This is a genomic window from Saccharothrix obliqua (assembly GCF_019375475.1).
Classification (GTDB): Bacteria; Actinomycetota; Actinomycetes; order Mycobacteriales; family Pseudonocardiaceae; genus Actinosynnema; species Actinosynnema obliqua.
Window position 1 is genome coordinate 56,662 of sequence record NZ_JAHXGQ010000009.1, and the last position, 57,671, is coordinate 114,332.

General features: G+C 73.3%; 48 protein-coding genes (2 of these 48 only partly in view). 28 read left to right on the forward strand and 20 right to left on the reverse strand.

Features of this window, described 5'->3' with window-relative positions; all coding sequences use genetic code 11:
• On the forward strand, positions 1 to 2,372 hold the 3' portion of the coding sequence (locus tag KZQ38_RS25800; protein WP_219445303.1) for a DEAD/DEAH box helicase family protein. It extends 2,254 nt beyond the left edge of the window; only the last 2,372 of its 4,626 coding nucleotides appear in the window; the start codon falls outside the window, past its left edge; it ends in the stop codon at positions 2,370 to 2,372.
• Positions 2,373 to 2,639: 267 nt separating this feature from the next.
• On the opposite strand, the gene KZQ38_RS25805 is transcribed toward KZQ38_RS25800, so the two are convergent.
• From KZQ38_RS25805 to KZQ38_RS25820, 4 genes are all read right to left on the reverse strand, one after another.
• Positions 2,640 to 3,314: a helix-hairpin-helix domain-containing protein gene (locus KZQ38_RS25805; protein WP_219445305.1), complete on the reverse strand. Its 675-nt coding sequence runs from the start codon at positions 3,312 to 3,314 to the stop codon at positions 2,640 to 2,642.
• Between the two features lie 126 nt (positions 3,315 to 3,440).
• Entirely contained in the window at positions 3,441 to 4,082 is a 642-nt protein-coding gene (locus tag KZQ38_RS25810; protein ID WP_219445306.1) for a response regulator, read from the reverse strand.
• Positions 4,079 to 4,999 (reverse strand): sensor histidine kinase, encoded by a 921-nt coding sequence (locus KZQ38_RS25815; protein ID WP_219445308.1) that lies wholly within the window; start codon positions 4,997 to 4,999, stop codon positions 4,079 to 4,081. The genes KZQ38_RS25810 and KZQ38_RS25815 overlap by 4 nt, the downstream gene beginning before the upstream one ends.
• Positions 4,996 to 6,393 (reverse strand): serine hydrolase domain-containing protein, encoded by a 1,398-nt coding sequence (locus KZQ38_RS25820; RefSeq protein WP_219445310.1) that lies wholly within the window; start codon positions 6,391 to 6,393, stop codon positions 4,996 to 4,998. The genes KZQ38_RS25815 and KZQ38_RS25820 overlap by 4 nt, the downstream gene beginning before the upstream one ends.
• A 215-nt stretch (positions 6,394 to 6,608) precedes the next feature.
• Here KZQ38_RS25820 and KZQ38_RS25825 point away from each other — a divergent pair, with 215 nt between their 5' ends.
• The 7 genes from KZQ38_RS25825 (at position 6,609) to KZQ38_RS25855 (ending at position 20,464) form a co-directional block, all read left to right on the forward strand.
• Positions 6,609 to 7,376 carry a PP2C family protein-serine/threonine phosphatase gene (locus KZQ38_RS25825; RefSeq protein ID WP_219445312.1) on the forward strand — a complete coding sequence of 256 codons (768 nt, stop codon included), beginning with the start codon at positions 6,609 to 6,611 and terminating at the stop codon, positions 7,374 to 7,376.
• Positions 7,373 to 8,389 carry an FHA domain-containing protein gene (locus KZQ38_RS37240; protein ID WP_219445314.1) on the forward strand — a complete coding sequence of 339 codons (1,017 nt, stop codon included), beginning with the start codon at positions 7,373 to 7,375 and terminating at the stop codon, positions 8,387 to 8,389. Before KZQ38_RS25825 ends, KZQ38_RS37240 begins: the two co-directional genes overlap by 4 nt.
• Positions 8,386 to 9,825: a serine/threonine-protein kinase gene (locus KZQ38_RS25835; RefSeq protein WP_219445316.1), complete on the forward strand. Its 1,440-nt coding sequence runs from the start codon at positions 8,386 to 8,388 to the stop codon at positions 9,823 to 9,825. Before KZQ38_RS37240 ends, KZQ38_RS25835 begins: the two co-directional genes overlap by 4 nt.
• Before the next feature lie 99 nt (positions 9,826 to 9,924).
• Positions 9,925 to 16,026, forward strand: coding sequence for an Ig-like domain-containing protein (locus KZQ38_RS25840; protein WP_219445318.1), 6,102 nt, complete (start codon positions 9,925 to 9,927; stop codon positions 16,024 to 16,026).
• Positions 16,027 to 16,053: 27 nt separating this feature from the next.
• Positions 16,054 to 17,022 carry an AAA family ATPase gene (locus tag KZQ38_RS25845; RefSeq protein WP_219445320.1) on the forward strand — a complete coding sequence of 323 codons (969 nt, stop codon included), beginning with the start codon at positions 16,054 to 16,056 and terminating at the stop codon, positions 17,020 to 17,022.
• Complete coding sequence (locus KZQ38_RS25850; protein ID WP_219445321.1) at positions 17,019 to 18,164, forward strand: DUF58 domain-containing protein; 1,146 nt, start codon at positions 17,019 to 17,021, stop codon at positions 18,162 to 18,164. The genes KZQ38_RS25845 and KZQ38_RS25850 overlap by 4 nt, the downstream gene beginning before the upstream one ends.
• Complete coding sequence (locus KZQ38_RS25855) at positions 18,161 to 20,464, forward strand: transglutaminase TgpA family protein (protein WP_219445322.1); 2,304 nt, start codon at positions 18,161 to 18,163, stop codon at positions 20,462 to 20,464. The genes KZQ38_RS25850 and KZQ38_RS25855 overlap by 4 nt, the downstream gene beginning before the upstream one ends.
• Positions 20,465 to 20,552: 88 nt before the next feature.
• On the opposite strand, the gene KZQ38_RS25860 is transcribed toward KZQ38_RS25855, so the two are convergent.
• Together KZQ38_RS25860 and KZQ38_RS25865 are read right to left on the reverse strand one after the other, a co-directional pair.
• Positions 20,553 to 23,207 carry a M4 family metallopeptidase gene (locus KZQ38_RS25860; RefSeq protein ID WP_219445323.1) on the reverse strand — a complete coding sequence of 885 codons (2,655 nt, stop codon included), beginning with the start codon at positions 23,205 to 23,207 and terminating at the stop codon, positions 20,553 to 20,555.
• A 562-nt stretch (positions 23,208 to 23,769) separates the two neighbouring features.
• Complete coding sequence (locus KZQ38_RS25865; RefSeq protein WP_219445324.1) at positions 23,770 to 24,594, reverse strand: oxidoreductase; 825 nt, start codon at positions 24,592 to 24,594, stop codon at positions 23,770 to 23,772.
• 88 nt (positions 24,595 to 24,682) lie between these two features.
• Between KZQ38_RS25865 and KZQ38_RS25870 the strand changes: the two genes are divergently transcribed.
• Positions 24,683 to 25,567, forward strand: coding sequence for a LysR family transcriptional regulator (locus KZQ38_RS25870; RefSeq protein ID WP_219445325.1), 885 nt, complete (start codon positions 24,683 to 24,685; stop codon positions 25,565 to 25,567).
• On the opposite strand, the gene KZQ38_RS25875 is transcribed toward KZQ38_RS25870, so the two are convergent.
• From KZQ38_RS25875 to KZQ38_RS25885, 3 genes are read right to left on the reverse strand one after another with little or no spacing between them, the layout of a single operon-like run.
• On the reverse strand, positions 25,564 to 27,603 hold the full coding sequence (locus KZQ38_RS25875) for an iron ABC transporter permease (protein ID WP_219445326.1): 2,040 nt from the start codon (positions 27,601 to 27,603) through the stop codon (positions 25,564 to 25,566). The genes KZQ38_RS25870 and KZQ38_RS25875 overlap by 4 nt on opposite strands.
• Position 27,604: 1 nt before the next feature.
• A complete protein-coding gene (locus tag KZQ38_RS25880; protein ID WP_219445327.1) occupies positions 27,605 to 28,570 on the reverse strand; it encodes an ABC transporter substrate-binding protein in 966 nt (321 codons plus the stop codon).
• A 26-nt stretch (positions 28,571 to 28,596) separates the two neighbouring features.
• Positions 28,597 to 29,409: an ABC transporter ATP-binding protein gene (locus tag KZQ38_RS25885; protein WP_219445328.1), complete on the reverse strand. Its 813-nt coding sequence runs from the start codon at positions 29,407 to 29,409 to the stop codon at positions 28,597 to 28,599.
• Positions 29,410 to 29,665: 256 nt separating this feature from the next.
• On the opposite strand from KZQ38_RS25885, the gene KZQ38_RS25890 reads away from it, so the two are divergent.
• Positions 29,666 to 31,867, forward strand: coding sequence for a terpene synthase family protein (locus tag KZQ38_RS25890; RefSeq protein ID WP_219445329.1), 2,202 nt, complete (start codon positions 29,666 to 29,668; stop codon positions 31,865 to 31,867).
• Positions 31,868 to 31,874: 7 nt separating this feature from the next.
• On the opposite strand, the gene KZQ38_RS25895 is transcribed toward KZQ38_RS25890, so the two are convergent.
• Complete coding sequence (locus KZQ38_RS25895) at positions 31,875 to 32,303, reverse strand: winged helix-turn-helix transcriptional regulator (protein WP_219445331.1); 429 nt, start codon at positions 32,301 to 32,303, stop codon at positions 31,875 to 31,877.
• 170 nt (positions 32,304 to 32,473) lie between these two features.
• Between KZQ38_RS25895 and KZQ38_RS25900 the strand changes: the two genes are divergently transcribed.
• Together KZQ38_RS25900 and KZQ38_RS25905 are read left to right on the forward strand one after the other, a co-directional pair.
• The gene (locus KZQ38_RS25900) at positions 32,474 to 34,237 is read left to right on the forward strand and encodes a family 20 glycosylhydrolase (RefSeq protein WP_219445334.1); all 1,764 of its coding nucleotides are present in this window, start codon (positions 32,474 to 32,476) and stop codon (positions 34,235 to 34,237) included.
• Positions 34,238 to 34,298: 61 nt separating this feature from the next.
• Positions 34,299 to 34,997 carry a S1 family peptidase gene (locus KZQ38_RS25905; protein WP_219445336.1) on the forward strand — a complete coding sequence of 233 codons (699 nt, stop codon included), beginning with the start codon at positions 34,299 to 34,301 and terminating at the stop codon, positions 34,995 to 34,997.
• Position 34,998: 1 nt separating this feature from the next.
• Here the strand turns inward: KZQ38_RS25905 and KZQ38_RS25910 are convergent, their stop codons facing one another.
• Both KZQ38_RS25910 and KZQ38_RS25915 read right to left on the reverse strand, forming a co-directional pair.
• Positions 34,999 to 35,784, reverse strand: a complete 786-nt coding sequence (locus KZQ38_RS25910; protein ID WP_219445338.1) for a hypothetical protein — start codon at positions 35,782 to 35,784, stop codon at positions 34,999 to 35,001.
• A gap of 79 nt (positions 35,785 to 35,863) precedes the next feature.
• Entirely contained in the window at positions 35,864 to 36,100 is a 237-nt protein-coding gene (locus KZQ38_RS25915) for a hypothetical protein (RefSeq protein WP_219445339.1), read from the reverse strand.
• Positions 36,101 to 36,303: 203 nt separating this feature from the next.
• Here KZQ38_RS25915 and KZQ38_RS25920 point away from each other — a divergent pair, with 203 nt between their 5' ends.
• From KZQ38_RS25920 to KZQ38_RS25950, 7 genes are all read left to right on the forward strand, one after another.
• On the forward strand, positions 36,304 to 37,386 hold the full coding sequence (locus KZQ38_RS25920) for an XRE family transcriptional regulator (RefSeq protein WP_219445341.1): 1,083 nt from the start codon (positions 36,304 to 36,306) through the stop codon (positions 37,384 to 37,386).
• Complete coding sequence (locus KZQ38_RS25925) at positions 37,383 to 38,549, forward strand: hypothetical protein (RefSeq protein ID WP_219445343.1); 1,167 nt, start codon at positions 37,383 to 37,385, stop codon at positions 38,547 to 38,549. Before KZQ38_RS25920 ends, KZQ38_RS25925 begins: the two co-directional genes overlap by 4 nt.
• An 87-nt stretch (positions 38,550 to 38,636) precedes the next feature.
• A complete protein-coding gene (locus KZQ38_RS25930) occupies positions 38,637 to 39,761 on the forward strand; it encodes an acyl-CoA dehydrogenase family protein (protein ID WP_219445345.1) in 1,125 nt (374 codons plus the stop codon).
• Positions 39,761 to 40,771, forward strand: coding sequence for a s-methyl-5-thioribose-1-phosphate isomerase (locus KZQ38_RS25935; protein ID WP_219445347.1), 1,011 nt, complete (start codon positions 39,761 to 39,763; stop codon positions 40,769 to 40,771). The genes KZQ38_RS25930 and KZQ38_RS25935 overlap by 1 nt, the downstream gene beginning before the upstream one ends.
• Positions 40,764 to 41,429, forward strand: coding sequence for an acireductone synthase (gene mtnC / locus KZQ38_RS25940; protein ID WP_219445349.1), 666 nt, complete (start codon positions 40,764 to 40,766; stop codon positions 41,427 to 41,429). The genes KZQ38_RS25935 and mtnC overlap by 8 nt, the downstream gene beginning before the upstream one ends.
• Positions 41,426 to 42,019, forward strand: coding sequence for a methylthioribulose 1-phosphate dehydratase (gene mtnB, locus KZQ38_RS25945; RefSeq protein ID WP_219445351.1), 594 nt, complete (start codon positions 41,426 to 41,428; stop codon positions 42,017 to 42,019). The genes mtnC and mtnB overlap by 4 nt, the downstream gene beginning before the upstream one ends.
• Positions 42,016 to 42,579, forward strand: a complete 564-nt coding sequence (locus KZQ38_RS25950) for a 1,2-dihydroxy-3-keto-5-methylthiopentene dioxygenase (protein ID WP_219445353.1) — start codon at positions 42,016 to 42,018, stop codon at positions 42,577 to 42,579. Before mtnB ends, KZQ38_RS25950 begins: the two co-directional genes overlap by 4 nt.
• Here the strand turns inward: KZQ38_RS25950 and KZQ38_RS25955 are convergent.
• Positions 42,518 to 43,171, reverse strand: a complete 654-nt coding sequence (locus KZQ38_RS25955) for an HD domain-containing protein (protein ID WP_219445354.1) — start codon at positions 43,169 to 43,171, stop codon at positions 42,518 to 42,520. The genes KZQ38_RS25950 and KZQ38_RS25955 overlap by 62 nt on opposite strands.
• Before the next feature lie 188 nt (positions 43,172 to 43,359).
• Here KZQ38_RS25955 and ctaD point away from each other — a divergent pair, with 188 nt between their 5' ends.
• The 3 genes from ctaD to KZQ38_RS25970 all read left to right on the forward strand — a co-directional run bounded on the left by ctaD (position 43,360) and on the right by KZQ38_RS25970 (position 47,154).
• On the forward strand, positions 43,360 to 45,147 hold the full coding sequence (gene ctaD / locus KZQ38_RS25960; RefSeq protein ID WP_219445355.1) for an aa3-type cytochrome oxidase subunit I: 1,788 nt from the start codon (positions 43,360 to 43,362) through the stop codon (positions 45,145 to 45,147).
• Positions 45,148 to 45,226: 79 nt separating this feature from the next.
• Positions 45,227 to 46,453, forward strand: a complete 1,227-nt coding sequence (serB, locus tag KZQ38_RS25965) for a phosphoserine phosphatase SerB (protein ID WP_219445358.1) — start codon at positions 45,227 to 45,229, stop codon at positions 46,451 to 46,453.
• Between the two features lie 14 nt (positions 46,454 to 46,467).
• Positions 46,468 to 47,154, forward strand: a complete 687-nt coding sequence (locus tag KZQ38_RS25970; protein ID WP_219445775.1) for a peptidyl-tRNA hydrolase — start codon at positions 46,468 to 46,470, stop codon at positions 47,152 to 47,154.
• Here KZQ38_RS25970 and KZQ38_RS25975 read toward each other — a convergent pair.
• From KZQ38_RS25975 to KZQ38_RS25995, 5 genes are all read right to left on the reverse strand, one after another.
• The gene (locus KZQ38_RS25975) at positions 47,151 to 49,178 is read right to left on the reverse strand and encodes an ATP-dependent DNA helicase (RefSeq protein WP_219445360.1); all 2,028 of its coding nucleotides are present in this window, start codon (positions 49,176 to 49,178) and stop codon (positions 47,151 to 47,153) included. The two genes, KZQ38_RS25970 and KZQ38_RS25975, sit on opposite strands and share 4 nt — an antisense overlap.
• 85 nt (positions 49,179 to 49,263) lie before the next feature.
• The gene (locus KZQ38_RS25980) at positions 49,264 to 49,836 is read right to left on the reverse strand and encodes a biotin transporter BioY (protein WP_219445363.1); all 573 of its coding nucleotides are present in this window, start codon (positions 49,834 to 49,836) and stop codon (positions 49,264 to 49,266) included.
• A 69-nt stretch (positions 49,837 to 49,905) separates the two neighbouring features.
• Positions 49,906 to 51,171, reverse strand: a complete 1,266-nt coding sequence (locus KZQ38_RS25985) for a glycosyltransferase 87 family protein (RefSeq protein WP_219445365.1) — start codon at positions 51,169 to 51,171, stop codon at positions 49,906 to 49,908.
• Positions 51,159 to 51,398 carry a hypothetical protein gene (locus tag KZQ38_RS25990; RefSeq protein ID WP_219445367.1) on the reverse strand — a complete coding sequence of 80 codons (240 nt, stop codon included), beginning with the start codon at positions 51,396 to 51,398 and terminating at the stop codon, positions 51,159 to 51,161. Before KZQ38_RS25990 ends, KZQ38_RS25985 begins: the two co-directional genes overlap by 13 nt.
• Positions 51,399 to 51,471: 73 nt before the next feature.
• A complete protein-coding gene (locus tag KZQ38_RS25995; RefSeq protein ID WP_219445368.1) occupies positions 51,472 to 52,356 on the reverse strand; it encodes a dolichyl-phosphate beta-glucosyltransferase in 885 nt (294 codons plus the stop codon).
• Between the two features lie 449 nt (positions 52,357 to 52,805).
• Here KZQ38_RS25995 and KZQ38_RS26000 point away from each other — a divergent pair, with 449 nt between their 5' ends.
• Positions 52,806 to 53,441 (forward strand): hypothetical protein, encoded by a 636-nt coding sequence (locus KZQ38_RS26000; RefSeq protein ID WP_219445370.1) that lies wholly within the window; start codon positions 52,806 to 52,808, stop codon positions 53,439 to 53,441.
• Positions 53,442 to 53,453: 12 nt separating this feature from the next.
• On the opposite strand, the gene KZQ38_RS26005 is transcribed toward KZQ38_RS26000, so the two are convergent.
• Both KZQ38_RS26005 and KZQ38_RS26010 read right to left on the reverse strand, forming a co-directional pair.
• Positions 53,454 to 54,023, reverse strand: coding sequence for an isochorismatase family protein (locus KZQ38_RS26005; RefSeq protein ID WP_219445372.1), 570 nt, complete (start codon positions 54,021 to 54,023; stop codon positions 53,454 to 53,456).
• A gap of 49 nt (positions 54,024 to 54,072) precedes the next feature.
• Positions 54,073 to 55,347: a nicotinate phosphoribosyltransferase gene (locus KZQ38_RS26010; protein WP_219445374.1), complete on the reverse strand. Its 1,275-nt coding sequence runs from the start codon at positions 55,345 to 55,347 to the stop codon at positions 54,073 to 54,075.
• Between the two features lie 90 nt (positions 55,348 to 55,437).
• Between KZQ38_RS26010 and clpS the strand changes: the two genes are divergently transcribed.
• The 5 genes from clpS to KZQ38_RS26035 form a co-directional block, all read left to right on the forward strand.
• On the forward strand, positions 55,438 to 55,737 hold the full coding sequence (gene clpS / locus KZQ38_RS26015) for an ATP-dependent Clp protease adapter ClpS (RefSeq protein WP_219445376.1): 300 nt from the start codon (positions 55,438 to 55,440) through the stop codon (positions 55,735 to 55,737).
• Positions 55,734 to 56,291, forward strand: coding sequence for a DUF2017 domain-containing protein (locus tag KZQ38_RS26020; protein ID WP_219445378.1), 558 nt, complete (start codon positions 55,734 to 55,736; stop codon positions 56,289 to 56,291). Before clpS ends, KZQ38_RS26020 begins: the two co-directional genes overlap by 4 nt.
• Entirely contained in the window at positions 56,291 to 56,890 is a 600-nt protein-coding gene (locus KZQ38_RS26025) for a peptidase S58, DmpA (protein WP_219445380.1), read from the forward strand. The genes KZQ38_RS26020 and KZQ38_RS26025 overlap by 1 nt, the downstream gene beginning before the upstream one ends.
• Before the next feature lie 105 nt (positions 56,891 to 56,995).
• On the forward strand, positions 56,996 to 57,451 hold the full coding sequence (locus KZQ38_RS26030; RefSeq protein ID WP_308258595.1) for a M67 family metallopeptidase: 456 nt from the start codon (positions 56,996 to 56,998) through the stop codon (positions 57,449 to 57,451).
• Positions 57,452 to 57,505: 54 nt separating this feature from the next.
• A protein-coding gene (locus KZQ38_RS26035; RefSeq protein ID WP_219445382.1) for a MoaD/ThiS family protein crosses the window boundary here: on the forward strand, positions 57,506 to 57,671 show its 5' portion. Its footprint extends 107 nt past the window's final position; the window shows 166 of its 273 coding nt (coding positions 1–166); the start codon lies at positions 57,506 to 57,508; the stop codon falls past the right edge of the window.

Below are 57,671 nucleotides of genomic sequence, written 5' to 3' on the forward strand. Positions count from 1 at the left end.
CCGAGGACGAGGGGTGGGCGTTCCTGGAGGAACTGCTGCGCAGCCTGCGTCAGCAGGGCGTCCTGTCCATGCCGGACGGTGTCGATCCCGCGGACGAGGCGTTCGATCCGCGACGGGGTCCCGTGTACGTCCGGGAGGACGGTGCGGAGCGCAAGCGGAAGGTGCTCAGCTGGCTGCCCACGCGGGGGGTGAACCGCCGGCTCGACTACGCCGGGCGCGTGCTGCGTGCCCTGGGCTCGGACCTGGACGCCACCGAACTGCTGCGCGGGTGCTGGAAACTGCTCACCGCCCGGCGGGACGGCTGGCTGGTCCCCGAAACCGTGCGCGGGCTCGGCGTGGTCCGCCGGATCGACCACACCTGGCTGCACCTGGCCCCGGTGGACCGCCCCGTGCACCGTTGCGACCTGTGCCGGCGGATCACGGCGTTCTCCGTGCGCGACGTGTGCCCCACGCTCGGCTGCACGGGCCGTTTGCGGCCGTTCACCGTCCCGCCCGTCGCCGAGGACGACAACCACTACCGGCTGCTCTACACGACGATGAACCCCGTGCCCATGGTGGCCTTGGAGCACACCGCGCAGTGGACCAGCCAGGACGCGGCCGACATCCAGCAGCGCTTCGTCAACGGGCAGGTCAACGTCCTGTCCTGCTCGACCACCTTCGAGCTGGGCGTGGACGTGGGCGAACTGCAATCCGTCGTGCTGCGGAACATGCCTCCCACGACCGCGAACTACGTGCAGCGCGCCGGTCGCGCCGGCCGTCGCACCGACTCGGCGGCGCTGGTGGTGACCTACGCCCAACGCCGGTCGCACGACCTCACCCGCTACGCCGATCCGACCTCGATGATCGCGGGGCGGACCAGGGCGCCGCACGTGCCGCTGGGCAACGAGCGGATCGACCGCCGGCACGCCCACTCGATCGCGTTGTCGGCGTTCTTCCGGCACGCCAAGCGGACCGCCGGCGAGACGTGGTCGACCGCGGGCGACTTCTTCCGGGGTGACCGGTCGCCGTCCACCCGGGTCCGGGACTTCCTCACACCCGTGCCGCCCGAGGTCCACCGGTCGCTGGTGAGCGTCCTGCCCGACCGGGTGCGCGCCGAGATCGGCGTCGACACCGGCGCGTGGGTGGACGAACTGGCCAAGCTGCTGGACGAGGTCCGCGTCCAGCTCGTGCAGGACGTGGAGGTCTTCGAGGAGCGCAGGCGGCAGGCGTTCGACGACCGGAAGGGCTATCTGGTCCAGCGCTACGAGATGGCGATCAACACGCTCGTCAAGAGGGACCTGCTGGGTTTCCTCGCCAACCGCAACGTGTTGCCCAAGTACGGGTTCCCCGTCGACACCGTCGAGCTGCGCACCACCTACTCCAGCTCCCCGGTCGGTCGTCGGCTGGAACTCACCCGCGACCTGTCCGCGGCCATCCACGAGTACGCGCCCGGCGGCGAGGTCGTGGCCGGCGGTCACCTGTGGCGTTCGGGCGGCGTGTACCGGCTGCCCGACCGTGAGCTGATCGGCAAGCACTACTTCGTGTGCGAGCACTGCCGGCACTACTGGGAGGGCGAGGAGGACATCGACCCGACGTGCCCGTCGTGCTCGGTGGTGGCCGGCCGCGCGCCGCGGCGGTACTACGTCCCGGAGTTCGGCTTCGTCGCCGAGCCCGAGCCGCGTCGGACCACCACCACGCCCCCGAAGCGCAGTTGGAACGGGGCCACCCACGTCCGCGCCCTGGCGGCCGAGGCGACCACCACGGCCACCTGGCTGGCGCCGCGCGGCGTTTCCCTGGACGTCGTGGCCGGCTCACGCGGGCGGTTGATCGCGTTGTCCGAAGGCCCGCACCGCGCGGGTTACCTGATCTGCGACTGGTGCGGCGCCGGTCGCGCGGTCGACGGGAAGAAGACGACCCACCAACACCTGCTCCGCGGTACCGACTGCGCGGGGCCGATGCGGCAGCGGTCGCTCGCCCACCCGTACGAGACCGATCTGATGGACATCACCTTCGGCCCACTGGCCGGGCCGCCGGTGACGGACGAAGGCGCTTGGCGGTCGCTGCTGTACGCCCTGCTCGAAGGCGCGGCCGAGCGGTTGGAACTCAGCCGCGACGACATCGACGGCACCCTCCACCCGCGCCCGGGAGGGGGAACCGGGATCGTCCTGTTCGACACCGTTCCCGGTGGTGCGGGTGGGGTCCTGCGCATCGCCGAGTCCCTGGGCGGTGTCGTCGCGGCGGCCCGCGACCGGGTCCGCGACTGCGACTGCGGTGTGGAGACCTCGTGCTACGGCTGCCTGCGCGGGTACCGCAACCAGCGGTTCCACGAGTCGCTGACCCGGCGTTCGGCGCTGGACGTACTCGAACCGCTGGTCGGGATGACGAGGGTGTAGCGCGCTCAGCGACCCGTCACCCCCTGGGGGCGTTGTCGCCGCATCCCGCCACCAGCACGAGCAGCGAGAGAAGAGTCAATGCCGAGCGCATGGTTGGTATTGGTCCGGATTCGCCGATGGCTTGCCGGGGTCGCGGTCGTCGGCCCGCCCGTCGGCACGAGCTCTTCCATGCGACGCAGTCGGTCGATGTCGCTGGACCGACCGCGTACTCCAATGCGATGCGGGAGAACTCGGCAGATCGCGCACTCGCCCGGAAGGGCGTGGATGTCAGGAGTAGACCACCGCTCGCTCGCGGAGCAATTCCCACGTCGTGACGTCCAGCTCGGCGAAGACCAGCAGTTCGTCCACCGAGTGGAAGGGGGTCGGGTGGTCTCGGCGGGCGCGGTCGATTTGGTGGGCTGCCTGCTCGTTCAGGCCGCAGCACTGCGCGATGACGGCCGGTGGGGCGTTGTTGATGTCCACCAGGCCGCCGTCGTCGTACTGGCGCGGCAGGTCGGGGCGGCCGATGCGGAGGTCCCGGGCCAGCGCCGGGTCGCGGGCCACCAGCGCGCGGGCCTCCTCCCGCCTGGCCCGCGAACTCAACGCCGCGGCCACGGCGGGGTCCTGGGCCCAGGGCTGCGGCGGCGGGGTGGGGCGGGGGAGTCCGTACACCTCACGCCGGATGCCGCTCAGCTGGACGCACGCCGCGATGATCATCGCGAGGGCGCCGATGCCGCCGATCATGCTGCGCGGGTCGTCGGAAGACGAACCCTGCTCCCGCGCGGACGGCATGATGATCATCAGCGCGATGGACACCGCGGCGTAGAGCGCGGTCCACCACCAGAGCGACGGCCGCCGCAACCGGTTCGCCGCGTGTGCGAAGGGCACCGCGGCGAGGACGCCGGCGCTGGCGATGACCACGACGAAGTACCACGTGCCGCGTGCGCGTCGAACAGGATTCATGCGGTGGGCCTTTCGGGGCGGGTTAGGCCCCTACTGTTGGCATAACGCACGTGTCGGCGCAAGGGTTTCAACACAAGACCGGATAATGCAACGCACGGTCCGTGATTTCCCGAGGGCTTTCCGTGATCAGGGGGTCAGGCCGGCCTCGTGGGCGAGGATCGCGGCCTGCACGCGGTTTTCCAGGCCGAGGCGGGTGAGGATGGTGCTCACGTGGCCTTTCACGGTGCCTTCCACCAGGTTCAGCCTGGTCGCTATGCGGGCGTTGCTCAGGCCCGCGCCCAGCAGGGCCAGCACCTCGCGTTCCCGCGGGGTGAGTGTCGCGGTGCGGGATTTGGCGTCGGTGTGCGCGGGGGTCCTCAGGGCGGTCAGCACGCGGGCGGCGACTTTCGGGGCCAGATAAGCACCTCCGGTGGCCGTGGCGTGCACGCCCGCGATGAGTTCGCGCGGGTTCCCGGACTTGAGCAGGAAACCCTGGGCACCGCTGTGCAACGCGGTGGTCAGGTAGGCGTCCTCGTTGAACGTGGTCAGGATCGCCACGGCCACCCCGGGCACGGCGCGGGTGATCTCCGCCGTCGCGGCCAACCCGTCCAGCACGGGCATCCGCACGTCCAGCAACGCCACGTCCGGGCGGTGCGCGATGGCCAGGTCCACGGCCTGCCTGCCGTCACCCGCCTCGGCCACCACGGTGATCTCCGGGTCGGTGGCCAGGATCGCCCGCACGCCCGCGCGGATCATCGCCTCGTCGTCGGCCAGCAGTACGCGGATCACGTGTCCCCTGTGTTCGGCAGCGTCGCGACCAGCTCGAAGACCTGGTCGCGGTGGGTCGTCTCGATTGTGCCGCCCGCCAGGCGGGCACGTTCGCGCAGTGCGGTGAGACCCGTGCCGGCCCCCGGCGCGCGACGTGTGCCCGTGGTCGGGTTCCGCACCCGGACGACCGTCGTGTCGGGCGTTGTGGTGACGGTGATCCGCACGGGCGCGTCCGGTGCGTGTTTGGCCGCGTTCGTCAGCGCTTCCTGGACGATCCGGTGCACGGCGCGGGCCGTGGGCGGGGGCAGGGCGCGGGTGTCCGGCCAGTCGAGGGTCACGGCCAGGCCCGCGTCCGCCGCGCGTGCCACCAGGTCCGCCACCTCCTCGGTCGGCGGGTGCAGGGGCGGCGGCGCGTCGCCGCGGAGCAACGCCACCAGGTCGGCCAGGTTCTCGGTGGCCCGGCCCGCCGCCACGCGCAGGTCGCCGGCCGCCGCGCGGTGGTGGTCCGGCAGGTCGGCCGCCAGCTCCAGCACGCCGGCCCGCAGGGCCAGCAGGCTCAGGTCGTGGCCGAGCGTGTCGTGCGCCTCGTGTGCGATCCGGGTGCGCTCGGCCAGGTGCACGCGCTCGGTCGCGAGGGCCGCCAGCTCCGCCTGCTGGCGGGCGGAGTGCCCGATCAGCCACGGGAACACCACGCCGACGGCCAGGAGCACCAGCGCCGTCGGCCAGACGTCGTGGTCGACCAAGGGGACCACGGGCGTCGTGGCCGCCAGCACGACCAGCGCGGGCCGGGCGGGCACGCGGCGACCGGCGGCGAACGCCGTCACGCCCGCCGCGAGGACCACCAGCACCGCCCACACCGGCACGTTGGTGGCCATCGCCAGGGCCGTCGTCTGGGCCGCCACCGAGGCGACGGCCAGCGACCCGAGCAGGAATCTCATGCCGCGACGGTAATCCGGTGGACCCGGACGCCCAGGACCGCCAGGTTCAGCACCGCGGCGGTGGCGACCCAGATCACCAGGGCCGGCGAGTAGTGCGCCAACTGGCCGAGCGTCAGGTCACGCCCGCCGCTCATCAGCAACCCCGACAGGCCGGGCAGGGCGAACAGGAGCACGGCCGGCACCACGCGGGGCACGAGGCGGGCGATCACCCACCGCTTCGGGACGGTGCGGCGACGCAGGTTGCGGATGCCCCGGTAGAGGCTGAACAACGTCAACGCGGCCAGCACGAGGTCGAAGTAGAGGCGTGGTGACGAGGCGGTCGGGTGACCCCCTTGGACGACCTCGGCCAGGCCGTCCTCCCACCGCGGTGTGCCCTCGTTGCCCAGCGCCACGCCCGCGTTGGTCAGCACGGCGATGCCGTACCCGGACGGGAGGAGGAGTTGGCCCGCGGTGTGCGTGAACCAGATGCCGTTGTGGCGGACGCGGTCGTCGCGGGTGTCCCAACCCATGCCGTAGGTCCAGCGCGGGTCCGAGGAGGTGTGCATCGCCTTGATGCCCTCGGGCGAGACGAGCGCGGTGCCGTCGGCCGTCCGGCCGTTGTTCTGCTGCACCACCAACCACTTCGCCATGTCCTCGGCGGTGGTGATGACGTCGTCCGAACCCGCCACGAAACGGGTCGGCTCGGCGGCCGGGATGGACATCCCGTACGCGTAGACGTAGCCCTTCGCGACGTCCGGCGGCAGGTCGTCGGGCGTGGTGGTGACGGTGGTCGTGCTCCGCATCCCCGCCGGCTCGAAGATGTTGTGCCGCAGGTAATCCGCGTACTTCTCGCCGCTCACCACCTCCACCACGCGAGCGGCCAGGTGGTAGTTGGTGTTCGTGTAGTAGTGCTTGGTGCCCGGGTCGACCGCCAACGTCGCGGACCGGGCGCGGATCACCGCGTCGGCCAGGGATCGCGGCTGCGGCAGGCTCTTCTCCGGCAACGTGCGGTCGGTGATGCCGGAGGTCTGGTTCAGCAGGTGCCGCGTGGTGATCGCCGCGCCACGCGGGTCGGCCGGCTGGAAGTCCGGCAGGTAGCGGGAGACGGGCACGTCCAGGTCGAGCCTGCCCCGCTCGACCAACTGCACGGCCGCCAGCGCCGTGAACGACTTGCTCACCGAGGCGATCGGCATCCTCGTCGTCGGGGTGACCGGCGCGCCGGTGGACGTCGTGCCGTGGCCGGTGAGGTGGACGACGCGGTCGCCCCTGGTGACGGCCACCGCGACACCCCGGTACGCGGCGGCGTCGGCGAACTCCGCCACGTACCGGTCGATCTCCGTTGTCCCGTCGGCGAAGGCGGTCACGGGCGCCAGTGCGAGGGCCAGTGCCGTCGCCGCTGTCCAAACGTGCTTCACGAGGTGCTCCTGTCGGTGCCGGTGTCACGGCGACCGTAGGAATTCCGCGTGCCCGGCACCCGACCCGAAGGGCAGGGCGCACCCCTGACCTTCGTCAGGGCGTTGGGCTGAACGGTCGAGGGGCCTACCCGCGGAGCGCGGTCCGTGCAACGTTCTCGGTCGAGCGGGCGATGTGAGACGCGAGCGGTGGGCGGTCACCGGGCTGGGAGGCGTTGATGGCGGAGGGCGTGCGGGCCGGGGCTGCCACGGACGTCGGGCGGGTGCGGGCGTCCAACGAGGACAGCCTCCTCGTCGGTACCGCGTTGTTCGCCGTCGCCGACGGCATGGGCGGTCATGCGGCGGGTGAGGTGGCCAGCGCCATGGCCGTCGACCACCTGCGTGCGCTCGACGGTCGTGACGACCTGCGCCCCGAGGACGTCCGCGCCGCGCTCGCCGAAGCCGACCACGCCATCCGCGCCGCGGGGCGGGCGCACCCCGGGCAGGCGGGCATGGGCGCGACCGCCACCGGGCTGGGCCTGGTGCGGGTGGCCGGCTCGCCGCACTGGGTGGTGTTCAACGTCGGCGACTCCCGCGTCTACCGGTACGCCGACGACGTGCTCACCCTGCTCACCGTCGACCACTCCGAGGCCGCCGAGATGGTCGCCACCGGCGCGCTGACCGCCGAGGAGGCCCGGTACTCGCGGTACCGCAACGTGATCACGCGTGCGCTGGGCGTCCGGGTGCCGTCCGAACCGGACCAGTGGGTGTTCCCGCCGGTGCCGGGTGAGCGGTTCCTGCTGTGCTCGGACGGGTTGACCGGCGAGCTGGCCGACGACGAGATCGCCGCCGTGCTGCGTGCCGTGGCCGACCCGGCCGCGGCGGCCGGTGAACTGGTGCGGCGGGCGGTGCTCGCGGGTGGCCGGGACAACGTCACCGCCGTGGTCGTCGACTACGGGCACGGCGGGACGTCCTCGGCGGACACCGCGCCGCGAACCACGCCGTGACCGGGTACGTGCCGGGTGGCGCCGTCGCCGTGGTGGCGGACCGGACGTGGTTGCTGCTCGGCGTCGCGCCGGGTTCCGACGTGGTCCGGCGGTGCTGGGAGCTGGTGCGTGGCGGCGCGGGGTTGGACGACGTGCTGAGCGTGATCGTGCACGAGGGGTTCCGGGCGGTCGGCAGCTTCGCGCTGGCGCGGCACGTGGCGGAGGAGCGGCGGGTCGTGTTGCGCGGCGCGGCGGTGGTGGGGCTGGTCGGCGCGGACGGCGTGCCGCTGGAGCTGCGGGCGGACGGCGTCGCGACGTGGGTGGACACCGGGCTGCCGGACGACGTCGTGGAGCTGTGGCTGGCGGCGGGTGAGGCGCGGGGCGCGGAACTGCCGCTGGAGCGCGGTGTGGTCGTGGCGGGCCGGGTGGTGGCGCGGTTGGCGGTGGTCGGCGGCGGCGTCCCGGACCAGGACCAGCCGGACGCGGACGAGACCGGCTGGTCCGAGCGGGTGGACGAGACCGTGGTCCGGCACAGCGGTTCGCCGGACGACACGCGGCACGTGTTCGCGGCCGGCGCGCCCAAGGTGCGGGCCGTGGCGTGCCCCGCCCGGCACCTCAACCCGGAGCACGCCATCGCCTGCCGGGTGTGCGGGCAGGCCCTGCCGCCGCAGGAGGCGTTCGTCGTGCCGCGCCCGCCGCTGGGCGTGCTGCGGCTGTCCACGGGCGAGCTGATCACGCTGGACCGCAACGTGGTCCTGGGCCGCGACCCGCGCGTCACCGACCGCGGAGCCGACGCGCCGCACGGCATCCGGCTCGCCAACCAGGGCAACGACATCTCCCGCAACCACGTGGAGGTCCGGCTCGACGGCTGGGACGTGCTCGTGGTCGACCTCGGCTCCAAGAACGGCACGACGGTCATCGCGCCCGGCTGGTCGCCGCAGGAACTCGCGAAGCTGATCCCGGCGATCCTCACGCCCGGCTCGCGGGTCGTGCTGGGCGACGGCGCGTTCTTCACCTACGAGGTGACCGGGTGACGCCACCGGTGATACCCGGCTACGCGCACCGGCGTGAGGTCGGGCGCGGCGGGTTCGCCACCGTGCACGTCTACTACCAGGAGAGCACCGACCGCGAGGTGGCGGTGAAGGTGCTCAACGACGCGGGCCTGCCGGCGTTGGTGCGGGAGCGGTTCCTCGCCGAGGCCAGGGCGATGGCGAAGGTCGGCAGCCACGACAACATCGTCACCGTCTACTCGGCCGACGAGTCGGCGGACGGCAGGCTGTTCCTGGTGCTGGAGTTCTACTCCGGCCACGACCTGAAGCGGGTCGCCGACCACGAGCCGCTGTCCGTGCGGCGGGTGTTGGACGTGGGTGTGCGGATCGCCGGCGCGGTGGAGACCGCGCACCGCGCGGGCATCCTGCACCGCGACATCAAGCCCGCCAACATCCTGGTCAACTCCTACGACAAGCCCGCGCTGACCGATTTCGGGATCGCGGAGCGGTCGGCCGCGCCGGCGGGCGGTGACGTGGTGCTGTCCGTGCCGTGGTCCGCGCCGGAGGTGGTGCGGCCGAGCGGGGTCGAGCCGGGTGTGCCCGCGGAGGTGTACTCGCTGGCCGCGACGTTGTGGCACCTGCTGACCGGGCACGCGCCGTTCGCCGTGCCGGGCGGGGACAACTCGCTGGAGGCGCAGGAGGCGCGCATCCTGCGTGGCGGACCGCCGCCCACCGGTCGGGCGCCCCGGTCGCTGGAGGCGTTCCTGGCCCGCGCGATGTCCGCGGACCCCGCGGCCCGGCCGCGCACGGCGGTGGAGTTCGCGCGCGGGCTCCAGGCGGTGCAGCGGGAACTGGGTTTCGCGGTGACCGAGCCGGCGTTGGAGTCGGCACCGGTGCGGTTGGGGGAAGCGCTCCCGTCGGACCCCGTCGAGCCCACCGCCACGCGCGAGCGCCCGCCCGCCGTGCCGGTCTTCGAGGTGGTGCCGCCCCACCCGGCCGTCCACAGCGGACCGCCGGCGCCGGGACCGCTGTCATCGCCGGGATCGAGGCCGGAGCCGCGTCCGGCCACGCGCCGGTCGGGGTGGCCGGTGCTCGCCCCGGTCGCCGGTGTGGCGGTGGTGGCCGTGGCGCTCGGCGTGCTGCTCGGCGGCGGGAACGGCGGTGCGCCCGCTACTTCCGCGCCGCCACCGACCGACGGCCAGGACGTCGAGGCCGGTGGTGACAACACGCCGCCGGGCAACCCGACCGTGAGCGCGATCCGCGTAGACCCGGCGACGCTCCGCTTCTCCTGGACGTATTCCGCCGTTCAGGACAGCGACACCTACCTGTGGCGCACGCCGGACGGAGCGCTCACCGGCACCACCGAAAAGCCCACCGCGGACATCCGGTCGGCCGGTCCGCTGTGCATCGAGGTGAAGGTGGTGCGGGCCAACGGGGAGCACGCCGCCGTCGACTGGTCACCGCGTGGTTGCGGGACGTGATGCGGCGGTCCGAATAGTTATCACCGGAAGTGCAACGAACCCCGCCGGCCGCCCGATACCCGGGATTGGCAGCCTTTTCTCGCCGAGCTGGGGGATGATTTGTCTTTCCTGCGCCGACACCGCACGGCCATCGCGTCCGGGGCGGTGCTCAGCGTCGCCGCCGCGCTGCTGGTCGCCTACGCGGTCACGTCCACCGGCCACCCGGTGCGGCAGGTCGAGCTGAACGACGGCGGCGTCTGGGTCACCAGCGACCGAGACGGGCTGTTCGGACGGCTCAACAAACCGGTCGGCGCGCTGGACGGCGCCTTCTACCCGCCCGGCGGCGCGCAGCAGTCCTACCAGCTCGACATCGCGCAGGACGCCGCGGCGGTCGTCGCGTGGGACCGCGCGGGCGGCAAGCTCTACCCGGTGGACGCGGCCCGCGCGGTCGCGTTGAGCGAGCAGAGCGCCACTGTCGCGGGTTCCGCCCACGTCGCGTTGGCCGGCGGCACGCTCGCCGTGCTCGACCCCAACACCGGCAAGGTGTGGGCGGCCCGCGTGGACCCGAAGGCGGGTGTCGCGGCACTGGCCGATGTGGACGCCAAGAACCTCCCCGTGGCCGATGTGGAGGGCAAGGCGGGCATGGCGGTCGGTGTGGACGGTTCGGTGCACGTCGTCGCCGAGTCCGGCAAGACCGCCACCGTCCGCCCGAACGGCACGGGTTTCGGGTCGCCGGAGCGGGGCGACCTCGGCCGCGCGTTGCGTGAACCGCGGGTGACTGCGGTCGGCGAGCAGATGGCCGTCGTGGACGGCGGGTCCGGCACGGTGTTCCTGCCGGACGGCGTCACCGCGTCGGTCGGCGTGGACGCGGTGCCCCAGCAGCCCGGCCCGCCGGCGGACGACCTGGTCGTCGCCACCAGGAGCGCGCTGAAGTCGGTGCGGTTGGCCGGCGGCGTCCAGGACCTGTACCAGGCCAAGGGCGAACCCGCCGCGCCGGTGCGCCTCGCCGGCTGCGTGCACGCCGCGTGGGCGGGCGCCGAGGGCGGTTACGCCCGGTCGTGCGGTGGCGCGCCGGTCGGCCCCGGCAACCTCGCGGACGAGCAGGCGCTGGTGAAGCCGGTGTTCCGGGTGAACCGGACCGCGGTGGTGCTGAACGACCTCGACACCGGCGCGGTGTGGGACCTCGCGACGCAGCGCAAGGTCGACGACTGGTCGTCGGTGAAGCCACCGCCGGAGCAGGACCGCAGCGACCGGGAGAACGAGGAGAACACCACCGACGCCGCACGCGACCAGCCGCCGAAGGCCGTGGACGACGTGCTGGGCGCGCGACCCGGCCGCACCACCGTGCTCCACGTGCTGGACAACGACTCCGACCCGTCCGGCGACATCCTCGCCGTGTCCGAGGTGACCGCGCCGGACAACCCGGGCGCCACGCTCGCCATCGCGCCGGACGGCCAGACCGTCGAGGTGACCCTGCCCGAGGGCAGCGGTGACGTGCACTTCCGGTACACGGTGGACGACGGGCGCGGCCTCAACGCGTCGGCCGCGGTGACCGTGCAGGCCCGCACGCCGGACCAGAACACCGCGCCCGCCGTGCGCGCGGGTGCGAAACCGCGGGACTGGGCGGTCGTGTCCGGCGGTCGGCTGACCATGCCGGTGCTGGCCGACTGGCGTGATCCCGACGGCGACCCGATCGTCCTGGTGGCGGCGAGTTCGCCGGCCGGTGTCGCGACCACCACGCCCGCCGGCTTCGTGGAGTTCGCCGCGCCCGTCGCGGGCGGCAGCATCCCGGTCGACTTCGAGGTGACCGACGGCGTGGGCGAGGCGACCCGCGGTTCGGAGCGGGTGGCCGTGCAGGCGGCGACGGACTCCACGACGGTCGCGCCGACCGCGCAGCCCGACGTGGCACGCGGGCAGGTGGGCCGACCCGTGGAGATCCAGCCGCTGGACAACGACCTGCCCGGCGCGGACCCGACCGACCCGACCGCCGTGCTGCGCCTGGCCACCGAACCCGCCACGCCGGAGGGCGTCCGCGTCGTCACCGACCTGAAGGCGGGCACCATCACCGTCACCGGCGGCAAGCCGGGCACGCTGGTGCTGGAGTACACCGCCGCGTTCGGCAACGCGCCGTTCGCCAAGGCGGCCATCCGGGTCGACCTGGCCGCCGCGCCCGACTCGCCCGCGCCGCCGGTCGCGATGCCGGACACGGCCGTGCTGCGTGGTCAGCAGCCGGTGCTGGTGGACGTGCTGGCGAACGACTTCAGCCCGTCCGGCGCGCTGCTCGCGGTGCAGGCGGTGACACCGGCGGGCACGCAGCTCGAAGCGGCCGTGGTGAAGGGGCGCTGGCTGCGGATCAACGCGCTCGACCCGGTGCTGGAGCCCAACCCGCAGCTCATCCGGTACACCGTCACCGACGGCGTCACGGGCGCGGTGAACGGCGAGGTCACCGTCACCCAGCTCCCGCCGCCCGACGACGACACGCCCGTGCCGAAGGACGACCACGCGACCGTGCGCGCGGGTGACGCGGTGGAGATCCCCGTGCTGGACAACGACACCGCGCCCGCCGGCGGCACGCTGTCCCTCCAGGCCAACGTGCGTGACGCGCCCGAGCGGGGGCGGTTGAACACCGTGACCCGCGACGGCCGCACCGACGTGGGCACGGCCTACGTGGCGGGCAGGCTGGTCCGGTTCGTCGCACCGACCTCGGTGGACACGCCGACGACGGTGACGGTGGAGTACGTGGCGCAGAACGCGGCGGGCGACCAGGCCACCGGCCGCGCGCACGTCGTGGTCAACCCCGCGCCCACCCCGGCCACGCCGAACCAGCCGCCGTCGCCGCGCCCGGTCGAGGTGCGGGCCGTCGCGGGCGACACCGCGGTGGTCCCGGTGGCCACCAGCGGCGTCGACCCGGACGGCGACTCGGTCTCGGTGACCGGCACCGGCTCGCCCGCCGCGCTCGGCCGCGTGCTCGGGTTGAGCGCCACTTCGCTGACCTACCAGGCGTTCCCGGGCGCCGCGGGCACCGACCAGTTCACCTACGTGGTGACCGACTCGCACGGCAGGCGCGCCGAGGCGGCGGTGCGCGTGGCGGTCGTGCCGCCGGGCGACCCGCAGCCGCCGGTCGCCGTGGACGACGTGGTGACCGCCGCGCCGGGAACCGAACTCGTGGTCGACGTGCTGGCCAACGACTTCCGCGACGACACCGCCGAGCTGGAACCGCTCGCCGCGCGCAACCCCGGCGTGCAGGTGACCGGCGAGGACGGCCTGGTCAAGCTCACCGCGCCGAAGGCGGACGGCAAGCCGACGGTCGTCGCGTACGGCATCAGCAACGGCATCGGCCGCATGTCGGTCGCCACGCTCACCGTGCGCGGCCAGGAGGACTACAACGCGCCGCCCACCGCGGGCGACCTGTTCCCGCGCCCCGCGGTCGACGCGCGGACCGCCGAGGTGGAGCCGCTGAAGGAGGCGGGCGACCAGGACAGCGCCGAGCTGAAGATCACCCGCGTGTTCGCCGACGACGCCAAGGTGTCCGGCGACCGGGTGACCGTGCCGGTCGGCGAGCACCCGCGCACCATCGCCTACGAGATCGCCGACGACGGCGGCGCGACCGGCGTCGGCCTGATCCACGTGCCCGCGCCCGGTTCCGGCGCGCCCTACGCCAGGCCCGACCAGCTCATCGAGGTGCCGGTGGACGGCTCGGTGACCGTCGCGGTCGCCGACCACCTGGTGACGCCGTCCGGCAAGCGGCCCCGGCTGACCCTCGCCGACCGGGTGTGGGCCGCGCCCGCCGGCCTGGCCGTCGCCGCGCGGGGCGACCGGGAACTGGTGCTCACCGCGAAGAACGGCTACACCGGCCCGGCCGCGATCACGTTCGAGGTCACCGACGGCGAAACCCTCACCGACGGCCTGACGTCCGTGGTCACCATCCCGGTGCAGGTCGGGCCGGACACGCCCGTGCTGCGCTGCCCGGACGGCGCGCTGACCCTGATCGAGGGCGGCGTGCCGGTGAAGGTGGACGTGACGACGGTCTGCCACGTGTGGGTCGCCGACCGGTCCAAGGTGGGGGAGCTGCGTTACTCCGCGTCGTGGAAGGACAAGCCGGAGGGCGTGTCGGTCGACGGCTCGGGCGGCCGGGTGCTGTCCATCTCGGCCGCCGCCGGCGCGCAGCCCGGCTCCACCGGCGTGCTGGAGGTGTCCGTCGACGGCGCGGGTGCGGCGAAGGCGTTCCTCGCGGTGCGGGTGACCGGCGCGCCGCCGCCCTCGGTCTCGCCGGTCACCGTGGACGGTGTGAAGGCGGGTGACACGGCGACGGTGAACCTCCTGCCGTACGTGCGCTCCGCGCTGCGCGACCAGCGGGTGTCCGTGGTGGCGGTGAACCAGGTGTCCGGCGGCGGCGCGTCTGTCAACCCGGAGGGGTCGTCGGTGCGCATCACGCCCAACGCGGACACCAACGGCCAGTTGGTGTTCAACGTCGTCGTCACCGACGTGCCCGACACCTCGCGCGACGACCGCAAGGTCACCGGCCGGATCACGGTGAACGTGCTGGGCGCGCCGGACGCGCCGGGCACGCCCGTGCCGGGTCGCTCGGTGCAGAGCAAGGTGGTGGAGCTGTCGTGGTCCGCGCCCGCGAGCAACGGCGCGCCGATCGACTCCTACGAGGTGGACTACGGCAGCGGCAAGCAGACGTGCGCCGCGTCGCCGTGCGCCATCACCGGTCTGACCAACGGCACCGCGTACACGTTCACCGTCCGCGCCCACAACCTGGTCGGCTGGAGCCGGCCCAGCGGCCGGTCCGAGTCGGCGCAGCCGAACACGGTGCCGGGCGCGGTCACCGGGCTGACCGCGTCCGACCCCGGTGACGGCACGTTGCGGCTGAGCTGGTCGGCCGCGCAGAACGACGGCTCGGCCGTGCTGCGGCACGAGATCTCGTGGGCGGGCGGCGGCCGGGCCACGGCCAACGGCACCAGCACCACCGTGACCGGCCTGGACAACGAGGCCAGGTACGTGTTCACGGTGATCGCCGTCAACGCGCAGGGTCCCGGCCCGTCCGCGACCGTCGCGGGCCAGTCGTCGGGCACGCCCGCGCGTCCCGCGCCGCCGACGTTCTCCGCGGCCGACGGCACCGGCGGGTCGTCCAAGGCCGTGACGGTGTCGTGGGCGGCGGTGAGCCCCAACGGCCCCGGACCCACGACGTACACGGTGCGCCGCTCCGGCCGGGGGGACAAGACGGTCTGCTCCGACGTCACGGCCACCAGTTGCGCCGATGACGGGCTGGCCAACGACGGCACCGTCTACAGCTACACGGTGACCGCGTCCAACGCGTCCGGCCACACGTCGCCGCCGTCCGCGCCCGCGGAGCTGGAGGCGACGTCCACCCCGGACCCGATCACCAACTTCACCGCCGAGCCGACCGGCCGCGACGGGCAGGCGGAGATCACGTTCGACGCGCCGCCGTCGCACGGTCGCAGCAACACGGTGTCGTGCACGTGGAGCGGCGGGTCGTGCGGCACGTGGACCTATCCCGTGGACGGTCGGGAGAACGTCTCCTACACGATCAACGGCCTGCCCAACGGCGAAGCGGTGCCCATCACGCTCCAGTCGTGCAACGGCAGCGGTGGCGGCTCGCACGCGGGCAACCCGTGCAACACGCCCGCCGTCGCCGAGGTGACCGCCTACGGGCCCATCAAGGACCTGGAGATCACCACGTGCGGCTGCGGTGACGAGGTCGAGTTCACCATCTCCGTGAACCCCAACGGCAAACCGGCCACGGTGGAGGTCGAGACCAGCAAGCAGAAGCAGACGTTCACCACCGAGGTCGGCCTGTGGACGTGGAAGGGCAGCGACAAGGTCGGCTACGACGGCACAGACACCATCAAGGTCACCGTGTCCGACGAGGGACGGAAGTCGGTGACCCGCACCAAGACCCAGGACACCCCGCCGCCACCGCCTTCGGTGACCGTGTCCAAGGGCGCGGCGTGCGGCCCGAGCGGCTGCACCGGCACCACCACGTGCACCACCGACGCGTGCGCGTACATCACCGTGCAGACCAAGAACTTCCCCGGCCCGGTGACGTGCACCTTCACCAGCGACCGCGGCTCCGACGGCTTCGTCGACGAGGCGTTCGGGCCGAACGAGACCAAGCAGACCCGCAACTACTACGGCTACCCCGGCGAACTCGTCCACGTCACGTGCGGCGGCGTTAAAGCCAAGATGACCTGGTAGCGGAAGACGATCGAGAAAAGGAACCCCATGGCGGCCTCACCCGAGCAGGCGCGCATGTTCGCGCAGACCTTCGACCAGATGGTGCTGAACATCTCGCGCGCCATCGTCGGCAAGGACGACGTGGTGCGCCTGGCGCTGACGTGCCTGCTGTCCGAGGGCCACCTGCTGCTGGAGGACTACCCCGGCACCGGCAAGACGTCCCTGGCCAAGGCGCTCGCCGGCACCGTGCAGGGCTCGAACGCGCGCATCCAGTTCACGCCCGACCTGCTGCCGTCGGACGTGACCGGCGTGCAGGTGTACGACCAGCGCACCCAGCAGTTCGAGTTCCGGCCCGGCCCGGTGTTCCACTCCATCGTGCTGGCCGACGAGATCAACCGCGCGTCGCCGAAGACCCAGTCGGCGTTGCTGGAGGTGATGGAGGAGGGCCGCGTCACGGTCGACGGCGTGACCCGCCCGGTGGGCAGCCCGTTCATGGTGATCGCCACCCAGAACCCGATCGAGCAGGCGGGCACGTACCGGCTGCCGGAGGCCCAGCTCGACCGCTTCCTGATGAAGACCAGCGTCGGCTACCCGGACCACAACGCCACCGTGGCGCTGCTCGCCGACGCCGCCACGCGCGACCGGACGCAGGCGTTGCGGCCGGTGATCTCCGGGCAGGCCGTGGCCCAGATGGCGGCCGTCGCCGACCAGGTGCACGTGGACCCCGCCGTGCTCGGGTACGTCAGCAGGCTCGCCGAAAGCTCGCGGACGCACCCGCACGTGCGGCTCGGCGTGTCGGTGCGCGGCTGCCTGGCCTACGTGCGGTGCGCGAAGACGTGGGCCATCGCGCAGGGCCGCACCTTCGTGGGTCCGGACGACGTGAAGGCGTTGGCGCTGCCCGTGCTCGGCCACCGCATCCTGCTGCGCACCGAGGCGCAGTTCGACGGCGTCACCGTCGAGCAGGTGGTGGGCCAGCTCCTCGCGGACGTCGTGCCGCCGGTCGAGCGGGTCGCGTGAAGCGCCTGGTCGAGCTGCTCGGCGTGGTCACCCCGCTGGGCCGCGTCGTCGCGCTCGGCTCGCCGGTGCTGTGGTGCGCGGGCGCGGTGCTGGGGTGGGCGGAACTGGTGCTCGCGGGCGCCACCGGGTTGCTCGTGTTCGGCCTCGCGTGCCTGCTCACGCTCGGTCGCGCGACGTTGCGGGTGCGCGTCGACCTGGAGCGGCAGCGGGTCGTCGTCGGCAGGCAGGTGGAGTGCGTGGTCGACATCGCCCGCACCGCCGGCGGCCGGCTGTCGCCGCTGACGCTGGAACTGCCGGTGGGCGACGAGGTCGAGGTGTTCGACGTGCTGGGCGGCGGTCGGCGGGCGTTCACCATCCCGACCCGCCGGCGTGGCGTGCTCCAGGTCGGCCCGGCGACCACCGTGCGCGGCGACCCGCTCGGGCTGCTGCGCCGCACCGTCACCTGGACCGACCCGGTGGAGCTGTTCGCGCACCCGGTGACCGTGCCGCTGGAGCCGCTGACCGCGGGCCTGCTGCGTGACCTGGAGGGCCGCACCACGGCCGACCTGTCGATGAGCGACCTGGCGTTCCACGCGCTGCGCGAGTACGCGCCCGGCGACGACCAGCGCCACATCCACTGGCGTTCGTCGGCCAAGCTCGCCACGCCCGGCACGTTCCTGGTCCGGCAGTACCTGGACACCCGCCGCGCGCACCTGGCGGTCGTGGTGGACGGGCACGCCGCCTCCTACCCGGACGAGGAGCACTTCGAGACCGCCGTGTCGGTGGGCGCGTCCATCGCCGCGCGGGCCATCACCGACGAGGTGGAGACGACCGTGCTGGCCGCCGGGCAGGTCGCGCACCGGGCGGGCGTGCGACCCGCGTTGGACGCGTTGACCCGCTGCGACGTCGGGCCCGAGCCGCCGGCCGCGCTCGCCGCGCGGACCTCGCGGGTCATGCCGGACGTGACCACGGCGGTCGTGGTGACCGGGCCGGTGCTGTCGTTCGCCGACCTCCAGGCCGTGCGGTCGGCGTTCGCCGCCGAGGTGCGCACGGTCGTGGTGCGGGTCGACCACGGCGGCCGGACCGGGCTGGTGGGCGACATCCTGACGCTGCGCGAGCTGGGTGACCTGCCGGTGCTGCTCGCCGGGGGTGGTCTCGGGTGAGGCCGGTGCCGCCGCGGCGGTCGGACCTGGCCGACGCGGGTTTCCTCGCCGCGCTGTTCGCGTTGGCGTTGCTGGGTTTCCACCCCACCTACACGGGGTGGGCGTTCTTCGGGGTCGGCCTCGCCGGGCTGGCGCTCGGCGTGCTGGTCGGCTTCCTCGCCGCCGGTCCGCGGCAGCCGGTGATCACCGTGGCGTTCCTGACGGTCGTGGTGTTCTTCCTGCTCGGCGGCGTGGTCGCGACGCGTGAGCGGGTCTTCGCCGGCGTGCTGCCGACCGCGGACAGCGTCACCGGCCTCGCCGAGCTGTCGGTGCACGCGTGGAAGCAGCTGCTGACCACGCTGCCGCCGGTGGACGGCTCGGGGCCGCTGCTGGTGATCCCCTACATCCTGGGCCTGCTGTGCGGTGCGGGCGGCTGTGCGCTGGCCCGCCGGCTGAGCGCGCCCGCCGCGCCGCTGGCCGCGCCGCTGCTGGTGCTGGCGGCCGTCATCCTGCTCGGCACGGGCGAGGAGTCCTGGACCGTGCTCGGCGTCGGGTTCGCCGTGGTCGCGCTGGCGTGGGCCGGTGTGCGGTCGCGGCGCGGAAGGCGGTCCACGTCCGGCGGCGCGCGGCGGGCGGCCACCGCGCTGGCGCTGCTCGGCGTCGGCGGTGGGGTGGTCGGCGTGCTCGGCGCGCTGCTGCCCGGCGCGGCGCACCGGGTGGTGTTGCGGGACTACGTGGAGCCGCCGTTCGAGATCGGCGTGTACGCGAGCCCGCTGGTCGGGTTCCGCAAGTACAGCGAGAACGCCAACCAGCTGTGGGACCAGGTGTTGTTCCGGGTGACCGGGCTGCCCGAGGGCGAGCGGGTGCGGATCGCCGCGCTCGACGACTACGACGGCTCCGTGTGGGCCGCGACCAACGGCAGCGGGCAGTCCGCCGGTTTCCAGCGGGTCGGCGCGCGCATCCCGGCGGGTGACGGGCGCGCGGTGGAGCTGACCGTGACCGTGGAGGCCGCGTACGAGTCGGCCGAGGAGGTCAACGCGTGGCTGCCCGGCGCGGGCCGGGCCACCCGCATCGAGTTCACCGGGCCGCGGGCCGCGGCACACGCCGAGCAGCTCCGGTACAACCTGGCCACCTCGTCCGGCGTCGTCGCGGACCGGCTGCGCGCGGGCGACCGGTACACCGTCCAGGCGGTGCTGCCACCCGGCGGGCTGCCCGACGACGTGCAGCCGTACGGGCGGCCCGCGTTGTCGGAACTGGCGTTCGTGCGCGGCAAGGCCCAGCAGTGGGCGGGCGGCGCGTCGACGCTCGGCGCGAAGCTCCGCGCCGTCGCCGCCCACCTGCGGGACAACGGCGCGTACACCGACGGGGGTCCCGGCGAGACCGAGTACCTGCCCGGTCACGGCCTGGCGCGGATGTCGGCGTTCTTCAACGCGCCCAAGCCGGTCGGCGACGACGAGCAGTACGCCGCGGCCTACGCGCTGGTCGCCAACCACCTCGGCATCCCGGCGCGGGTCGTGCTCGGCGCGACGCCCGGCGCGGACGGCGTGGTGCGCGGGCAGGACGTCCACGCGTGGGTGGAGCTGCACGTCGCGGACGGGCGGTGGGTGCCGGTGACCGACTTCGTGCCCGACCGGTCCAAGCGGCCGGACCGCCAGCCGCCGCAGCGCATCGAGAACACCGAAGCGGCCGTCGTGCCGCCGCCCAACGCCATGCGGCTGCCCGACTCGCTCACCGACGCCGGGCGCGTCGACGCCAACTCCGGTCGGCGCGGTGTCGCGCAGGACGGCGTCGTGCTGCCGTCGTGGCTGCTCGGCGTCCTCGGCTGGGTGGGGCCGCCGGTGCTGCTGGCGGCGGCCGTGGTGGGCGCCATCGCGTTGCTCAAGACGCGGCGGCGGGTGCGGCGGCGCACCACCGGCCCGATGGCGTTGCGGGTCGCGCAGGCGTGGCGCGACCTGGTGGACCACGGGCGGGACCTCGGCGCGCGGGTGCCGGCCGGCCGGACGCGGCTGGAGGAGGCCGAGCACCTGGCCCACGCGTGGACGGAGGAGCCCGTCGTCGCGCCCGCGCACACCTGGCCGGTGCGGGGCGCGGCCGGCGACGCGCCGCTGTTCGTGGAGCCCACCGTGGCGAGCCCGCTCCAGCTGCGCGAGCTGGCCAGGTCGGCGGACGCCGCGGTGTTCGGGCCGGGTGAGCCGACCGCCGAGGCGGTCGCGGAGTTCTGGGCGCGGGTGACCAGGGCCCGGAAGTCGCTCGGCCACGACCTGCCCCGGTGGCGTCGCCTGCGTGGCGCGGTGAGCCTGCGCTCGTTCCGCGCGCCCTGACACCCCGGGCAAGACCAGGGGCGGTCACCGACCCAGCCAGGCAGGTGACCGCCCCTGTGCTCAGGTGAGCGGTTGGTGGTGCGTCAGATCAGCAAGCGCCCTGGTCCTGCCAGACGGCCCAGGAACGGGGGTCGCTCGGCACCGCGCCGGTGGAGTACCAGATGGACTTCCACTTGTGGCCCTCGTACGACACCACGTCGTCCGGCACGTAGGCCGTGCTCTCGCTCCACGCCGGGATGCCGTCGCAGCCGCCCGGACCGCCGCCGTCGGTCACCTCGAGGGTGTAGGTGGCGGTGTGGTTGGTGTCGGTCCCGGTGGCCGTCACGGTGATCGTGTAGCGGCCCGCGGGCGTGGCCGAGGTGGTGGCGATCGCCAGGGTCGACGACTCGCCCGACTCGACCGAGACCGGGGTGAAGGTGGCCGTCGCGCCGGTCGGCAGGCCCGACGCCGCGAAGTACACCTTGTGCGGCGAACCGGCCGTGGTGGTCGTCTTCACCGTCGTCGTCGCCGACTCACCCTGCTTCGCCGAGCCGTTGGCCGGGTCGATGACGACCGAGAAGTCGTTCCTCGGCGGCTGGTCCCCGACCTTGAGCTGGTAGGTGGCCGTGTGCGTGACGTTCGCACCGGCGGCCGTGACGGTCACCGGGTACGTGCCGTTGGGCGTCGTCGCCGCCGTGGCGATGGTCAGCTTGGCCGACTCGCCGGACGCCAGGCTCGACGGGTCGAAGGTCGCGGTCGCGCCGGTCGGCAGGCCGGAGGCGCTGAGCGTGATCTTCTGCGCCGCGCCGGACGTCACCGTGGTGCCGACCGTCGTGGTGGCGGTGCCGCCCGGCTGGACCTCACCGCTGTTCGGGTTGAGCGCGACGGCGAAGTCGTTCTTCGGCGGCTCGTTGCCCACCGTCAGGTTGTACGTGACGGTGTGCGCCTGGGTGCCCTGGCCGCGGACGGTCAGCGGGTAGGTGCCCGCCGCCGTGCCCGCCGCCACCTGGACGGTCAGCGTCGCCGACTGGCCCGAGGTCACCGACTCCGGGCTGATCCGCGCGGTCACGCCGGACGGCGCGCCGGACACGCTCAGCGCGACCGAGTGCGCGGAGCCGGAGACCGTCGTGGTCTTCACCGAGGACGTCGCCTGACCACCCGGCTGGACGGTGCCCGAGGACGGGCTCAGCTCCAGGCTGAAGTCGTTCTGCGGCACCGGGGTGCAGGTCGGCTCACCGGACTGCGCGGGCACGCTGATGGCCTGCCACGCCGCCTTCACCGTGTTGTACTGCACGCACGTCGGGTCGAGCGCCTTGGCGGCGGTGAGGGTGGCCACGCGGTACTTGAAGTGCGTCATGGACGACGTCTTCAGCAGCATCGCGTTGTAGAACACGCGACCGGCGGCCTGGATGCCGATGCCCTGGACGCTGGAGCCGTCGCAGGTCGGGCTGCTCGGCTTGCCGCCACCCGGGTTGGAGCCCTCGGACAGCAGGTAGAACCAGTGGTTCAGCGGACCCGCCGCGGCGTGCACCTCGGTGTTCGGGATCGAGCTGGTCCAGCAGTTCGGGTGGTTGCTGACGGCCTTCGGGTTGTACATGTTCCGGATCGGGCCGGAGCCGGTGAGGTTGATCGTCTCGCCGACCAGGAAGTCCGGGGTGTCGTACGGGGACGGCTCGGCGGTGTACGCCTCGGTCAGCGCGCCGAAGATGTCACCGGTCGCCTCGCCCAGGCCCGCCTCGCGACCCGCGCCGCCGGGGGTGTACTGGTCGATGGCGTGGCCGTGCTCGTGGCCCACGACGTCCATGGACGCGATCCACTGGTTCCGGTTGTTGCGACCGATCTCGATGTGGTCACCGGTCCAGTACGCGTTCACCGCGTTCAGGCCGACCTGGACCGTGACGCCACCACCGTTGCCGTTGATGCCGTTGCGGCCCAGCCATTTCTTCAGCATGTCCCACTGGTGCTGGGTGGACCACAGCGTGTCGGCGCAGCCGGTTTCCTTGCTGGTGGCCTGGCCGTTGCCGAAGGAGTCGTTCGACTTGGTGAACGGCTGCTTGGTGGAGTAGTCCACGCAGCGCACACCCTGCCGCGTGGGGTCCACCGTGCTGTTGTTGCTGGTGTCGATCTTCAGCGGGTTCGGGCCGTTCCACTCGCTGTTGCCCGTGCCCGCGCGGACGTCGTCCACCTGGTCCTCGACCGCGCCCGTGTGGGCGTTGACGTAGACGTGCAGGTTGCTCGGCGTGCCGTTGCGCTGGCCCTTGACGACCACCTCGTAGACCAGCTTGCCGCTGCCCTGGTCGCTCGCGAGGACGGACAGGGTGCCGCCCTCGACCGCGTCCACCTTGGACAGCTGGGCGCGGGCGATGGACTTCGCCCGCTGGACGCTGATCTTCGCCCTGGTGTCGACCGCGAGACCGCCTTCGTTGGCGGCCACGGTCTCCAGGACCTTGCCCGCGGCGTCGGTGGCGACGACCGCGTCACCGCCCACGACGGGCAGTCCCTTGTAGGTGCGGTCGTAGGACACGTAGTACAGGTCCTTGCGACCGGGGATGCCACCCGTGTAGACGGCGCGGCGCTGGAACTGCTCATCGGGACCCTTGGCCAGGGCGTCCAGTCCGGACGCCGCGGCCTGGTCGGCCGCGTTCACGGCCAGGGAAAGCGGACTCGCCTGCGGTTCGGGCGCCGCTTGCGCGGTGCTCGACGCGGCTTGGACCGACAGCGCTACCAGGCCGGCGGCCAGGTAGACGCCGATACTGCGTTTCATGCCAGCTCCTCAGGCACGCAGGGAATACCGAGGACTCGGACGACGAATGTCCCAGTCACGAGCGGCGGCCTCGGCTAAACAGGTCCTGTGTAACGCGCACGGTCTAACCCATCGAGGATTAACCGTTGCCAGTTCCCGAAATTGAGCTGTTCGGGGCAAATGTCCAGGACCAGCCGGTGGGGTGGTCATAATGCGGGATCAATGGGTTTTCGGTATGCCGCCGAACGGTCCCGTCCGAATGGGTGCCGAACCATTTTCCACGACTGCGGTGTCCACTTGCGGATAATGTCCGACTCGGGACAACCCGACCCGCTCCCGCGCCACCAACTGATACCCGCGCGCCCACCCGGCCACACCCGGCGACCGCCGGGTTCACCCCGATGCACCATCGGGCAGCGCCGGGCGGACCGGGTGGCACCGCGCGTACCGGGCGCCACTGGGCAGCGCCGCGCGCACCGGGCAGCGCCGGGCGGACCGGCACCACTGCACTCGGCCTCACCACGCGAACCGATGCACCACCGGGAGCCACCGCGTGCACCGGTGCGCCGGGACCCGGTCGGGCTCAGAGGTCGGTCGCCGCGGCGGTGGCGCGCCAGGACTCCGCCTCGGCCAGGGTGTCGCGCAGCTTGGCGGTGATGGCCTCGTGCGCGTCGGCGCCCAGCGGGAGGCGCAGGGGCGTGCGGTCGGCCTCCAGGGCGGCGAGGATGGCCTCCGCCGCCTTGGCCGGGTCGCCCGGCTGCGTGCCGTGGATGGTGCGGGCGCTCGCGCGGGCCTCGGCGGTCGTCGCGGCGTAGTCGGGGATCTCCGGCGCTTGGCGGAGGTCGCGCGCCACGTCGGTGCGGAACGCGCCCGGCTCGACGATCAGGACCTTGATGCCGAGCGGCGCGACCTCCGCCGCGAGCGCCTCGGAGTGGCCTTCGAGCGCGAACTTCGCCGTGCAGTAGGCCGACATGCCCGCCCACGAGACCTGGCCGGCCATGCTGGAGATCTGGACCACGGCCCCGGAGCGGCGTGCCCGCATGTGCGGCAGCACGGCCTTGGTGAGCGATATCGGGCCGTGCAGGTGGACTTCGAGCATGTAACGCAGTTCGGCGTCCGGGGTCTCCTCCACCGCCCCGACGTAGGCGTGGCCCGCGTTGTTCACGAGCACGTCGATGCGGCCGTGCCACGTGATCGCGTCCTGGACGACGTTGGCGATGGCGTTGGTGTCGGTCACGTCCAAGCGCATCGGCGTCACGCGGTCGGGGGCCATGGCGCTCAGCTCGGCCAACGCGTCGGTGTGGCGGGCGGTGGCCACCACCGTGTCCCCGGCGGCCAGGGCCCGCTCGGCGATGGCCCGGCCGAAGCCGGAGGACGTGCCCGTGATCAGCCACACTCGGTTGGTCATGCGACTAAGAAACCGGTGGGCTGCACGGTAGTCAAAGACCCTTGCCAATACGCTGGCGGCATAGATCGCGTACCGAGGGGGCACGCCCGTGGACGTCGACACCCGGGTCTTACGTTACTTCGTCGCCGTGGCCGAGCAGTTGAGCTTCACCCGTGCCGCGGAACGGCTGTTCGTCTCACAACCCGCGTTGAGCAGGCAGATCCGACAGCTCGAAGCCGACCTGCGCACCGCGTTGTTCGCCCGCACCAGCCGGGAGGTCCGCCTCACCGCGGCGGGCGAGGCGTTGTTGCCGATGGCCAGGGGGCTCATCGCCGATTGGCAGGCCGCGCAACGCGAGGTGCGCGGCGCGGTGGCGGTGAAGGTCCTGCGCATTGGTTTCGAGGCCACCGGCGCCGGTCCGCTGACGACCAGGGCCCGCACCGCGTTCGCCGCGGCGCACCCGGACGTGGCGGTCGAGCCCAAGCGGTTCGACTGGGGCGGCGAGGTCGCCGCGTTGCGGGACGGGGTGGTGGACACCGCCTTCATCTGGTTGCCCGCCGACACCTCGGGCCTGCACGCCGAGGTGGTGGCGATCGAGCCCCGGTACGTGGGGCTCGCCGTGTCGCACCCGCTGGTGGCGCGGGAGAGCGTCGGCATCCTGGACCTGCGCGACGAACCGCTGATGTGGACGCGGAAGGCGCCCCGGCCGTGGGTCGACTGGTGGGCGGTCAACCCGCGGCCGGACGGGTCGGAACCCGTGTGGGGACCGGAGAACGACAACGTCGAGGAGATGCTGGAGCACGTGGCGGCGGGCGCCGCGGTGTGCATCGGGCCGGAGTCGATGGCGTGCTACTACGCGCGTCCCGACCTGGCCTGGCGGCCCATCGTCGACATACCCCCGCTCCGCATCGCGCTGGCCCGGCCGGTCGACGGGGCGAACCCGCTGGCCGTCGACTTCGCGGACGTGGTGCGGGAGCTGTCGCACGTGGTCTAGGCGGCCTCCCTGGTGCGCCAGAGCAGCAGCACGAAGTAGGGCGTGCCGACCAGCGCGATCACCAGGCCCGCCGGGATCTGGGCCGGCGCGATCACCGTGCGCCCCACCGTGTCCGCCACGCTCACCAGGATCGCGCCGATCGCGGCGGCCACCGGCAGGACCCGCCGGTGCCGACCGCCGACGAGCGAGCGGGCCAGGTGGGGCGCCACCAGGCCGACGAACGCCACGACGCCGATCGCCGCCACCGCCGTCGCGGCCAGGACGCCCGCCGCCACCAGGATCAGCAGCCGGGACCGCTCGACGCGCAGGCCGAGGATGCGTGGCGTGTCGTCGTCCAGGACGTGCAGGTCCAGCTCGCGCTGCCGCAGCCACAGCAGCGGCGTCAGCGCGAGCAGGGCGAGCGCCACCGGGACCACCTGCTCCAGGGTCCGGCCGTAGGTCGAGCCGGACATCCAGGTGAGGGCCTTCGCGGTGTTCCACGGGTCGGACGTCGCGATCAGCAGCGTGATCACGGCGATGCCGCCGGACCACGTGGCGATGCCGATGATCACCAGCCGGTCGGGGTCCAGGCCCGAGCGCCACGCCAGGCCGTACACGAGGGCGAACACCACCGCCGCGCCCAGGCCGGCCGCGCCCGCGATCTGCCACGCGCCGGCCAGCGGCACGAGGGTGATCAGGGTGATCGCGCCGACGCCCGCGCCCGCGGTGATGCCGAGCAGACCCGGTTCCGCCAGCGGGTTGCGGCTCACCGACTGGATGCCGCAGCCCGACACGGCGAGCGCCGCGCCGGCCGCCAGCGCGGCGAGCACGCGGGGCAGCCGCTGGTCCAGCACGAACGTCAACGCCGTGCCCGTGTGGCCGCCGAGCCAGTTCACCAGGTCGCCGAGCAGCACCACGCGGTCGCCGAGCATCAGGCCGACCACGGGCGCCGCGGCGACCAGCACGACCAGGGTCACCGTGACGGTGGCCAGCCGGGTCCGCGAACCGGCCACGCCGACGCGGGCCGCGGGCGCGGTCCGCCCGTCCGCGCGGCGGCCCGAGCCCCGGTCGCGGCGGGCGAGCCAGATCAGGGCGATCGCGCCGAGGATGGTCGTGGTGACCCCGGTGGGCACGCTCAACGCCGCCGCCGGGCCCAGCGCGGCACGCAGCAGCACGTCCGCGCCCACCACGAGGAGCACGCCCACCAGGCCGGAGACCGGCAGCAGGAGGCGGTGCCTGCCCAGCCGGGGCGCGACCGGGACCAGGAGCTTGGTGATGACCGGCGCGCAGAGCCCGACGAAGCCGACCGGGCCCGCGACGGTGACCGCCGCGGCGGTGAGGGCGACCGTGAGCAGCACCGCGCCCACGCGGGTGCGCCGGACCCGCAGGCCGAGCACGGCGGCGTTGTCGTCGCCCAGCGCGAGGATGTCCAGGGACCGGCCCATGGCGATCAGCGCCGCCGTCGCGGCCAGCACGACCGGCGCCATCTGCTTGGTCGTACCCAGGTCGGCCACGGTCAGCGAACCGCTGCCCCAGGCGAACAGGCCGGTGGTCTCCTGCTCGTACATGAGCAGGAACAGGATGGTGAGCGACTGGAGCGCGAGGGCCACCGCCGAACCGACCAGGACCAGCCGCGGGCTGGTGCTGCCCGCCCCGGACAGGCCGAGCACGACCGCCGCCGCGGCGAGACCGCCCGCGAAGGCGGCGAAGCCCGCGGGCAGGGCGGGGAGCGTCAGGCCGAACGCCGCGATGGTCACCACGGCCAGGTGCGCGCCCGCGTTCACGGCGAGGGTGTCCGGCGACGCCAGCGGGTTGCGCGCCACGGACTGCATCCCCGCGCCCGCCACGCCGAGGGCCAGGCCCAGCAGGAGCGCGGTCAGCAGGCGCGGCAGGCGGGAGCCGGAGAGCACGGCGGCGGCGTTCTCGTCGCCCTGGCCGACCAGCGCCTGGAAGACGTCGAGCACGCCGGTGTCGGACGTGCCCTGGGTGAGGTGGACGGCGGAGAGCACGACGATGGCCGCCGTGATCCCCGCCGTCACGGCGGCGGTGCGCAACACGTCAGGCGGTCGCGGCCTTGACGAACTGGTCCGCGATGTGGCCGACCGACTTCGGCCCGCCGAACGTCCAGGTGCCCGTCTCCAGCTTGGTGATCTTCCCCGACGTCACGAACGGCAGCCGCTGCCACACCGGGTTCTGCGCCAGGCCCGTGGTGAACACGTCCTCCTCGGACGCGCTGTAGACGAAGACGGTCTTGGGGTCGGTGACCGCCGTGAGACCTTCCACGTCGGTCTGGCCGAGACCCCACTGGGCGTCGACCTCGCCGGTCCACGCGTTCTTCAGGCCCACCTGCTCGGCCGCGTCGGACACCAGCGAGCCCTTGCCGAACGGCCGGATGTTGACCGTGCTGCCCTCCAGCCAGCCGTCCGCCATCAGGAACGGCGTGCCGGTCGCGCCCTTGGCCTCCACGGCCTTGCGCCCGTCGGCGAGCTTCGCGTCCATGTCCGACAGCAGCCGGTCGCCCTCGGCGCCCTTGCCGACGACCTGGGCGATCAGCCGCACGTCCTCGCGCAGCCGGTCGAGGTTGCGGCCGGCGTCGCTGGACTTGGTCACCACCACCGGCACGTACTTCTCCAGCTGCGGCACCAGGGTCGAGTCCCGCTCGGCGGCCATCACGATCACGTCGGGGTTCAGCGCGACGATCGCGTCCACGCTGGGCTCGTTGCGCTTGCCGACGTCCTTCACCGAGCCGTCCAGCGGCACGACCGAGTCCCAGACCCGGTAGCCGGCGGCGTCGGCGACGCCGACCGGCGTGACGCCGAGCGACGTGATGATCTCGGTCTCGCCCCACTCCAGCGAGACGACGCGCTTCGCGGGCGACTTCAGCTCGACCTTCTTGCCGCGCGAGTCGGTCACGGTGACCGGGCCGCCTGCCGCGGTGCTCTCGTCCGGCGCGGCCGGGTTCTCCGTTGTGCCGCAAGCGGTCAGCACGATCGCGGCAGCCGCGATCAGGGCGGGGATGCGCATGGTGGGTGGTTCTCCGTGTCGGTTCTTCAGACTGGGCGGGGCGTGTGCCTGCCGAGCGGGCGGCAGTGGACGGCTCCGGTGACGGGGTCGTTGGCCACGTGCACCGTCACGCCGTACGCCCGCGTGAGGTGTTCGGTGGTGAGGACGTCGGCCACGTCGCCGTCGGCGACCACCCGGCCTTCGCACAGCAGCACCACCTGGTCGGCGATGATCGCCGCGTGGTCGAGGTCGTGCAGCACCACGCCGACGGCCACGTCGTGGTCGTTCGCGAGGTCGCGGACGACGTCGAGGACCTCGACCTGGTAACGCAGGTCGAGGTGGTTGGTGGGTTCGTCCAGCAGCAGCACGGACGTCTCCTGCGCCAGGCACGACGCCAGCCAGACCCGCTGCAACTCGCCGCCGGACAACTCGTCCACGCCGCGGTCGGCCATGGGCGTCACGCCGGTCAGCGCCATCGCGCGCTCGATCGCCGCCGCGCCGTCCACGTCGACACCCCGCCAGCCGGACCGGTACGGGTAGCGGCCGTAGGCGACCACGTCCCGCACGGACACCCCGGACGGGGTGGGCCGGTGCTGGGTGAGCAGCGTGACGTTGCGGGCGAACTCCTTGCCGGACAAGGCAGAACGCCACACCGCGCGCTCGCCCAGCCGCACGTCGCCGTCCTTCGGCTTGTGCAGGCGCGCGAGCGACCGCAGCACCGTGGACTTGCCGGAGCCGTTGGGTCCGACCAGCGCGGTCACCGCGCCGCGGCGCAGTTCGAGCGAGACGCCGTGCACGACGGTCCGGTCGTGGTGCGCCAGCACCAACTCGTGACCGGCAAGCAGTGCGCCCTTGGACATGAGGGGAGCCTAACCTAAGCCCGCGATTAACCCGTCCGGGCGTGACCCACTGCACTCGACAGTCCAGTCGATCATCGGTTGTGCCGCTGTGGTGCGGACACGCAGAGCATCACCGCTTGGTCCGGTGGAGGGATGCCGGAGCCCGAACGTGTGGAACCCCGGCGCGGGGGCTTGGCCCGCCCGGTCCGTGACTGGTTGCGTGCACGGAGTAGCCGCGTGACCCGGAATCGGGTCACCAGGAGGAAGGTGCCGGTCGATGCAGCCGTTCCAGTTGCCGGAGTTCTACATGCCTTACCCGGCGCGGCTGAACCCGAACCTGGAACGCGCGCGGGCGCACAGCACGGCGTGGGCGCGCCGGATGGACTTCATCGACGTGCCCCAGCACGGCACGGTGATCTGGAACGAGCAGGACCTCGCTTCCCACGACTACGCGCTGCTGTGCGCGTACACCCACCCGGACGCCTCGGCGGACGATCTCGACCTGGTGACCGACTGGTACGTCTGGGTCTTCTACTTCGACGACCACTTCGTGGAGCTGTACAAGCGCAACCCCGGCGACACCCGGGGCGCGAAGGCCCACCTGGACCGCCTCCCGCTGTTCATGCCCGTGCACGGGGCGATCACCGCCGAGCCGGAGAACCCCGTCGAGAAGGGGCTGAAGGACCTCTGGGAGCGCACCGTCCCCGCGCACTCGGCGGACTGGCGCAAGCGGTTCGCCGACAACACCAAGCACCTCCTGGACGAGTCGATGTGGGAGCTGCTGAACATCAGCGAGGGCCGCCTGGCCAACCCCGTCGAGTACATCGAGATGCGGCGCAAGGTCGGCGGCGCGCCGTGGAGCGCGAACCTGGTGGAGCACGTCACCGGCCTGGAGGTGCCCGCGGCCATCGCCCTGAGCCGTCCGCTGGGCGTGCTGCGGGACACGTTCTCCGACGCCGTGCACCTGCGCAACGACCTGTTCTCCTACGAGCGCGAGGTGCTGGACGAGGGCGAGCTGAGCAACGGCGTGCTGGTGCTGGAGAAGTTCCTCGACCTGCCCACGCAGGACGCCGCGCACGCCGTCAACGACCTGCTCACCTCGCGCCTGCACCAGTTCGAGCACACGGCCGTCACCGAGGTGCCCGCGCTGCTGGACGAGCACGCCGTGGACCCCGCGGGCAGGCTCGCCGTCGCCGCCTACGTGAAGGGGCTCCAGGACTGGCAGTCCGGCGGCCACGAGTGGCACCTGCGCTCCAGCCGGTACATGAACGAGGGGGCGCTCGACTCGGCCGGCGTGCTCGACGGACCGACGGGCCTGGGCACGCGGGCGGTGCGGTCGTTGCTCGCCACCGCGCCGCAACGGGCGCGGGCGTTCGCGAACGTGCCGTTCGCCGAGGTGCCGCCGCTGCCGGAACCCGCGCTGGACATGCCGTTCACGCTGTCGCTGAACCCGCACGTGGCGCACGCGCGCGAGGCGAGCGTGCGGTGGGCGGGTGAGTTCGGGTTCTTCACCGACCCGGCCGGCGTCTGGACCGAGGAGAAGCTGCGGGACTACGACTTCGCGGTGTGCTCGGCGGGCATCGACCCGACCGGCACGCCCGCCGAGCTGGAGGTCTCCGCGATCTGGCTGACGTGGGGCACCTACGGCGACGACTACTACCCGGCGGTGTTCGGCCGCACCGGGGACATGGCGGGCGCGCGGCTCGCGACCACGCGGCTCAAGCAGCTGCTCACCGTGACGGGCACGGCGCCGATCGAACCGGTGAGCCCGCTGGAGCGCGGCCTGGTCGACATCTGGGCCCGCACCACCGCGCCGATGCCGCCGCGCAACCGCGAGCAACTGCGTGACGCGCTCGCCACGATGCTCGACGGCTGGGTGTGGGAGCTGAAGAACCAGCACGAGAACCGGGTGCCGGACCCGGTGGACTACATCGAGATGCGTCGCGCCACGTTCGGCTCGGACCTGACGATGAGCCTGATGCGGTTCGCGCACGGCGACCTGCTGCCGCCGGAACTGCTCCGGACGCGGGCCATCCGCAACATCGAGAACTCGGCGATCGACTACGCGACGCTCACCAACGACCTGTTCTCGTACCGCAAGGAGGTCCAGTACGAGGGCGAGCTGCACAACCTCGTGCTGGTGACGCGCAGCTTCCTGGACGTCGACGTGGAGCGGGCGCACGCGTTGGTCGTGGACCTGGCCAACCAGCGGCTGCGGCAGTTCCGGCACTCGGTGGAGCGCGAGCTGCCCGCCCTGTTCGAGGAGTTCGCGCTGGACGCCGACCGGCGGGCGGCCGTCGACCGCTACGTGGGCGAGCTGCGGAACTGGATGGCGGGCATCCTCAACTGGCACCGGGTGGTGCGGCGGTACGACGAGCAGACCCTGGAGCGCCACTTCGGCCGGACGCCCGAGCCGCGCGTGCTGCGTGGACCGAGCGGGCTGGGCACGCGGTCGGCCCGGCAGTTCGCGGCCCGCTGAGGCGGCGTCACGGCTCGTCCACCCGCAGCAGGGTCAGGCCGGCGGTGTCCACCGGTTCGCGGCAGTGCGCGCACACCGTCTCCGGTCGCAGCACGTGGCCGCACGTGTGCTGCCAGACGGTCGGCGGCTCGCCCTCGGTGACGTAGCGGTCACCCCAGTCCATGAGGGCGAGCAGCACCGCGTGCAGTGCGCGGCCGGACTCGGTGAGCACGTACTCGTGCCGTGGCGGGTGGTCCTCGTAGCGGACCCGCTCCAGCAGGCCCACCTCGACCAGCTTGCGCAGCCGGGCCGCCAGGACGTCGCGGCTCGCGCCGGTGTTGCGGGCGATCCGGTCGAACCGCCGCACGCCGAGCAGCACCTCGCGCATCGCGAGCAGGCTCCACCGCTCGCCGACGACCGCCAGCGCGTTGGCGATCGAGCACTCGCGAGCCGCCACGGCACCCTCCCCACCTGGTCGGTCCGGCTTTCCAACCTACCGCACCGGCCCCGGCCGGATCCGACCTGATCGGAGGTGGGGCCGATCGGTCGGGAGTCGTTGACACGGCCTCGGCGGGGTCTCCACGCTGGACGGCGACGGGCCGCCGCCTTGGCAAGAGGAGGTCCGACGTGAAACTCCGAGCGAGGACGGCCCGCGCGGGCGCCGCCCTGGCGCTGGTCGCCGGCGCGGCGGTGGTGTGGGACGCGGCACCGGCCCCGGCGGCCGAGCCGCTCCAGGCCATCGTGCCCGTGCCGGTCTCGGTGCGGGCGGCGGCGGGTGTGACGCACACCCTCGACGGCACGACGAAGATCCGCACCGCGGCGGCGGCGCACGGCGTCGGCGAGTACCTGGCGGAGCTGCTGCGCCCCTCGACCGGGCACCCGTTCCCGGTCGAGGACACCACCGGCGCGCCCACCGACGGCATCGCCCTGCTGCTCGACGGCGCGCCCACCGAGGTCGGCGACCAGGGCTACCGGCTCGACGTGACCGCTGCCGCGATCACCCTGCGCGCCAACACGGCGGACGGCCTGTTCGCGGGCGTGCAGACGTTGCGCCAGCTGCTGCCCGCCAAGGTGGAGCACCGCACCCCGCAGACCGGGCCGTGGACCGTGCCGGGCGCGACCATCACCGACCACCCGCGCTTCGGCCACCGGGGCGCGATGCTCGACGTGGCACGCCACTTCCACCCGGTGGCCACCGTCAAGCGCTACCTCGACCAGCTCGCCCTGCACAAGGTCAACCACCTGCACCTGCACCTCACCGACGACCAGGGCTGGCGGATCGCCATCGACAGCTGGCCGCGCCTGGCCACCCACGGCGGCAGCACCCAGGTCGGCGGCGGTCCCGGCGGCTACTACACCAAGGCGCAGTACCAGGAGATCGTGGCGCACGCGGCGGCCCGGCACATCACCGTCGTGCCCGAGATCGACATGCCCGGCCACACCAACGCCGCGCTCGCCTCGTACGCCGAGCTGAACTGCAACGGCGTCGCACCCGCGCTGCGCACCGACATCGCGGTGGGCTACAGCTCGCTGTGCGTCGGCAAGGACGTCACCTACAAGTTCGTCGAGGACGTCATCCGGGAGGTCGCCGCGCTCACGCCCGGCCCGTACCTCCACATCGGCGGCGACGAGGCGAACGCCACCACCGACCAGGACTACCGGACGTTCATGACCAAGGTCCTGCCGCTGGTCGCCAAGTACGGCAAGAAGCCGATGGGCTGGCACGAGTTCGTGAAGACCACCAACGACACCGCGGCCGTACCGCAGTATTGGGGCACCACCACGTCCAACGAGGTGGTGCGGGCCGCCGCCGCGCGTGGCGCGAAGGTGCTGATGTCCCCGGCCAACAAGGCGTACCTGGACATGAAGTACAACGCCTCGACGCCGCTCGGCCTGACCTGGGCCGGGTACATCGAGGTGCGGGACGCCTACAACTGGAACCCCGGCACGCACGTGAGCGGCGTGCCCGAGTCGGCCGTGCGCGGCGTCGAGGCTCCACTGTGGACGGAGACGGTGGTGACGCCCGCGCACGTCGACTTCATGGCGTTCCCCCGGATGGCCGCCATCGCCGAACTCGGCTGGTCGCCGTGGTCCACCCACGACTGGGAGGCGTTCAAGGTCCGGCTCGGCGCGCAGGCGCCGCGCTGGACCGCCCTGGGTATCGACTTCTACCGCTCGACGCAGGTCCCCTGGGACAACGGGGGCGGCGGCCCCACCACCTCCACGACGACGACCTCCGGCACACCCGCCGGCGCCTGGGCGCCCGGTGTCCAGTACGCGGTGGACGCCCTGGTCGTCTTCGACGGCGTGACCTACCGGTGCCGCCAGCCGCACACGTCGCAGCCGGGGTGGGAGCCGGCCAACGTCCCGGCGCTCTGGCAGCGCGTCTAGTCCGCGAACCCGGGAGGCGCGTGACCACGCGCCTCCCGGCCCACTTCCGAGGAGGCGCGTCGTGACGCGTGTTCTGCTGGTCCTCCTGCTGCTGGTCGCCCCGGTGGCGACCGCCGGTCCCGCATCCGCCGTCGTGGGCGGCCATCAGGCCACCCGGCCCTACCCGTTCATCGCGTCCCTCCAGGCCAACGGCGCGCACTTCTGCGCAGGCAGCCTGATCCGCCCGGACTGGGTGGTCACCGCCAAGCACTGCGTCGCCGGCCGGGCGCCGGCGGCGATCGGCCTCCGCGTCGGCTCGACCGACCGGACGACCGGCGGCACCCTCACGCAGGCGGTGCGGAGCGTCGTCCACCCGACCGCCGACCTGGCGTTGCTGCGGTTGCGCGCGCCGGTCACCCACCCGCCGGTCGCGGTCGCTCCGCCGACGCCCGCGCCCGGACCGCGGCCACCGCTGTTCCGGCTGCTGGGCTGGGGACTGACCTGCGAGGGCTGCACGCCACCGCCGGTGGTGCTGCACGAGGTGGACGCGGCGCGGGCGACCAACCCCGCGTGCGGCGCGGGCGAGGAGTGCCTCGGCGGCAACGGCCGGGGCGCGTGCCGGGGCGACGACGGCGGCCCGGCGCTGATCGAGTCCGGTGGCACGTGGCTGCTGGCGGGCGTGGCGTCGCGGGCCGTGACGACGGCGTGCCGGGAGGGGACGTGGGCGTACGTCGGCACCGCGGCGCACCGGACGTGGATCGCGAACGTGGTGGGCGGCTGAGTCAGCCGACCCGGGCCGCGGCGACGGGCCGCCGGTCGAGCGGGTGCGTGCCCGCCGACGAGGTGTTCACGCTCCACCGGTACCGGGTGAACTCGCCGGTCTCGTCGGACGCGTAGAACATCATGTGCCCGTAGCCCGCCCCCGTGGTCCGGGTGGTGGCGTCGACGACCCGGCTGTCGGGGAACGCGGGGTAGTCGCCGACGCCGTGCAGGCCGTGTGGTTCCGCGGTGCAGTCCACGACCTGCACGGCGTACTGGGTCTCGCCGGGGAAGTTCAGGCCCGGCCGGGGCGCGTGGTACGTGCCGCGCACGGACCGCACCATGACGATGTGACCGGTGTTGGTGTCCTGGTCGTTGCGGTAGTCGATGGCCACGAGGTCGCCGGGTCGCAGGTCGGCGACCCGGCGCACGCGCCGGAAGTGCGGCACGTCGTCCCGGGCGAACGCGGCCCGGTAGTCGCGGGCGAACGGGCTGGCCGTTCCGAAGTGGGCGTGGAAGAACGCCGTCGTCGCCCATCGGTGGGCGCGCTTCAGCACGGCCGTCTGGAAGGACGCGCACTGGCTCTGGTTGAACCAGGTCGCCGCGTCGTCGGGCGAGCCCCACCGCACCACGTTGGGCTGGTCGGGCTCCTTGTAGGTGTTGTTGGCGGGCGGGCAGGTGGGCAGCGACAGGTAGTCGACGAGCTGTTCCGCCTCCCGCAGGTGCGGTCGCGGGTGCGGTCGCGGCACGCCGTGCGCGACCGCGACGGCGGTGCCGCCGCCCGGGAACGATCTGCGTGACAGGTCCATCGGGCGACTCCCCTTCGCGGTGCGGGCCCGCAACACCGTAATCGAAGGGCCGTGCCCGTTCAGCGCGAACAAGGCTGGTCTAGCGCGTGTAGACCAGGAGGAGCGTGGTCATGGCGGTGCACAGGGCGAGTGCGGTGGCGAGGCCGGTCATGGCCGTGCCCGCCGAGACGAGCACGCGGGTCAGCATCCCGAGCACGCGGCGCAGGAGCCGGACCAGGCCGAGGACGAGGGCCATCGCCCCCGTCATGACCACCACGAGCAGCGGCGCCCACTCGGTGGTCCCGGCGGACTGGGCTAACGAGGCAAGCGTGTTCATGGCAACCCCCGGATGGCGTCCTGGGTGAACTTCACTTAGCTCACTGAAGTTGACTTAAATCTCAGCGCTTTTCAGCGTAAGGTCCGACCGCTGACCTGGCAAGAGAACCCGGCGAGAGGGGTGCCAGACCGGCCTGTTAACCGCAATCGTGTATGTTGCGGCCTTCAGTCGATACGCTGAAGTTCACTGAAGGGCGCTGCGACGTGGTCGGATCGGGTGGGTCCTTTGCGCTGGCGCACCGCCTGCGGGCGTTGCGCGAGGAGCACTGGCCGGACGTGGCCATCACGCAGGCCGACCTCGCGGCGGCGTTCAGCGCCGACAAACCCGCCAGCGTCCCGCTGCTGTCGTCGTGGGAGAGCCGCACGCACCCCAAGGCGCCGCCGGTCGGCAGGCTCGCCGCCTACGCCACGTTCTTCGCGACCCGGCGCTCCGTCGAGGACCGCCCCTTCCGCCTGCTGCCCGCCGAGGAGCTGACCCCGGACGAGGCACGCCGCCGCGACGAGCTGCTGGCCGAGCTGACCGCGCTGCGCGCCGCCGGCCAGGAGTCGCCCGAGGCGGACCGGGGCAGCCGCCGGGACTTCTGGTTCTTCCCGGACCGCAACAACATCACGATCGTCGTCGCCCAGCTCCCCAAGGCGATGCGCGACCGGATGCCGTACGCCGACCCCACCCAGCCCGACTACGTCGAGCTGTACACCTACGCCGACCTCGACGCGCTGATCGAGCTGCACGGCCACATCCGGGCGCTCAACCCGCGCAGCCGCGTGCGGTACCGCATCGCCTCCGCGCTCAGCCCGGACGACTACACCTCCCACCTGGTGCTGCTCGGCGGCGTGGACTGGAACGTCGTCACCCGCGAGCTGCTGGACCGGGTGGACCTGCCGGTCAGCCAGGTCGGCAGGCACGACGAGTCCGAGCCGGGCGGTTTCGTCGTCGGCCGCGGCGACGCGGCCCGGGTGTTCGGGCCCAGGCTGGCGCGGGACGGCGACCGCGACGAACTCCAGGAGGACGTGGCGCACTTCTACCGGGGGCCGAACCCGTTCAACCACAAGCGGACGGTCACCGTCTGCAACGGCATGTACGGCCGGGGCACCCTCGGCGCGGTGCGCGCCCTCACCGACGAGCGCTTCCGCGACCGCAACGCCGACTACCTCCGCAAGACCTTCCCCGGGCTGCCCGCCTACAGCCTGCTCACCCGGGTGTCCGTGGTGAACGGCCAGGTGGTGACCCCGGACTGGAACCTGCCCTGGTACCGGCTCTACGAGTGGCCCGAGGACGGGGGATGACCACCGCACCGGTCGGCGCGCGGGCGGCCCGGCACCACGGCTCCCACCGCGACCTGCTGCGCACCGCCGCCGGTCCCGCCACGCCCACCGCGCGGGTCGACGCGATCATCGTCCCCACCGCGCGCCACCCGGCCGCGATGACGCACGCGGTCGCGCTCGGCGCGGAACTGGGCTGCGTGGTGGTCGCGTTGTGCAGCCGCTACTCGTCGGCCGACGCCGTGGCGCGCCGGGCGCGTGGCGGCGGCGCGGAGGTCGTGGCCGTGGACGTCGACCGGCTGCCCGGCGACCTGCTGCCGCCGTTCGCGACCACCACGGCGCTCGCGGGCACCGTCTTCGAGCGGCGCGTGGACACCAGCCTCAAGCGCAACCTCGGCCTGCTGCTCGCGGGCGTCGTCGGGTGGGAGCGGGTCGCGTTCCTGGACGACGACATCGCGGTGCCCGACCCGCTCGACCTCAACCGCGCCGCCGGCCTGCTGGCCACCCACGACGCCGCGGCGCTCGCCGTCGAGGGCTTCCCGGACAACTCGGTGGTGTGCCACGCATACCGGGCGGTCGGCGGGCCGCAGGAGACGTTCATCGGCGGTGGCGCGCTGGTGGTCGGGCGGTCGTTGTTCGAGTCGTTCTTCCCGAACGTCTACAACGAGGACTGGTTCTTCCTGCTCGGCGACCGGGGCCTGGGGTCGTCGGCGGTGGTGGGCCGGGCGCTCCAGCAGCCCTACGACCCGTTCGCGAACGACGTCCGCGCGCGGTCCGAGGAGCTTGGCGACTGCCTGGGCGAGGGCCTGTTCGCGGTGCTGGACGAGGGCGGCTCGCCCGCCGACGCGGACGAGGTGTTCTTCGACCGGTTCATCGCCGACCGGCGGGCGTTGATCGACGACATCGCCGAACGCGTCCGCGCCCTCCCGCGCACCGCCGAGAACGAGCGGGTGTGGCGGGCGCTCAAGGCCGCCGGCGGGCGCAACCGGCTGATCACCGGCCGGCTGTGCGCGGACTACCTGGCGGCGTGGCGGCACGACCGCGTGGTGTGGCGGGCGCACCTGGACGACCTGCACGGCAGGCTGCGGCCGAAGCGCCGGGCCCGGTCCGCATGGCCGGGGCTCGGCCTCGACAAGGCGTTGGCGGAGCTGGGCCTGGCGAGCCGCGCCCGGCACGTCGCCGGCTGACCTCCCACGTGGCGGAACGCCCGGTTCCGCCGGGAAGCGGGCGACTACCCTTCTCGGGCCGGGTAGTCGTGAGGGTGGAGGCGGTCGATGACGAGCACCGATGGTCGGCAGAAGTGGCTGACCGTCGCCGACGAGGTGGCCGGGGCGTTGCGCGTGGACGCCGCGGAGCGCGACCGGGCGGGCGCCGAGCCGGTGGCCGAGGTGGCCGCGCTGCGCCGCTCCGGGCTGCTCACCGTCACCGACTGGGCCACGCGGCAGGCGGTGACCCGCGTGGTCGCGGCGGCCGACGCCAACATCGGGCACCTGCTCGGCTACCACTACCTCCAGCTGTGGCGGCAGTCCCTGTTCGGCGGCCCGGTGCGGGTCAACGACGAAAACCTGTTCTGGGCGGGCGTCAGCAACCCTCTCGACGCCGCGCTCCAGCTCACGCCCGCCGACGGCGGCTTCCGGGTGAGCGGGCGCAAGACGTTCGCCACCGGCGCGTCCGTGGCGGACCGGATCGTCGTCAGCGCCACCCGCGTCGACACCGGCGAGAAGCTCACCTTCACCCTCGACGCCCGCGCCGAGGGCATCTCGTACGCGGGGGACTGGGACAACATCGGGCAGCGGCTCACCGCGAGCGGCGGGGTCGTGTTCGACGACGTGCACGTGCCGGAGAGCCACGTGCTCGGCCGCCACGACGAGCACAGCCCCCGGCAGTCGCTGGCCGCGCTGGGCTTCCAGGCGGTGCTGGCCCAGGTGTACGCGGCGCTCGCCGAGGGCGCGCTCGCCGAGGCCGCCCGCTACACCCGCGCCACCAGCCGGGCGTGGTTCCTGTCCGGCGTGGACCACGCCACCGCCGACCCGTACGTGCTGGCCACCTACGGCGAGCTGGTCGCCGACGTCGAGGCCGCGGGCCTGCTGGCCGACCGCGCGGCGGAGGCGCTGGGCGAGGCGGGCGACCGCGGCGACGACCTGACCGCGGCGCAGCGGTCGGCGGTGGCCGCCCTGATCTCGTCCGCCAAGGTCGTCACCACCCGGGTCGCCAACCACACCACGGCCAAGGTGTTCGAGCTGTGCGGCGCGCGTGCCACCGCCGCCGGCTACGCGTTCGACCGGTTCTGGCGCAACGCCCGCACGCTCACCCTGCACGACCCCGTGTCGTACAAGGCGCGCGAGGTCGGCGCGTACTACCTCACCGGCGAAGCGGCCCCGTTCACCGGGTACAGCTGATGGAACCGGTCCTCGCCCGCAGCGTCCGGCTCGCCGACGACGGCGTGCACGTCCTGGACCGCCGGAAGTTCCCGTTCGAGCACACGTGGGTGCGCTGCGCGACCGCCGCCGACGTCGCCAAGGCCGTGGAGGACATGGTCACCCAGTCCTCCGGCCCGTACTTCGCGGTGCTGTGGGGCATGGTGCTGGCCGCGCGGGAGGCACGCGGCCTGCCCCGCGCCGAGGCGCGGGCGCACCTGGAGCGGGCCGGGCGCATGTTCGTGGCGACCCGCCGCACCAACAACGCGTTGCGCAAGGCGGTCGCGGCCGTGCTCGCGGGCGTCGACGCGGCGGACGACGTGGAGGCGGGCGCCCTCGCCGGCGCGGTGGCGGGCGACGAGCGGTACCGGGCACGCAGCCGGGCGCTCGGCACGCACACCGCGCGGCTGCTGCCCGACGACGGCGCCGTGCTCACCCACTGCTGGGCCGACCTGTACCTGACGGAGACGGTCTCGGCGGCGCGGGCCGCGGGCAAGCACGTCCGCTTCTTCTGCACCGAGACCCGCCCCTACCTCCAGGGCGCGCGGCTGACCGCCGAGACCCTCGCCGAGATGGGCGTGGACACCACCCTGGTCACCGACGGCACCGGCGCGGCGGTCCTCGCCGCCGGCGAGGTGGACGTGCTGCTCACCGCCGCCGACCGGGTCACCATGGACGGGCACGTGGTGAACAAGGTCGGCACGCTCGGCCTGGCCGTGGCGGCGACCGCGTTCGAGGTGCCGTTCCTGGCGATGGTGCAGGCGCCGGACCGGCTCGCGCCGACCGCGGCGGACGTGCCGATCGAGTTCCGGCCCGGCGAGGAGGTGCTGCGCACGCTCGGCAGGCGCACCGCGAGCGACCGCGTGCGGGGCTGGTACCCGGCGTTCGACGTGACGCCGCCCCGGTTCGTGACGACCGTCGTCACCGATCGCGGCGCGTACGCTCCCGACCGCCTGCACGATTACTACAACGGCGAGGAAGTACATGACTGAATGGGTCGTGCTCGACATCGAGGGCACCCTGTCCGCGACCGACCAGGTGCTGGTCGTGCTGTACGACTACGCCCGGCCGCGGCTGGGACCGTGGATCGACGAGCACGGCGACGACCCGGTGGTCGCCGAGGCGGTCGCGCGCATCCGCGAGCTGTCCGGTGTGGACGGTGGCACGGCCGAGCTGGTGCGCGTGCTGCACGGCTGGATGGACGAGGACCGCAAGGCCACGCCGCTGAAGACGTTGCAGGGCCTCATCTGGCAGCGCGGGTACGCCGAGGGCGACCTGGTGGCCGAGTTCTTCCCGGACGTGGTGCCCGCCCTGCGCGCGTGGCACGCCGACGGGGTCAAGCTGGCCGTGTTCTCGTCCGGTTCCGTCGCGGGCCAGGTGGCGTTCTTCGGGCACACCACCGACGGCGACCTGCGAGGTCTGTTCGAGCACCACTTCGACACCGTGAACGCGGGACCCAAGCGGGAAGCCGACTCGTACCGGGCGATCTCCGCCGTGCTCGGCTCGACCGACGTGACGTTCTACTCCGACGTCCCGGCCGAGCTGGACGCCGCCGCCGAGGCGGGCTGGCGGACCGTGGGCGTGGCGCGGCCCGGCGAGCCCCACGCCGACGCCGACTTCGGTCCACATCGGACGGTGAGCGCGCTGTGACGCCCGGTGCGGCCCTCGCCGCCGAGTGCGCCCGGTACACCGCGATGGGCTGGATGCGCGGCACGTCCGGCAACCTGTCCGTGGTGGTGGACCGCGACCCGCTGCGGCTCGCGGTCACCGCCAGCGGCAAGGACAAGGGCGAGCTGACGCCGGACGACGTGGTGCTGGTCGACGCCGAGGGCCGCACCGACGACCCGCACCGCGTGCCCTCCGCCGAGGCCGGTCTGCACGGCCGGATCGCGGCGGTGTCCGGCGCGGGCGCGGTGGTCCACGTGCACGCCCTCGCGCCGGTCGTGGCCGCCGAGCGCTGGCCGGGCGGGGTGGAGCTGCGCGACCTTGAGATGCTGAAGGGCTTCGGCCGCGCCGCGCACGACGACCTCGTCGTGGTGCCCGTGGTGCCGAACTCGCAGGACATGCGCGTGCTCGGCGACGCGTTCGAAGCCGGCTACCGCCCCGACGTCCCCGCCTTGATAGTGGCCCGGCACGGGGTGTACGTGTGGGGTGACGACCTCTACCAGGCACGTCACCGACTGGAGTGCCTGGAGTGGCTGCTGCGGTTCACGGTGGAGACGAGGAGGGACCCGCGATGACGTTGCTGACCGTGTGGCCGGACACCGACCCGGAGAACGCCGTGGTGCGCACCTCCGACCCGGCCGAGATCGCCGCCGAGCTGAAGCGGCTCGGCGTGCGTTACGAGCAGTGGCCCGTGGTGCCGGGCGTGACCCGGGAGAACGCCCTGGAGGTGTACCGCGAGCAGGTGCGGCGGGTCACCGAGGCCGAGGGCTACACCCTGGTGGACGCCATGGAGATGACGCCGTCCGACGACCCGGAGTGGGTGGCGTCGGCGGCGCGGGCGCGGCGCAAGTTCCTGGCCGAGCACACCCACGACGACGACGAGGACCGCTTCTTCGCGCGTGGCGCGGGCGTGTTCTACCTGCACGTCGACGGTCGCGTGCACGCCGTCCTGTGCGAGGCGGGCGACCTGCTCAGCGTCCCGAAGAACACCACCCACTGGTTCGACATGGGCACCCGCCCGGACTACGTGGCCATCCGGTTCTTCCACGACGAGGACGGCTGGGTCGGCGATTTCACCGGCAACCCGATCGCCGAGTCGTTCCCGACGTTCGACGCGCTCGTGGCCGGTCGCTGAGCGACGCCAACTCGGCCGCGAGGTTGGCCCTGGCGCGCACCTCCCACCGGTCGCGCGCCGCGGCCGTCGCGTACAGCGGGTCGCGCTCCAGCAGGGACCGCAGCACCCGCGACCGGCCGTCCCGCCACGCGTCGTCCGGCACGTGCGCGTACTCCGCGCGCACCGCCGCCCGGTACCACCCGTAGTCCGCCGGCGCGGAACCCAGCACGCCCAGGTCGGCGTCCGTCAGCAGCGCCGCCAACCGGTCCCCGGCCTCGTGGTCGACCGTGGCCAGCACCAGCCGCACCACCTCGGCGGCGTCGACCCCGGCGGCGGCCAGCCGCTCGGCGGCCCACGCCGCGCTGGCGCGCTCGTCGTGACCGGGTTCCCCGTCGTACACCACGTCGTGCGCCAGGGCAGCCAGCACCAGCACGGCCCGTTCCCGCTCGGTCACGTCATCGGCCAGCGCCACGACGTCCCGCGCCACCGCCAGCACGTGCCGCGTGCCGTGGTAACGCCGGTGCGGTTCGCCGTACCGGGCCGCGAGATCACCCGCCGTCCCCGGCCGTCCACCCAGTGCGACGACCGCCGAGTCCCACAACTCCTCCAGCACCGCTTTCCCCTTTCCGTTTTCCGCCACGCCAACGGCAAGAGCACGCCGGACCGGCACTGTGAGCTGCGCTACCTCCCTTGATCCAGCACCGGCCCAGCCGCGCCCCCGGAAACCACGGCGTCTACGATCCGGAGAGCCGGTGGCCGCGCCATCCGGCCATGCCAGAACCAGACAGTGCAGGAGGCACCGTGACGGCCGTAGCCCCGCAGCCGATCGCTACGCGGCCCTTCGGGACTCGCGAGGCGGTCAAGGGTTCGTTCCTGCTGCGGATGTTCCGCACCACGGACCACAAGCAGATCGGGATCATGTACCTGGTCACGTCGTTCGCCTTCTTCATGGTGGGCGGCGCGATGGCCATGCTGATGCGAACCGAGCTGGCCCGCCCGGGTATGCAGTTCCTCAGCCAGGAGCAGTTCAACCAGCTGTTCACCATGCACGGCACGGTGATGCTGCTGCTGTACGCGACGCCGATCGTCTTCGGGTTCGCCAACTTCATCCTGCCGCTCCAGATCGGCTCCCCGGACGTGGCGTTCCCGCGGCTGAACGCCTTCTCCTACTGGCTGTACCTGTTCGGCGGCCTGATCGTGATGGCGGGCTTCATCACGCCGGGCGGCGCGGCCGACTTCGGCTGGTTCGCCTACACGCCGCTGTCGAACGCGATCCACTCGCCGGGCGCGGGCGCGGACCTGTGGATCGCCGGTCTGGTCGTGGGTGGTCTGGGCACGATCCTCGGCGCGGTCAACATGATCACCACGGTGGTCTGCCTGCGCGCGCCGGGCATGACGATGTTCCGGATGCCGGTCTTCACCTGGAACATCCTGGTGACGTCGGTGCTGGTCCTGCTGGCGTTCCCGATCCTGACCGCGGCCCTGCTGGGCCTGATGGCGGACCGGCACCTCGGCGCCCACGTGTTCGACCCCGCCAACGGCGGCGTGATCCTGTGGCAGCACCTGTTCTGGTTCTTCGGGCACCCCGAGGTCTACATCGTCGCGCTGCCGTTCTTCGGCATCGTGTCGGAGATCTTCCCGGTGTTCTCCCGCAAGCCGATCTTCGGTTACAACGGCCTGGTCTACGCGACCCTGGGCATCGCGGCGCTGTCGGTGGCGGTGTGGGCGCACCACATGTACGCCACGGGCGCGGTGCTGCTGCCGTTCTTCGCGTTCATGACGTTCCTGATCGCGGTGCCGACCGGCATCAAGTTCTTCAACTGGATCGGCACGATGTGGAAGGGGCAGCTGACGTTCGAGACGCCCATGCTGTTCAGCATCGGCTTCATCGTCACCTTCCTCTTCGGCGGTCTGTCGGGCGTGCTGCTGGCCGCGCCGGCGATCGACTTCCACGTCTCCGACACGTACTTCGTGGTGGCGCACTTCCACTACGTGCTGTACGGCACGATCGTGTTCGCGACGTTCGCGGGCATCTACTTCTGGTTCCCGAAGATCACCGGGCGGATGCTGGACGAGCCGCTGGGCAAGCTGCACTTCTGGACGACGTTCCTGGGGTTCCACGCGACGTTCCTGGTGCAGCACTGGCTGGGCAACGAGGGTATGCCGCGCCGGTACGCGGACTACCTGCCGTCGGACGGCTTCACCACGCTGAACATGATCTCCACGATCGGCGCGTACATCCTCGGCGCGTCCACGCTGCCGTTCATCTGGAACATCTTCAAGTCCTACCGGTACGGCGAGAAGGTCCACGTGGACGACCCGTGGGGCTTCGGCAACTCGCTGGAGTGGGCCACGTCGTGCCCGCCGCCGCGGCACAACTTCACCGAGCTGCCGCGCATCCGGTCGATCCGCCCGGCGTTCGAGCTGCACTACCCGCACATGGTCGAGCGGATGCAGCAGGAAGCGCACGTGACGTTCACCGGCAAGGCGATCCCGCACGACAAGGCCAAGTCGGCGCCGTCGGAGAAGGCGACCCAGGCCGTGGTGTCCGGCACCGCGTCCGACGAGGACCACCCCGACCACCGGTAACCTGAGCGAAGGTTCACCGTCGAGCCCCGACCGCCCCCCGGCCGTCGGGGCTCGTCGCTGTCTGGCAGAGGAGCCACCAGTGAGCAACCCCAGCGCCACACCCGTCCTGATCACCGTCACCGGCCCGGACAAGCCCGGTGTGTCCTCCGTGCTGTTCGCCGTGCTGACCCGGCACGGCGTGGAGGTGCTCGACGTCGAGCAGGTGGTCATCCGGGGCCGCCTGGTGCTGGGCGTGCTGGTGGCCGCGCCGCACGACCCCGAGGGCCTCCAGGAGTCCGTCGAGCAGGCGATGGCGACGGTGGCGATGCAGGTCGAGGTGGAGATCGGCGCGGACGGCAGGCGCACGGCGCGGCTGGAGTCCAGCCACGTCGTCATCCTGCTGGGCCGCCCGGTGACCGCGCGCGCGTTCACCGAGGTGGCGCGGCGGCTGGCGGCGCTGGGCGCGAACATCGACGCGATCCGGGGCGTGGCCGACTACCCGGTGACGGGCCTGGAGCTGCGGGTCTCGGTGGCGGCGGACACGGCGGACGCGGACTCGGCGTTGCGCGAGGCGCTGGCCGAGGTGTCCGCGCGGGTCGACCTGGACGTCGCGGTGGAGCGGGCCGGGCTGGCGCGGCGGGCGAAGCGGCTGGTGGTGTTCGACGTCGACTCGACCCTGATCCAGGGCGAGGTGATCGAGATGCTGGCCGCGCACGTCGGCGTGGAGCCGCGGGTCCGGGAGATCACCGAGGCCGCGATGCGGGGCGAGCTGGACTTCGCCGAGTCCCTGCGGCGGCGGGTGGAGCTGCTGGCCGGGCTGGACGAGGCGGTGCTGGACGAGGTGGCCGCGTCGCTGGAGCTGACGCCGGGCGCGCGGACCACGGTCCGGACGTTGAAGCGGCTAGGCTTCCGGTGCGGCGTGGTGTCCGGTGGCTTCACCCGGGTCATCCGGTCGCTGGTGGACGACCTGGGGCTGGACTTCTGCGCCGCCAACGAGCTGGAGGTCGTCGACGGCCGCCTCACCGGCCGGGTGCTGGGCGACATCGTGGACCGGCCGGGCAAGGCGGTGGCGTTGCGGCGGTTCGCCGAGCAGGAGGGCGTGCCGCTGGGGCAGACCGTGGCGGTCGGCGACGGCGCGAACGACATCGACATGCTGGGCGCGGCGGGCCTGGGCATCGCGTTCAACGCGAAACCCGCGTTGCGGGAGGTCGCCGACACCGCCCTGTCGCACCCGTTCCTGGACGCGGTGCTGTTCGTGCTCGGCGTGACGCGGGCCGAGGTGGAGGCCGCGGACGCGGCGGACGGGTTGGAGCTGGTGCGGCCGTGAACGAGGTCCTGCGGATGCTGGTGGACCGGCACTACGCGACCGACGAGGAGGACCCGGCGGCGGTGCGGGCGATGCCGGTGGTGCTGCGCATCGAGCGCGCCGACCCGCCGTGCCGCACCGACGTGCTGGAGGCCGCCGCAGCGGCTGCCGTCGCGGTGTGCCTGGACCCGCGTGCCGAGCCCGGCGGCGAGTGGCACGACGAGGTCGTGGCGTGGGTGCGCGGTCGCATCCGGAAGGTGACGCGGCGTGCTCGCGGCGCGCACTGGGCGGCCGTGCAGGCGTTGCCGGGCGTGACCGTGCGGGTGGGCGGCGCGGAGGTGCGCGCGTTCGTGCCGTCGCGGGTGTCCGACGTGCCCAAGGAGCTGTCGCGGCTCCAGATCTCCGGCAGCGAGCTGCCCGCCGACGAGCCGGGACCGGTGCCCCCGGGCGCGCGGGTGCTGTGGCTCAACCCGCGGGTGGAGATGACGGCGGGCAAGGCGGCGGCGCAGGTGGGTCACGCGTCGATGCTGCTCGCGCCGACGCTGTCGGACCGGGAGCTGGCGGAGTGGGCGGCGCTGGACTACCGGTGCGCGGTGCGGACGCCGACGCCGGGGGAGTGGGACGCGCTGCTGGCCCGCCCGGACACCGTGGTCGTGCGGGACGCCGGCTACACGGAGGTCGACCCGGGCACGGCGACCGTGGCGGTGCCCCGCACCGGCTAGTCGTTCGCCGCGTCCAGGCGCTTGAGGGCGGCCCGCACGACCTCCGGGTCGTAGGTCGTCCAGAACGGCGGCAGGGAGGCGCGCAGGAAACCGCCGTAACGCGCGGTGGCCAGGCGCGGGTCCAGGATCGCCACCACGCCCTTGTCCGACATGGAGCGGAGCAGGCGGCCCGCGCCCTGCGCCAGCAGCAGCGCCGCGTGGGTCGCCGCCACGGTGAGGAACCCGTTGCCGCCCCTGGACTCCACGGCCTTCTGGCGTGCCGACGCGAGGGGGTCGTCCGGGCGCGGGAACGGGATGCGGTCCATCACCACCAGTTGCAGCGCGGGTCCCGGCACGTCCACGCCCTGCCACAGCGACAGCGTCCCGAACAGGCAGGTGCGCGGGTCCTCCGCGAACCGCTTCACCAGCTGGCCGGTGGCGTCGTCGCCCTGGCACAGCACCGGGTGGTCGAGCCTGCCCCGCAACGCCTCCGCCGCGGCCTTCGCGGCCCGCATCGACGAGAACAGCCCCAGCGTCCGCCCGCCCGCCGCGTTCACCAGGCCCTCCAGCTCGTCCAGGTAGGACGGCGGCAGCCCGTCGCGGCCCGGCGGCGGCAGGTGCCGCGCCACGTACAGGATGCCGCTGCTGCCGTGCTCGAACGGCGACCCGACGTCCAGGCCCGACCAGCGCGGCTGCCCGAGGTCGGCGGGCGGCTCCTTGTCGGTGGCCGTGCCCTCGGCCTTGCGCGCCGCCGACGACGCGGGCAGCCCCCACTGCCGGGCGAGCGTGTCGAACGTGCCGCCGAGGGTGAGGGTCGCCGAGGTGAGGATGGTGGTGCGCTTGGCGAACAGCCGTTCCCGCAGCAGCCCGCCCACGCCGAGCGGCGCGACGCGCAGCGACGGCGCCCGGTTGCGGTCGCCGAAGTCGCCGGACACCCACACCACGTCCCGGTCGTCGTCGAACGCCTCCAGGATGCGGGCCGCGCAGTCGTGCACCTCGTCCAGCAGCGACCGCGCGAGCTTGCGGGACGTCGCGCCGTCCACGTCCTCCTTGCGCTCCGGCCCGAGCGAGGTGACGCACGCGTGCGCGGCGTCCTTGACGGCTCGCAACGCGCCCGCCAGCGCGGGCGGCAGGGCGTCCAGGCGGCCGACCGGCGCGTCCTCCATCAGCATCGCCAGGCCGTCGCTCGCCTCGGCCATCCGGTCTGCCGTCGCCTGGTCGATCAGCCGCCCGCACCGCCGCGCGGCGGTGGCGACGAGGGACGCGCTCAACTCCTCCGTGGCCACCGACGTGATCCGGTCCACCAGGTCGTGCGCCTCGTCGATCACGACCACGTCGTGGTCGGGCAGCACCTGGTAGCCCTCCAGGGCGTCCACGGCGAGCATGGCGTGGTTGGTGACCACCACGTCCGCGCGGCCGGCCTCGGCCCGCGCCCGCTCCGCGAAGCAGTCCGCGCCGATCGGGCACTTCGCCACGCCGAGGCACTCGCGGGCGGTCACCGAGACCTGGCGCCACACCTGGTCGGTCACGCCCGGCACGAGTTCGTCGCGGTCACCGGTCTCCGTGTCGGACGACCACTCGTGGATGCGCTTGACCTCGCGGCCCATGCGGGACACCGCGAACGGGTCGAACAGGCCGGCTTCCTCCGGCTCGTCCGGCGCGCCGGTGTGGACGCGGTGCATGCAGAGGTAGTTGCGGCGGCCCTTGAGGATCGCGAAGCGCGGTTCCCGGCCCAGCTCGCGGCGCAACGCCTTGGCCAGGCGCGGCAGGTCGCGGTCGACGAGCTGCCGTTGCAGGGCGATGGTGGCGGTGGAGATGACGACCGTCGACTCGGAGACCACGGCGTGGCGGATCGCGGGCACCAGGTAGGCCAGCGACTTCCCGGTGCCGGTGCCCGCCTGCACGGCCAGGTGCTCGCCGGTGCGGATGGCCCGCTCGACGGCCTCGGCCATGTCGAGCTGGCCCGCGCGCTCGGCGCCGCCCACCGCCTCCACGGCTACGGCGAGCAGGGCCCTGGTGTTCGGGATCGCGGTCGTGGACGGCACGGGGAGACGGTACCCGGCGGCGTGTGCCGGGCGTGGCCAACTCCCACCGGCAGCCCCGGCCCGGGGACCGGGCCGGGGCACGGCCTCACTTGCGGTTGACGAGCGCCCACGCGCCCGGCAGCAGACCCGCGGCGAGCGCGACCTTGATCGCGTCGCCGATCAGGAACGGCACGACGCCCAGCGCCAGCGCCCGGCCGAGGTCGACGTTCGCCACCGCCATCAGGTACGGCACGCCGAACGCGTAGATCACCAGGTTGCCGAGCACCATCGTGCCCGCCGTGCGCAGCGGGGTGCGGTCGCCGCCGCGGCCCGCGAGGTGCCCGACCACCACGCCCGCGAACACGAAGCCCACCACGTAGCCGAGCGACGCCGGCATCCCCGACGAAGCGCCCTGGAACCACGGCACGCCGGCCATGCCGGCAATCAGGTACAGCACCATCGACGCGCCACCGCGCCGCCAGCCGAGCGCCGCGCCCACGAGCAGGGCGGCGAACGTCTGACCGGTCAGCGGGACCGGGCTGCCCGGCACCGGCACGGCGATCTGCGCGGCGAGCCCGGTGAGGCCGGCGCCCGCGACGACCAGCGCGACGTCACGCGCCAGCGCGCCGGGGACCAGGTCGGCCAGCACGCGGCGGCCGGGAACGGCGATAACGGACACGGGGACCTCCAGGGGTTGGTTCGACTCGGAGGTTAACCGGCGATCACTCGCGCGGTCTTTGTCGGTGCGCTACAAAGTCGCGGACGTCACGCCGGCTTCCCGCGCAGTGGGCGCCGGCGAGGATTCCCCTTGCGGCCGGAGGTGTTTCAGCCACCGGGGCAGCAGCGCGATCGCGACCACGGCCGGCACCACGTTGCCGGTGAGCGTCACCAGCAGGTCGCCCCACGGCGTGAGCTGGACCGGCACGCCGCTGCCGGTGACCCGCATGCCCAGGCTCCAGAACGGCATCACGTACCAGGCGACGGCCACCGCGAGCACGACCTTCGGCCACGCGGAGGCCGTGCGCCACTTCGCGAACGCCAGCCACGCCAGCGCGGGCGCCACCCAGACGGCGTGCGTCATCCACGAGACCGGCGAGACCAGCAGGCCCGTGAAGGCGACGACCAGCACGCCGACCACGTCGTGCCCGGCGCGCTTCGCCCACACCGCCGCCGCCAGCCCCGCGACACCCACCACCGCCGCCACGGCCAGCGACCAGTGCGGCGCGACCACCGTCCCCTGGAGGCGGCCGAACAGGCCGGGCAGCGAGTGGTTGACGAACGTGTCGCTCTGCACCATCCGGCTGGAGTCGAAGAACACGCCGCGCAGCCAGTATTCGGTGGAGTCGGCGGGCAGCACCAGGAACCCGACGGCGACCGTCGCCGCGAAACCCGCGATCGCCTGCAACCCGGCCCGCGTCCGGCCGGTGAGCAGCAGGTAGGGCACGAAGATCAGCGGGGTCAGCTTGATGCCCGCCGCGACACCGGTCGCGTACCCGCGCCAGCGCTCCGGGACGCCCGGCGCGAAGTCCACCAGCACGAGCAGGACGAGGAAGGTGTTGATCTGCCCGAGCAGCAGGTTGTGCTGGACGGGTGCGAGGAAGGTGGCGGCGGCCAGCGCGGCGGCGCTGAGCGCGGTCAGCCGGCGGCGTGACGTGATGCCGGCGAGGCGCAGCGCGATCCACAGCGCCCCGCCCAGCGCGAGCAGGCTGAGGAACGTCCAGGCGATCTTGCCCACCGTCGCCGGGACGATCGCGAACGGCACGAACAGCAGCGACGCGAACGGCGTGTAGATGTACTTCATGTTGGGGAACGCGGTGACGAAGGTGGCGTCGTACAGCCGCATCCCGGCGACCAGGGTGTCGCCCGCGCCGACGTAGACGTCGTAGTCGGTGAGCCAGTACGGGATCGCGCTCCACAGCAGTTGGGACTGCCCGGTGAGCACGGCGGCGACCGCGGCCAGCACGGCGAGCGGGCCGAACCGGGACCCCGTCACGCGGGCGGTCAGGTCAGCCATGTCGTCTCCTCCTCGTACCCGCGGGTGTCGCGCGCGGTCGCCGGTGGTTCACGGCCGCCCGGCGTGGTCGCCGGCCGGTTCGCCGTGGTGTGGGTGGTGCGCGGCGTGGCCGGGGTCTGGTGCGGTGGTCGCCGCACGTCGGGCGGGCTGCGCGTGGTGGCCGGCCGGTTCGCCGTGGTGTGGGTGGTGCGCGGCGTGGCCGGGGTCTGGTGCGGTGGTCGCCGCACGTCGGGCGGGCTGCGCGTGGTGGCCGGTGGTCCGGGCGGCGCGGCGGGCGTGGGCGGTCGGCGGGCCCGCGGTTCACCGGCGGCGGGCGTGTTGCCGGCGGAGGGCGGCGACCAGGGTGGCCGCGGACAGCAGCAGGACCTCGCCCAGGTCGCGGGCCCGGGGGTGCGCCGCCACCGGGTCGGGGTGGGCGGGCGCGGGTGGCGGGCGGTGGGGCAGGCCGGTGACCTTCGCCGTGCCGACGAACTTCGCGCGGGCGACCCGCGCCAGTCCCCGCAGGTTGTCGGCGGCGACGCCCGCGACGCGGACCCGGCTGTCGGCGTCCTCCACCCAGTCCACGGGCACCTCGTGCAGCCGCAGCCCGTTGTGCTCGGCGAGCAGCAGCATCTCGGTGTCGAAGAACCAGCCGTCGTCCACGACGTCCCGCAGCAGCGGCCCGACGACGTCCGCCCGCACGGCCTTGAACCCGCACTGCGCGTCGCTGAACCGCACGCCGTGCACCAGCTTCAGCAGCTGGTTGTACCCGCGCGACACCAGCTCCCGCCGCACCCCGCGCACGGTCCGCGCGCCGGGCGCGAGCCGGGACCCGATGGCGAGGTCGGAGTGCCCGGTGGCGAGCGGCGCGATGAGGGGCAGCAGGGCGTCGAGCCCGGTGGACAGGTCGACGTCCATGTACGCCAGGATGTCGGCGTCGCTGCGCAGCCAGGCGGTGCGCACGGCGACGCCCTTGCCCTTCCGGTCCAGGGTCAGCAGCCGCACCCGCGGCCACGTGGCGGCCAGCTCCCGGGCGACCTCGCGGGTGCGGTCGGTGCTGGCGTTGTCGACCACGGTGACGGTCCAGTCGTAAGGGAACGCCCCCTCCAGGTACTGGTGCAACGCCGCGACGCACCCCGGTAGCGCTCGCTGCTCGTTGTGGACCGGGATGGCGATGTCCACGGTCGGCTTGGTGACCGGTTCCATCGGCCCCTCCTCCGGAAAGTCGGACCAAGGATGTCAGCGGCGGTTCATCCGTGCATCAGCGAATCGGGTGTACCTGGAGCCGAGGTAAAACCGCAGCTCAGGGGCACCACACGCGGGTGGGCGTCCGAGCGCGCGGGAACGACGACACGCTCCGTGTTCTCAAGAATCGCCCACCTCGCCGTTTCCGAACCCGACGAGACGGGCGGTTAGCTCGCCAAGGTGTCGTGCCGAGCACATTCGTGCACAGCGCGTAATCGCGCCTTCAGTCCACCGGTCGAGCGAAACGCGGTTATCACCCCATTGGGATCAGCGTGGTCGCCCGGTGCGCGACCCGCACCCGAAGAGGTATCGGAATTCCACCCGAGGGGTGAGAAACGTCGGCGGCGCACCGACGACCCACCGCGCTCGATCAATCATTCCTGGTGAAGCACCACGAGAGAGGGCATCCCATGAACCACATCCTCGTGCGCGGGGCGGCGGCGGTGACCGCGGCGCTGGCGGTCGGCGTGCTCGGCGTGCCGGCGGCGGCGGCGAACCCGCCGGGCGCGGCGTCCGCGGGCTCGGCCGACTTCACGCAGTCCGGGCGGCGCGTCGTCGTGCCGCCGCTGGCGCCCTGCGCGCTCGGCGGCCCGGAGTCCGCGTCGTCGCCCGCGGTCGCCGAACCGGGCATCCGGTTCGGCAAGGGCGGCTCGTCGTGCGCCAGGTCCGGCGCGGAGACGACGTCCACCGCGACCGGCTCGGACTTCGAGCTGACCGCCCTCGTGGCGGTGGGCGGGCCACGCCTGGCGTTCCGCGAGTGGCACGTGACCTGCACGGGCCGCCGGGAAGGCACGAGCGGCGGGTGGCGGGTCGACGGCGTCGCCGGGTTCCCCGGCCTGCCCGACGACATCCCGCCCAACCACGTGCACGAGGTGCGCACCGCCGGCGGCGACGTCCTCGCCCGCGTCACGTTCAACGAGACCGTGCTGCCCCAGCCGAACGACGGCAGCCTCGCGCTGAACCTCGCGCACCTGCGCTTCACCGAGCGGTCCGGGATCACCGGCGAGGTGGTGGTCGGCGCCGCGGCGTGCTCGCCGACCCCCTGAGGCGGCGCGTCGTCAGCCGACGTGCGGTTCGCCCGCCAGCGCCACGCCCGCGGTCCGCAGCCGGGCGAGCGCCGACTCCACGGTCGCCGGCGCCACGCCCGCGGTGAGGTCCAGCAGCACCCTGGTGGCGAACCCGGCCTCCGCCGCGTCCTCCGCGGTGGCCCGCACGCAGTGGTCGGTGGCGATGCCCACCACGTCCACCTCGGTCACGCCACGCGCCCGCAGCCACTCGGCAAGGCCCTCGCCGGCGGGCGACGCGCCCTCGAAACCCGAGTAGGCGGCGGCGTACGCGCCCTTGGAGAACACCGCCTCCACGGCCGTCACGTCCAGTTCCGGGTGGAACGACGCGCCGGCGGTGCCCGCCACGCAGTGCACCGGCCACGAGTCCACGTAGTCCGGTGTCGCGCTGAAGTGGCCACCCGGGTCGACGTGGTAGTCGCGGGTCGCCACCACGTGGTCGTACCCGCCGCGCGCCACGTGCGCCGAGATCGCCGCCGCCACCGCCGCACCACCCGTGACGGCCAGCGACCCGCCCTCGCAGAAGTCGTTCTGCACGTCCACCACGACCAGCGCCCTGCCCATTGCGACCACTCCTCCCAAGCCCTGCCCGAACGCTAGCCGCGCGTGCCGCTCACCGGAACACGGTCGGGATGGCGGGTTCGCCGCGCGACAGCTTCAAGCCCTCCCACGGCACCGTCACCAGCGCCGCCCGCAGCCGGTCGCGGCTCTCCGCCAACGCGTCCAGCCCGGGCACGCGCGTGCCGCCACGCATCAGCGGCACCGGCAGGACCCGGTCGTGCGGGCCCAGCTCCGGCGTCTCCGCCACCGGGTGCACGACCTCCTCCAACGCCGTCCCGGTGTCCTTGTGCCGCCGCACCGCGCTCTTGCCGCCGCCGCGCGACTCCTTGTGCGAGCTGCGCTTGGCCACCGGCCGCCCGGCCACCTCGACCAGCTTGTAGACCATCCCGGCGGTCGGCGCGCCCGAACCCGTCACCACCGACGTGCCCACGCCGTACGCGTCCACCGGCTCGGCGCGCAACGCCGCGATCGCGTACTCGTCCAGGTCGCCGGACACGACGATCCGGGTGTTCCGCGCGCCCAGCGCGTCCAACTGGTCCCGCGCCTGCCGGGCCAGCACGCCCAGGTCGCCCGAGTCGATCCGCACCGCGCCCAGCTCCGGCCCGGCGACCTCCACGGCGGTCTTGATCCCGGCCGTGATGTCGTAGGTGTCGACCAGCAGCGTGGTGCCCGCGCCCAGCGCCGCGACCTGGCTGCGGAACGCCTCCTCCTCGCTGTCGTGCAGCAGGGTGAACGCGTGCGCGCACGTGCCGGCCGTGGGGATGCCGTGCCGGCGGGCCGCCTCCAGGTTCGACGTCGCCGTGAAACCCGCCAGGAACGCCGCCCGCGCCGCCGCGACCGCCGCCTCCTCGTGCGTGCGCCGGGAACCCATCTCGATCATCCGGCGGCCGTTCGCGGCGCTCACCATCCGCGCCGCCGCCGACGCGATCGCGCTGTCGTGGTTGAGCACCGACAGGGCCAGCGTCTCCAGCACCACGCCCACGCCGAACGGGGCGCGCACGGACAGGATCGGCGAACCCGGGAAGTACAGCTCGCCCTCCGGGTAGCCGTCGACGTCGCCGGTGAACCGGTAGTCCGCGAGCCACGCCAGGGTCGCCGGGTCCACCACGCCGGTGCGCTCCAGCAGCTCCAGGTCCGCCGGCTCGAAGCGGAACCGCTCGATCGCCTCCAGCAGCCGGCCGGTGCCCGCGACCACGCCGTAACGCCTGCCTTCCGGCAGCCGGCGGGCGAACACCTCGAACACGCACGGACGGTCGGCGGTGCCGTCGCGCAACGCCGCGGCGAGCATCGTCAACTCGTAGTGGTCCGTGAAGAGCGACGTCGACATGAGGTCAGAGCGTAGGCGGGCCCGACCCGCCGGGGCAGGAGGTGCCCCTATGGCCTCCACCACGGACCGGAACATGACACCATTGGCGGTATGACCACGCCCGTCGAGCATGAGCGGACGCAGGTTGACCCGGCGCCCGCGGAGGTCCGCACCGAGGACCGCCCGTGGCAGACGCTGGTCTGGAACGACCCGGTGAACCTGATGTCCTACGTGACGTACGTGTTCCAAAAGCTGTTCGGCTACAGCCGCGACCACGCGACCAAGCTGATGCTGGACGTCCACCACAAAGGCAGGGCGATCGTGTCTTCGGGGTCGAAGGACAAGGTGGAGGCCGACGTGGCCAAGCTGCACGCGGCCGGGCTCTGGGCGACCATGCAGCGTTCGTCGTGAAGAAGTGGACCCGCACGGGTGACACGGTCCTGGGCCGGTTCGACCGGCAGGAGGCCGCGGTGGTGCGCGGCCTGGTCAGCCAGATCCAGGACATGCTCCTCGCCCGCGCCGAAGAGGCGCCGCAGGACGAGCTGGCGGCGTTGACCGGCATCCGCACCGGACCGGCCACGCCGCCGGACGACCCGATCCTGGGTCGCCTGCTGCCCGACTTCCACCGGCTGGACCCGGACGCGCCGGACCCGGCCGAGGTCGACTCGGCGAACGCGCTGCGCTCCCTGCACGAACCGGAGCTGCTGGACCGGAAGACCGGTGCGGCGGCGGTGGTGCTGGCGACGTGCCCGCCCGACGGCGGTGAGGTGCGGCTGGCCCCGGAGCAGGCCGAGTCGTGGCTGTCCGCGCTCAACGACGTCCGGTTGGCCCTCGGCACGGCGCTGGACGTGCAGGAGGACATGCCGGACGAGCTGCCGCCGGACGACCCGCGCTCGCCGCACCTGGGCGTCTACCACTGGCTCACGTGGGTGCAGGAGACGCTGGTCGAGGCGGTCGTCGGCTGATGCTGTTCGGCACGGCGCCGGGTGTGTCCGTGCTGCTCGCGCCGGACGGCGCGGTCGCGGGCGTGGACGTCCGCGGCGCGCCGTGGGGCACCCGTGAACTCGACCTGCTGGACCCGTCCGCGCTGGTCGACCGCGTGCACGCGGTCGTGCTGGCGGACGGGCCCGCGTCGGCGCGCGGTGTCGTGGGGTGGCTCGCCGAGCACCACCGCGGTTTCCGGGTGGGCGACCGGCCGCACGAGGTGGTGCCCATCGTGCCCGCCGCGGCGGTCGGCGCGGACCCGGTGGACCGGGGTCGCGCGGCGTGCGTGGCGGCCGGGCCCGCGGTGCCGGAGGCCGTGGTGCTGGTCGGCGACACGGCCGCGGCGCTGGTCGTGGTGGACGCCGCGCTGGACAAGGCCGCGTGCCGCCGGGTCGCGGTGTCCGCCCACGACGGCCTGGTGCGTGCGGGCGTGCACCTGCCCGCCGCGGTGTTCGCCGTCGCCACCGGCGTCCCGACCGGCGTGCCGCTCGACGACCTGTGCACGTGGGCGGCCGACGTCGTCGCGCGGCACGCGGGCGGCGGTCCGTTCGGCGGCCCGCAGCCGCCGCTCGCGCCCTGACACCCCCGTCGACCGGCCGTTTCCCGGCTCACGGGCGCACCGGGCGGGGTCACGTGCGGGTTCTCACACACCGGGACGACTTCCGCCACCACGTAGGATGGGGACGTGCTGGTGATTCGCCGTGAACTCGTCGACGCGATGGTGGCGCACGCCCGTCGCGACCACCCGGACGAGGCGTGCGGGATCATCGCGGGCCCCGAGGGCTCCGACCGCCCCGAGCGGTTCGTCGCGATGGACAACGCCGAGCGCTCGCCGACCTTCTACCGGTTCGACTCCGCGGAGCAGTTGCGCGTCTGGCGCGAGATGGACCGCAACGACGAGGTGCCCGTGGTCGTCTACCACTCGCACACCGCCACCGAGGCGTACCCCTCGCGCACGGACGTCTCGCTCGCGAGCGAACCCGACGCGCACTACGTCCTGGTCTCGACCCGTGATCCGGAGCGGGACGAGGTGCGCTCCTACCGGATCGTCGACGGCGTGGTGACCGAAGAACCGGTCGAGGTCGTCGAGTCCTACATGTTCTCGCACACGGGCGCCGACGACACGCCCGACCGTCGCTGACGCGCAGCCGTCCGCTCCATCTCCCGAAACCCGGCTCCTCTCGGAGGTTCCAGCATGGCCGTCACCGTCTCCATCCCCACCATCCTGCGCACCCACACCGGCGGGCAGAAGTCCGTCGAGGCGGCGGGTGACACCCTCGCGAAGGTCATCGACGACCTGGAGGCCAACCACGGCGGCCTGAAGGCGCGCCTGGTCAAGGAGGGCTCGCTGCACCGCTTCG

What these genes read in the sequence shown, in the direction of transcription:
- KZQ38_RS25865 (WP_219445324.1), bottom strand. Translation starts at nt 24,594, where the DNA reads ATGACCAACCGAGTGTGGCTGATCACGGGCACGTCCTCCGGCTTCGGC.
- KZQ38_RS26005 (WP_219445372.1), bottom strand. Translation starts at nt 54,023, where the DNA reads ATGGGCAGGGCGCTGGTCGTGGTGGACGTGCAGAACGACTTCTGCGAG.
- KZQ38_RS25825 (WP_219445312.1), top strand. Translation starts at nt 6,609, where the DNA reads ATGGCGGAGGGCGTGCGGGCCGGGGCTGCCACGGACGTCGGGCGGGTG.
- KZQ38_RS26010 (WP_219445374.1), bottom strand. Translation starts at nt 55,347, where the DNA reads ATGTCGACGTCGCTCTTCACGGACCACTACGAGTTGACGATGCTCGCC.
- KZQ38_RS25880 (WP_219445327.1), bottom strand. Translation starts at nt 28,570, where the DNA reads ATGCGCATCCCCGCCCTGATCGCGGCTGCCGCGATCGTGCTGACCGCT.
- KZQ38_RS26000 (WP_219445370.1), top strand. Translation starts at nt 52,806, where the DNA reads ATGAACCACATCCTCGTGCGCGGGGCGGCGGCGGTGACCGCGGCGCTG.
- KZQ38_RS25925 (WP_219445343.1), top strand. Translation starts at nt 37,383, where the DNA reads ATGACCACCGCACCGGTCGGCGCGCGGGCGGCCCGGCACCACGGCTCC.
- KZQ38_RS25860 (WP_219445323.1), bottom strand. Translation starts at nt 23,207, where the DNA reads ATGAAACGCAGTATCGGCGTCTACCTGGCCGCCGGCCTGGTAGCGCTG.
- KZQ38_RS25985 (WP_219445365.1), bottom strand. Translation starts at nt 51,171, where the DNA reads ATGGCTGACCTGACCGCCCGCGTGACGGGGTCCCGGTTCGGCCCGCTC.
- KZQ38_RS25935 (WP_219445347.1), top strand. Translation starts at nt 39,761, where the DNA reads ATGGAACCGGTCCTCGCCCGCAGCGTCCGGCTCGCCGACGACGGCGTG.
- KZQ38_RS25915 (WP_219445339.1), bottom strand. Translation starts at nt 36,100, where the DNA reads ATGAACACGCTTGCCTCGTTAGCCCAGTCCGCCGGGACCACCGAGTGG.
- KZQ38_RS25950 (WP_219445353.1), top strand. Translation starts at nt 42,016, where the DNA reads ATGACGTTGCTGACCGTGTGGCCGGACACCGACCCGGAGAACGCCGTG.
- KZQ38_RS25805 (WP_219445305.1), bottom strand. Translation starts at nt 3,314, where the DNA reads ATGAATCCTGTTCGACGCGCACGCGGCACGTGGTACTTCGTCGTGGTC.
- KZQ38_RS25815 (WP_219445308.1), bottom strand. Translation starts at nt 4,999, where the DNA reads ATGAGATTCCTGCTCGGGTCGCTGGCCGTCGCCTCGGTGGCGGCCCAG.
- KZQ38_RS26025 (WP_219445380.1), top strand. Translation starts at nt 56,291, where the DNA reads ATGCTGTTCGGCACGGCGCCGGGTGTGTCCGTGCTGCTCGCGCCGGAC.
- KZQ38_RS25995 (WP_219445368.1), bottom strand. Translation starts at nt 52,356, where the DNA reads ATGGAACCGGTCACCAAGCCGACCGTGGACATCGCCATCCCGGTCCAC.
- KZQ38_RS25845 (WP_219445320.1), top strand. Translation starts at nt 16,054, where the DNA reads ATGGCGGCCTCACCCGAGCAGGCGCGCATGTTCGCGCAGACCTTCGAC.
- KZQ38_RS25970 (WP_219445775.1), top strand. Translation starts at nt 46,468, where the DNA reads ATGCTGGTGGACCGGCACTACGCGACCGACGAGGAGGACCCGGCGGCG.
- KZQ38_RS25885 (WP_219445328.1), bottom strand. Translation starts at nt 29,409, where the DNA reads ATGTCCAAGGGCGCACTGCTTGCCGGTCACGAGTTGGTGCTGGCGCAC.
- KZQ38_RS25910 (WP_219445338.1), bottom strand. Translation starts at nt 35,784, where the DNA reads ATGGACCTGTCACGCAGATCGTTCCCGGGCGGCGGCACCGCCGTCGCG.
- clpS (WP_219445376.1), top strand. Translation starts at nt 55,438, where the DNA reads ATGACCACGCCCGTCGAGCATGAGCGGACGCAGGTTGACCCGGCGCCC.
- KZQ38_RS25890 (WP_219445329.1), top strand. Translation starts at nt 29,666, where the DNA reads ATGCAGCCGTTCCAGTTGCCGGAGTTCTACATGCCTTACCCGGCGCGG.
- mtnC (WP_219445349.1), top strand. Translation starts at nt 40,764, where the DNA reads ATGACTGAATGGGTCGTGCTCGACATCGAGGGCACCCTGTCCGCGACC.
- KZQ38_RS25930 (WP_219445345.1), top strand. Translation starts at nt 38,637, where the DNA reads ATGACGAGCACCGATGGTCGGCAGAAGTGGCTGACCGTCGCCGACGAG.